The sequence below is a fragment of the Phormidesmis sp. 146-20 genome (assembly GCF_052939475.1).
Genome location: NZ_JBJPHT010000021.1, coordinates 55,976 through 98,804, shown reverse-complemented (window position 1 = coordinate 98,804; position 42,829 = coordinate 55,976). Strand labels below are relative to the sequence as shown.

Annotated in this window: 44 protein-coding genes (1 of these 44 only partly in view); 23 read left to right on the top strand and 21 right to left on the bottom strand. The window is 50.0% G+C overall.

Translation table 11 applies throughout. The annotated features are described in order from the left end of the window. Nucleotides 1–152: 152 nt before the first annotated feature. From ACKFKH_RS17830 to ACKFKH_RS17820, 3 genes are read right to left on the bottom strand one after another with little or no spacing between them, the layout of a single operon-like run. On the bottom strand, nucleotides 153–524 hold the full coding sequence (locus ACKFKH_RS17830) for a response regulator (RefSeq protein ID WP_446859670.1): 372 nt from the start codon (nucleotides 522–524) through the stop codon (nucleotides 153–155). Then, a complete protein-coding gene (locus ACKFKH_RS17825) occupies nucleotides 521–4,168 on the bottom strand; it encodes a PAS domain S-box protein (protein WP_446859669.1) in 3,648 nt (1,215 codons plus the stop codon). Before ACKFKH_RS17825 ends, ACKFKH_RS17830 begins: the two co-directional genes overlap by 4 nt. Next, nucleotides 4,122–6,221 carry a response regulator gene (locus ACKFKH_RS17820; protein ID WP_446859668.1) on the bottom strand — a complete coding sequence of 700 codons (2,100 nt, stop codon included), beginning with the start codon at nucleotides 6,219–6,221 and terminating at the stop codon, nucleotides 4,122–4,124. The genes ACKFKH_RS17825 and ACKFKH_RS17820 overlap by 47 nt, the downstream gene beginning before the upstream one ends. 205 nt (nucleotides 6,222–6,426) lie before the next feature. Here ACKFKH_RS17820 and ACKFKH_RS17815 point away from each other — a divergent pair, with 205 nt between their 5' ends. Both ACKFKH_RS17815 and ACKFKH_RS17810 read left to right on the top strand, forming a co-directional pair. After that, the gene (locus ACKFKH_RS17815; protein WP_446859667.1) at nucleotides 6,427–6,606 is read left to right on the top strand and encodes a hypothetical protein; all 180 of its coding nucleotides are present in this window, start codon (nucleotides 6,427–6,429) and stop codon (nucleotides 6,604–6,606) included. Beyond that, a complete protein-coding gene (locus tag ACKFKH_RS17810; RefSeq protein WP_446859666.1) occupies nucleotides 6,603–6,863 on the top strand; it encodes a Uma2 family endonuclease in 261 nt (86 codons plus the stop codon). The genes ACKFKH_RS17815 and ACKFKH_RS17810 overlap by 4 nt, the downstream gene beginning before the upstream one ends. A 5-nt stretch (nucleotides 6,864–6,868) precedes the next feature. Here ACKFKH_RS17810 and ACKFKH_RS17805 read toward each other — a convergent pair whose 3' ends face one another. After that, nucleotides 6,869–7,117: a hypothetical protein gene (locus tag ACKFKH_RS17805; protein WP_446859665.1), complete on the bottom strand. Its 249-nt coding sequence runs from the start codon at nucleotides 7,115–7,117 to the stop codon at nucleotides 6,869–6,871. A 119-nt stretch (nucleotides 7,118–7,236) separates the two neighbouring features. On the opposite strand from ACKFKH_RS17805, the gene ACKFKH_RS17800 reads away from it, so the two are divergent. The 10 genes from ACKFKH_RS17800 to ACKFKH_RS17755 all read left to right on the top strand — a co-directional run bounded on the left by ACKFKH_RS17800 (nucleotide 7,237) and on the right by ACKFKH_RS17755 (nucleotide 13,389). After that, nucleotides 7,237–7,449, top strand: a complete 213-nt coding sequence (locus ACKFKH_RS17800) for a helix-turn-helix domain-containing protein (RefSeq protein WP_446859664.1) — start codon at nucleotides 7,237–7,239, stop codon at nucleotides 7,447–7,449. A gap of 5 nt (nucleotides 7,450–7,454) precedes the next feature. Then, entirely contained in the window at nucleotides 7,455–8,807 is a 1,353-nt protein-coding gene (locus ACKFKH_RS17795; RefSeq protein ID WP_446859663.1) for an ATP-binding protein, read from the top strand. After that, nucleotides 8,794–10,866, top strand: a complete 2,073-nt coding sequence (locus ACKFKH_RS17790; protein WP_446859662.1) for a tetratricopeptide repeat protein — start codon at nucleotides 8,794–8,796, stop codon at nucleotides 10,864–10,866. The genes ACKFKH_RS17795 and ACKFKH_RS17790 overlap by 14 nt, the downstream gene beginning before the upstream one ends. Before the next feature lie 2 nt (nucleotides 10,867–10,868). Next, nucleotides 10,869–11,339, top strand: a complete 471-nt coding sequence (locus tag ACKFKH_RS17785; RefSeq protein ID WP_446859661.1) for a type II toxin-antitoxin system VapC family toxin — start codon at nucleotides 10,869–10,871, stop codon at nucleotides 11,337–11,339. Beyond that, entirely contained in the window at nucleotides 11,326–11,508 is a 183-nt protein-coding gene (locus tag ACKFKH_RS17780; protein WP_446859660.1) for a hypothetical protein, read from the top strand. Before ACKFKH_RS17785 ends, ACKFKH_RS17780 begins: the two co-directional genes overlap by 14 nt. A gap of 41 nt (nucleotides 11,509–11,549) precedes the next feature. Beyond that, complete coding sequence (locus tag ACKFKH_RS17775; RefSeq protein WP_446859659.1) at nucleotides 11,550–11,807, top strand: hypothetical protein; 258 nt, start codon at nucleotides 11,550–11,552, stop codon at nucleotides 11,805–11,807. Next, nucleotides 11,804–12,166 carry a hypothetical protein gene (locus ACKFKH_RS17770; protein ID WP_446859658.1) on the top strand — a complete coding sequence of 121 codons (363 nt, stop codon included), beginning with the start codon at nucleotides 11,804–11,806 and terminating at the stop codon, nucleotides 12,164–12,166. The genes ACKFKH_RS17775 and ACKFKH_RS17770 overlap by 4 nt, the downstream gene beginning before the upstream one ends. Nucleotides 12,167–12,185: 19 nt before the next feature. Then, on the top strand, nucleotides 12,186–12,302 hold the full coding sequence (locus ACKFKH_RS17765) for a TPR end-of-group domain-containing protein (RefSeq protein ID WP_446859672.1): 117 nt from the start codon (nucleotides 12,186–12,188) through the stop codon (nucleotides 12,300–12,302). 156 nt (nucleotides 12,303–12,458) lie between these two features. Continuing rightward, entirely contained in the window at nucleotides 12,459–12,701 is a 243-nt protein-coding gene (locus tag ACKFKH_RS17760) for a hypothetical protein (protein ID WP_446859657.1), read from the top strand. A gap of 346 nt (nucleotides 12,702–13,047) precedes the next feature. Further along, nucleotides 13,048–13,389 (top strand): hypothetical protein, encoded by a 342-nt coding sequence (locus ACKFKH_RS17755; protein ID WP_446859656.1) that lies wholly within the window; start codon nucleotides 13,048–13,050, stop codon nucleotides 13,387–13,389. Between the two features lie 3 nt (nucleotides 13,390–13,392). Here the strand turns inward: ACKFKH_RS17755 and ACKFKH_RS17750 are convergent, their stop codons facing one another. Continuing rightward, on the bottom strand, nucleotides 13,393–15,240 hold the full coding sequence (locus ACKFKH_RS17750) for an ABC transporter ATP-binding protein (protein ID WP_446859655.1): 1,848 nt from the start codon (nucleotides 15,238–15,240) through the stop codon (nucleotides 13,393–13,395). 53 nt (nucleotides 15,241–15,293) lie between these two features. Next, nucleotides 15,294–15,941 carry an ATP phosphoribosyltransferase gene (gene hisG, locus ACKFKH_RS17745; RefSeq protein ID WP_446859654.1) on the bottom strand — a complete coding sequence of 216 codons (648 nt, stop codon included), beginning with the start codon at nucleotides 15,939–15,941 and terminating at the stop codon, nucleotides 15,294–15,296. Nucleotides 15,942–16,375: 434 nt separating this feature from the next. Here hisG and rppA point away from each other — a divergent pair, with 434 nt between their 5' ends. Continuing rightward, a complete protein-coding gene (gene rppA / locus ACKFKH_RS17740; RefSeq protein ID WP_446859653.1) occupies nucleotides 16,376–17,059 on the top strand; it encodes a two-component system response regulator RppA in 684 nt (227 codons plus the stop codon). A gap of 237 nt (nucleotides 17,060–17,296) precedes the next feature. Here the strand turns inward: rppA and ACKFKH_RS17735 are convergent, their stop codons facing one another. From ACKFKH_RS17735 to ACKFKH_RS17725, 3 genes are all read right to left on the bottom strand, one after another. Beyond that, a complete protein-coding gene (locus ACKFKH_RS17735) occupies nucleotides 17,297–17,650 on the bottom strand; it encodes a hypothetical protein (protein WP_446859652.1) in 354 nt (117 codons plus the stop codon). Between the two features lie 459 nt (nucleotides 17,651–18,109). Next, a complete protein-coding gene (locus ACKFKH_RS17730) occupies nucleotides 18,110–18,637 on the bottom strand; it encodes a GIY-YIG nuclease family protein (RefSeq protein ID WP_446859651.1) in 528 nt (175 codons plus the stop codon). A gap of 21 nt (nucleotides 18,638–18,658) precedes the next feature. Further along, nucleotides 18,659–18,982 carry a hypothetical protein gene (locus tag ACKFKH_RS17725; protein ID WP_446859650.1) on the bottom strand — a complete coding sequence of 108 codons (324 nt, stop codon included), beginning with the start codon at nucleotides 18,980–18,982 and terminating at the stop codon, nucleotides 18,659–18,661. A 270-nt stretch (nucleotides 18,983–19,252) separates the two neighbouring features. Between ACKFKH_RS17725 and ACKFKH_RS17720 the strand changes: the two genes are divergently transcribed. After that, entirely contained in the window at nucleotides 19,253–21,676 is a 2,424-nt protein-coding gene (locus ACKFKH_RS17720) for a GH116 family glycosyl hydrolase (protein ID WP_446859649.1), read from the top strand. A 327-nt stretch (nucleotides 21,677–22,003) separates the two neighbouring features. Continuing rightward, nucleotides 22,004–24,778, top strand: a complete 2,775-nt coding sequence (locus ACKFKH_RS17715) for a zinc-dependent metalloprotease (RefSeq protein ID WP_446859648.1) — start codon at nucleotides 22,004–22,006, stop codon at nucleotides 24,776–24,778. Between the two features lie 378 nt (nucleotides 24,779–25,156). On the opposite strand, the gene ACKFKH_RS17710 is transcribed toward ACKFKH_RS17715, so the two are convergent. Beyond that, nucleotides 25,157–26,395 (bottom strand): ABC transporter ATP-binding protein, encoded by a 1,239-nt coding sequence (locus ACKFKH_RS17710; protein WP_446859647.1) that lies wholly within the window; start codon nucleotides 26,393–26,395, stop codon nucleotides 25,157–25,159. A 75-nt stretch (nucleotides 26,396–26,470) separates the two neighbouring features. Beyond that, nucleotides 26,471–27,337, bottom strand: a complete 867-nt coding sequence (locus tag ACKFKH_RS17705) for a M48 family metallopeptidase (RefSeq protein WP_446859646.1) — start codon at nucleotides 27,335–27,337, stop codon at nucleotides 26,471–26,473. A 337-nt stretch (nucleotides 27,338–27,674) separates the two neighbouring features. Between ACKFKH_RS17705 and ACKFKH_RS17700 the strand changes: the two genes are divergently transcribed. Then, nucleotides 27,675–28,214: a DUF4330 domain-containing protein gene (locus ACKFKH_RS17700; protein ID WP_446859645.1), complete on the top strand. Its 540-nt coding sequence runs from the start codon at nucleotides 27,675–27,677 to the stop codon at nucleotides 28,212–28,214. Between the two features lie 126 nt (nucleotides 28,215–28,340). On the opposite strand, the gene ACKFKH_RS17695 is transcribed toward ACKFKH_RS17700, so the two are convergent. The 4 genes from ACKFKH_RS17695 to ACKFKH_RS17680 all read right to left on the bottom strand — a co-directional run bounded on the left by ACKFKH_RS17695 (nucleotide 28,341) and on the right by ACKFKH_RS17680 (nucleotide 31,252). Then, the gene (locus ACKFKH_RS17695) at nucleotides 28,341–28,727 is read right to left on the bottom strand and encodes a hypothetical protein (protein ID WP_446859644.1); all 387 of its coding nucleotides are present in this window, start codon (nucleotides 28,725–28,727) and stop codon (nucleotides 28,341–28,343) included. 177 nt (nucleotides 28,728–28,904) lie between these two features. After that, nucleotides 28,905–29,207: a hypothetical protein gene (locus ACKFKH_RS17690; RefSeq protein ID WP_446859643.1), complete on the bottom strand. Its 303-nt coding sequence runs from the start codon at nucleotides 29,205–29,207 to the stop codon at nucleotides 28,905–28,907. Between the two features lie 374 nt (nucleotides 29,208–29,581). Next, a complete protein-coding gene (locus ACKFKH_RS17685; protein ID WP_446859642.1) occupies nucleotides 29,582–30,631 on the bottom strand; it encodes an ABC transporter permease in 1,050 nt (349 codons plus the stop codon). Between the two features lie 93 nt (nucleotides 30,632–30,724). Beyond that, on the bottom strand, nucleotides 30,725–31,252 hold the full coding sequence (locus tag ACKFKH_RS17680; protein ID WP_446859641.1) for an adenine phosphoribosyltransferase: 528 nt from the start codon (nucleotides 31,250–31,252) through the stop codon (nucleotides 30,725–30,727). A 368-nt stretch (nucleotides 31,253–31,620) separates the two neighbouring features. Here ACKFKH_RS17680 and ACKFKH_RS17675 point away from each other — a divergent pair, with 368 nt between their 5' ends. Beyond that, the gene (locus ACKFKH_RS17675; RefSeq protein WP_446859640.1) at nucleotides 31,621–31,980 is read left to right on the top strand and encodes a hypothetical protein; all 360 of its coding nucleotides are present in this window, start codon (nucleotides 31,621–31,623) and stop codon (nucleotides 31,978–31,980) included. A 268-nt stretch (nucleotides 31,981–32,248) separates the two neighbouring features. Here the strand turns inward: ACKFKH_RS17675 and ACKFKH_RS17670 are convergent, their stop codons facing one another. Next, nucleotides 32,249–32,947: a ComF family protein gene (locus ACKFKH_RS17670; protein WP_446859639.1), complete on the bottom strand. Its 699-nt coding sequence runs from the start codon at nucleotides 32,945–32,947 to the stop codon at nucleotides 32,249–32,251. A 134-nt stretch (nucleotides 32,948–33,081) separates the two neighbouring features. Between ACKFKH_RS17670 and ACKFKH_RS17665 the strand changes: the two genes are divergently transcribed. Next, nucleotides 33,082–35,451 (top strand): putative PEP-binding protein, encoded by a 2,370-nt coding sequence (locus ACKFKH_RS17665; protein ID WP_446859638.1) that lies wholly within the window; start codon nucleotides 33,082–33,084, stop codon nucleotides 35,449–35,451. A gap of 72 nt (nucleotides 35,452–35,523) precedes the next feature. Here ACKFKH_RS17665 and ACKFKH_RS17660 read toward each other — a convergent pair whose 3' ends face one another. Together ACKFKH_RS17660 and petG are read right to left on the bottom strand one after the other, a co-directional pair. After that, nucleotides 35,524–36,225 (bottom strand): DUF1361 domain-containing protein, encoded by a 702-nt coding sequence (locus ACKFKH_RS17660; RefSeq protein ID WP_446859637.1) that lies wholly within the window; start codon nucleotides 36,223–36,225, stop codon nucleotides 35,524–35,526. Between the two features lie 405 nt (nucleotides 36,226–36,630). Continuing rightward, nucleotides 36,631–36,744, bottom strand: coding sequence for a cytochrome b6-f complex subunit V (gene petG / locus ACKFKH_RS17655; RefSeq protein WP_446859636.1), 114 nt, complete (start codon nucleotides 36,742–36,744; stop codon nucleotides 36,631–36,633). A 306-nt stretch (nucleotides 36,745–37,050) separates the two neighbouring features. On the opposite strand from petG, the gene ACKFKH_RS17650 reads away from it, so the two are divergent. Then, nucleotides 37,051–37,374, top strand: a complete 324-nt coding sequence (locus tag ACKFKH_RS17650; RefSeq protein WP_446859635.1) for a c-type cytochrome — start codon at nucleotides 37,051–37,053, stop codon at nucleotides 37,372–37,374. A gap of 70 nt (nucleotides 37,375–37,444) precedes the next feature. Here the strand turns inward: ACKFKH_RS17650 and btpA are convergent, their stop codons facing one another. Next, nucleotides 37,445–38,293 carry a photosystem I biogenesis protein BtpA gene (gene btpA / locus ACKFKH_RS17645; protein ID WP_446859634.1) on the bottom strand — a complete coding sequence of 283 codons (849 nt, stop codon included), beginning with the start codon at nucleotides 38,291–38,293 and terminating at the stop codon, nucleotides 37,445–37,447. 203 nt (nucleotides 38,294–38,496) lie between these two features. On the opposite strand from btpA, the gene ACKFKH_RS17640 reads away from it, so the two are divergent. Genes ACKFKH_RS17640 through ACKFKH_RS17630 form a run of 3 tightly spaced genes read left to right on the top strand, consistent with a single transcriptional unit; the run spans nucleotide 38,497 to nucleotide 39,710 of the window. Next, on the top strand, nucleotides 38,497–39,267 hold the full coding sequence (locus ACKFKH_RS17640) for a creatininase family protein (RefSeq protein WP_446859632.1): 771 nt from the start codon (nucleotides 38,497–38,499) through the stop codon (nucleotides 39,265–39,267). A 60-nt stretch (nucleotides 39,268–39,327) separates the two neighbouring features. Next, nucleotides 39,328–39,516 (top strand): DUF6888 family protein, encoded by a 189-nt coding sequence (locus ACKFKH_RS17635; RefSeq protein WP_446859631.1) that lies wholly within the window; start codon nucleotides 39,328–39,330, stop codon nucleotides 39,514–39,516. Further along, a complete protein-coding gene (locus ACKFKH_RS17630; RefSeq protein WP_446859630.1) occupies nucleotides 39,513–39,710 on the top strand; it encodes a DUF6887 family protein in 198 nt (65 codons plus the stop codon). The genes ACKFKH_RS17635 and ACKFKH_RS17630 overlap by 4 nt, the downstream gene beginning before the upstream one ends. Nucleotides 39,711–39,752: 42 nt before the next feature. On the opposite strand, the gene ACKFKH_RS17625 is transcribed toward ACKFKH_RS17630, so the two are convergent. Together ACKFKH_RS17625 and ACKFKH_RS17620 are read right to left on the bottom strand one after the other, a co-directional pair. Next, nucleotides 39,753–40,667: an alpha/beta fold hydrolase gene (locus tag ACKFKH_RS17625; RefSeq protein ID WP_446859629.1), complete on the bottom strand. Its 915-nt coding sequence runs from the start codon at nucleotides 40,665–40,667 to the stop codon at nucleotides 39,753–39,755. Between the two features lie 206 nt (nucleotides 40,668–40,873). Further along, nucleotides 40,874–41,632, bottom strand: a complete 759-nt coding sequence (locus ACKFKH_RS17620; protein ID WP_446859628.1) for a ferritin-like domain-containing protein — start codon at nucleotides 41,630–41,632, stop codon at nucleotides 40,874–40,876. Between the two features lie 181 nt (nucleotides 41,633–41,813). Here ACKFKH_RS17620 and ACKFKH_RS17615 point away from each other — a divergent pair, with 181 nt between their 5' ends. Further along, nucleotides 41,814–42,829, top strand: partial view of a bifunctional pantoate--beta-alanine ligase/(d)CMP kinase gene (locus ACKFKH_RS17615; RefSeq protein WP_446859627.1) — the 5' portion only. It continues 556 nt past the right edge of the window; the window shows 1,016 of its 1,572 coding nt (coding positions 1–1,016); it begins with the start codon at nucleotides 41,814–41,816; its stop codon lies off the right edge, out of view.

Sequence of the window (42,829 nt, the reverse complement as noted above, 5' to 3'; positions counted from 1 at the left end):
TTAGGGAACTCTTCTCCCCTAGAATGACCGGGATTCTATTTCTTGGCAAGTCCCCTATTAACCCGCGAAGGCGGATTTTGTTCTCTTAGCTGCGGTTTTAACCGCCAAGCTGTCTATCCAACAAAGGCAAACCCCATCTAATTCGCCTCACTTTACCAACCCAAGGCAGCAGAAATTTGGGCAGGAAGCTGCATGGCTTTAAAGGGTTTTGTGATGATCCCGGCGATGTTGAGTTTGGCGAAGCGACGTAGTTCGGCAGCCTGAGCTTTGGCCGTCATAAAGAGTACAGGAATCGATCGCGTTGCAGGAGTCGCTTGCAGGGCTTGCAGGGTGTCGATTCCATCCATATCGGGCATCATTACGTCGAGCAAAATTAGATCGAGTGGTTCACAGGTCGCGATCGCCACTCCCTCACTGCCACTGGCCGCCGTCATCACCTGCCAACCACCCACCGCCTGAAGCGTCACCTGAGCCACCGCCCGAATGTCGTCGTCGTCATCAATAATTAGAATTCGCTTACTCATGATTGCTCCTTCTGGGTCGAGGGCTGAGTCATGCGGTTTAAAAGCGCGATCACTCGCTGTTCAAACTGCTGTGGCGTAATGCGTCCTTTGGTGAGAAATAGGGTGTGATCCAGCGTGAGGCGATCGCGCTCTTCTGGCTCTAGCTCTCGTGCCGTGTAAACGACTATCGGCAGACGGTTGAGGTGATTGTGCTGCCGCAGCCAGTCTACGATCGCAAACCCATCGCCTTGAGAAATGCTCAAATCTAACACCAGCAGATCCGGCATGATTTCTTGACTCAGGCGAATTGCGTCTTGCCCAGTTTGGGCGTGGAAGGTTTTGAGATGGTGGCGAGTAAAAATCGCAATCAGCAGCCTTGCCAGATCCAGATCATCCTCAATGATTAAAATGCGAATATTTTGATAGGGCTTGTTGAGTGCCCGCTGTAGGGTTTGCAACAGCACTTTTTGATTGGGGGGTTTGACGACCCACCCGTTAATTTCAGGACGATCGACCTGCGTTGCGTCGGGGAGCAGTCCGCTGAGGATCACGACCGGAATCGCTTGTGTTTCGGGCTGACCTTTTAGCCTGGCCAGCGTCTCCCAGCCGTCCATTTCTGGCATTATCAGATTTAATAGCACCACTTGGGGACGAGCTATTCTAGCTTGCTCCACCGCTTCTCGGCCCGATGCGACTGCCAGCACTCGATAGCCTTGTTGGTGAAGGACGGTTTGGATCACCGATCGCACCGAAGAATCATCATCACACATCAGCACCAAGGGCGCATTGTCAAGTTGAGGTTGGTGAAGGGTCGCCTCCTCGACTTCCCAGAGGGCCGGAAGCTGCACCAAAAACGTACTGCCTTCTGCTAAGTGGCTCTCTACCCAAATTTTGCCATTGTGCTGCTGGACAATACTGCGACAAATCGCCAGACCCAACCCAGTGCCCCCCTTTTGGCGCGAGTCAGAAGCATCTACCTGTTGGAAAGGCTCAAAAATGGCTTCTAACTTCTCTAGTGGGATGCCTCGCCCGTGGTCTTGAACAGAGAGAAGGAGATAGGGTGTCGGGGGATCTTGATTGCCCTCTGCTGGCTCATTGCCTACTTCCCCGGTTCTCACTTCTGCTTTGAGCCAGACGGTATCACCCGAAGACGAAAACTTGATGGCGTTACTGAGCAGGTTGACCAGGACTTGCACAATGCGATCGCTATCGACCCATAAGCGGGCAGATAAAGCGGAAACCACCAGCGCCACATTTGCTTTGTCGGCCATGTCTTGAACGGCTTCGACTGATTGAGTAAACAGTGCGGCGAGGGTGCAAGTTTCTTTATTCATTGCCACCCTGCCCGATCGCACTCGCTCAATATCCAGAATGTCATTAATCAGCCGCACGAGGCGATCGGTGTTGTTTGAGGCAATATTAAGCATTCGCTGCGCCTGTTCGGGCTGACTTTGTAGCACGCCGCCCGCCAACAAATCTAGTGCCACCGATATCGAGGTGAGGGGTGTTCGCAGTTCGTGACTGACGATCGACACAAACTGTTCTTTGAGCCGTTCAACTTCGCGGCGATCGCTGATATCTTTCATAAAGCCGTAGTGACCGATGAATTGTTGCATCTCGTCGTAGGCTTTCACCAGCACGATTTTTTGCTCCAACACCGACTGATTTTTGTGGACAGCCCGGACTTCTACCTCAGCTTTGTCATGGCTCAACATCTCCTGATAGGCTGCGATCGCCAGGTTGCGATCGTCCACATAAATCAGATCGTGCCAGTGCTGCCCTACTAAGTCTTCTGGCAAATAGCCTAACAGGTGAGCGTAGGCAGATTTGACCTTGGTATAGTAACCCTGACAATCAACTTGAGAAATGCCCACAACCGCAACTTCCAGAGCTTGACTGAGGTGAAGAATTTCTTCTTCGTCTTGCTTTTTAGCGGCTTGTGCCTGGGTTTGCTCAGTAATATCTGTCGTCGAACCTACCAGCCGAATCGGAGTCCCCGCCTTGTCCCAGACGGCCTGAGCGCGAGACTGCACCCATCGGTAACTGCCGTTTTTGTGGCGCAGGCGATAGATTTGGTCTAACTGAGGAATGCGGCGATCGAGATAGTCCTGTTCGGTTTGGAGTACCCGCGCTCGATCGTCTGGGTGGATGCGAGTTTGCCATTCAACATTGCTGTCAAGGAGTTCGCCTGGCGTATAGCCCAACATTTGACCCCAGCGAGTCGAACGATACGCCGTATTTGTCGTGAGATCAAGATCCCAAATTCCGTCGTTGTTGGCTTGAATGGCTAACTGCCAGCGTTCTTCACTGCGGCGCAACTGTTCTGTGATGTGTTCTCGGTCTCGGTCTGCCTGACGGCGATCGTTGATGTTGCGAAAAATGCAGCGCATCGACACCGGTTGCTGATCGACAAGGCGAAAATTTAAGCTGCCTTCGAGCCAGATCCGCTGCTGATTTTTGGCATTGAAAGCCACCTCCAGATTTGCGATCGCTTCGCCCACCGTCAGGCACTGGCGCAGATTGTCGCAGCGTCCCCCACAGTCAGGAAAAGCCAGATCAAACAGCGTCAGGGTTGCCAAATCTGATTCGTCGTAGCCCAGGGTCTGTTTCCAGGCGCGGTTGACGTAGAGAAATCGCCCTGCCATATCGACGCTGACAATCAAATCGTTGGAATTCTCAAACAGATCGCGGTATTGCACCTCGCTTTCTTGTAGCGCCAGCGCCAACCGTTGTTGAATGGCGGATTCCATTGTAATTTGATGGTTGATGGCTTCTAGCTGACGGGTACGATCGCGCATCGCTTGAGCAAAATAAGTAACCAGCGCCAGCAGCGCCGCCATCGATAACCCTGCCCCCAACACGACATTGGTCAGCAAGAAGGAATGCGGAGATAAGGAATCTGTCGAATACAGCCAGACACGCACCTGCCAACTTTTGTGACCTTTGAGGGTAGCTGTTTGAGTCCCCATCGCAGCGGAACGGTTAGGGTCAGAATAGCGTTGATAGAGCGTTTCTCCATTTTCTAATACAGCGATGTTGTAAGTCGGCGGCACATGGGCGATCACCGTCCCAAAGAACGTAGGCGCATCAAAGGTGCTGAAGAAGAATCCATCAAACTGAGAAGCCGAAGCGCTGGGTCGTAAAAAGAGCGGAACCAACCCATGAAAGTGGGACTGTCCGTAGGTACGCAACGTGATCAACCCCGATGGCAGGGAGCCTTGACTCAGACGGCTGGCTTGCAGAGCTGCCCGCTGCACTTTTAAGAGTGAGAGACGATCGGGATCTGGCATGGAGGGCGAGGTAGCAGAAATCCAACGCGGCTGAAGGGTGCGATCGATCCACTCAATACTTTGCAACCCTGCGGTGTCTTTGATGTATTGACCCGCGTCGGCCTGCCATTCGGCTTGAGGCGTGCCGCCCCGAATCTGCCAGCGTTGGGCGGCCCGATTTAGCCCCAGTGAGACAGCATTCAGGTCAGCTTCTAAAATCCTAGCGGTGCTGGCTGCCATTTCTGTCAGATTGCGCTGAGTTTCTGCGGCTTGTTGCACCTGGAGCGATCGCCAGATCCCCAACGTCAGAGCGACCACACCCAAACTCATCAGACCTGGCAACCATCGCCTATTCCAGGGGGCCATTTTCTTGATCCTTGCGACCCCGGTTTTCATCACGCTCTCCTGATAGCACCTGATTTCTTCCTGCTAATTTTGCCTGACGCAGCCGCCGATCGGCTACTTGATACAAGGCTTGCCAGTCGGCTCCATCTTGAGGATATTGCACAATGCCTGTACTAAAGGTGACGCAGACGGGACTTCCTTGAGTCGAGTCAAAAGGATGGGCCCGGAGTTGGTTTAGCAAATTTTGCAATCGCTCAACCGCAGACGATCGCGCCACATCATACATTGCCACCACAAACTCCTCGCCGCCCCAGCGCCCCAAAACATCCTCTAGGCGAAAGGACTGCTGCAAAATGGCCCCCAATTCGTGCAAGATGCGATCGCCCGTCGGATGGCCGTAAATCTCGTTAATCTGCTTAAAGTAATCGAGATCCAGCAGGGCGATGCTAACGGGCTTGTCTTGCCGTTTTGCTAGGGCCAGCAGGCGTACTAACTCGTGGGTTGCTTTGCGACGGTTGGCCAATCCGGTGAGCGAGTCGGTGTCTGCTAATGCCCGCAGGAGGCGCGATCGCTCCAGTCGATTCAGAATGCGGATGACAAATTCGGGGCCGACGATCGGTTTGCTAATGTAATCGTCAGCCCCTGCTGTAAACACGCGCTGAATCGTCTCGGCATCGCGTCGGGCGGTCAAAAACAGCACAGGTAGACTACTCCAGGCGGGATCGTTGCGTAATTGCAGACAGAGGTCAATCCCACTGATCCCAGGCATTTCGATATCCAGCACCAGGAGGTCGGGCACAATTTTCTTGAGGGTGTCGGCAAACTGTTCTGGCTGGCTGAGGGTGTGTATCTCAAAGCCCCAGGGCATCAGCCATTCTTTTAACGTTTGCAAAATCAGAGGGTCGTCATCGACTAGCATTAATCGCGCTTCGGTTGAGTGGTCGGCAGGGGGCAGATACCCATTGTCAACTGTTGGATTGTCTAAGGAAACAAGTCCGCGATCGCCTGCTTGATATTGGCGATCTAACTGCTCAATTTCTTGCCGCAACTTTTGAACCAGTGGCTTGAGCGACTTAAGTTTGTCAGATTTTGGAGGATGTTTTCCGTCTAACAACTGCTCAATTTCGCTTGCCAACTCTGATCCATCCATCGTCCCAAACATGCCCAGTGAACCCGCCAGCTTGTGGGCCTCCTGACAGGCTTCTTTTTGCTGCTTTACCGAACTTTGTTGCTTGGCTAAAAGCGTGACGGTTGCCTCAATAGTGGCAAATCGCTGCTGTAGCTTTTCTCGTGTCTGTTGCCAGATCTGTTGTATTTCTGCTGCGACGACCTCTGTTGGTTCTGGCGCTGACGGCTTTTTTGATTTTTTAGCGTTCTTCTTAGGGTTGTTAAAAGTGCTGTCATCTGTGGTTTGATCAGGCTTGGGAGACGGCTTGAGACGATAGCCGATCCCATACACGGTTTCTACAGGATCTTGCTCTAACCCGGCTGCCTTGAGCTTTTTGCGAAGTCCTTTGAGGTGCGATCGTACCGTATCTTCGGTGGGGGCTTCTTCATCAAATGACCAAAGCTGGTCGATCAGCGCACTGCTGCTAAAAATTCGCTGCGGATTCTGCAAAAAAATCTCCAGAAGCTTGTACTCCTTGGGGGTCAGCCTCAAAGCACGATCGGCACAAGTGACGGCACGGCTGTTGAGATCTAGCTGTAAGCTGCCCCACTTTAGGTCTGGTAGCCGCGTTTCACTGTCTCGTCGTCTCAGCAGGGCGCGAATTCGAGCCAGCAGTTCGGGTAGATCGACGGGCTTAACCAGGTAGTCGTCTGCACCAGCATCTAGGCCAATCACTTTGTGCCCACTGGCGCTTTGGGCCGTCATCAACAAAACGGGGGTAGACTTGTGGTGCGATCGCAGTCGCTTACAAAACTCGATGCCGTTGAGTCGGGGTAACTGCACATCCAGCACGATCACGTCATAGTCGCAGGTGTCCACCAGATCCCAACCCGCCAATCCGTCTACTGCAACATCGACTACATAGCGGTGATCGATCAGCACTTTGCTCAACTGCTGCACGACTACTTCATCATCGTCTACTAGCAAAATCCGCATTATTAGAAATTGCGCTGGTCGATCGTAGGGGAACGATCGCAGCAAGGCAAGAATTTAGGGATATTATTTCATCTTTCAGGAATTCTAGTTGTTTCTTTTTAAGGCAGCATTAAGACTCCGTTAAGTGGCTCGATCGCCGTCAGCTACACCACATAAAGTCAAAGCTTTCCAGACCATAATCTTGATCAATCAGGGCTGTTTTGCGATGCCACAATTACTTGCGGGTCGATACCGCGTTGTTGAAGTTAAAGCACCGGGAAAAACTTACCTCAGTCAGGAATGTCAAGTTTTCGATGGAACGGGTGCTCACTTCTCTAGCCAGGAGAATCAGCAAATGGTGGCAACTCCCAAACAGATACTTTCGGTTCCGCAGCGTGTCTATTGATTGATCTACACGACAAGAAACGGGCCTATCGTCGCAGTGGAGTGCAAGAGTACATCGTTTGGCGCACATTGGATGAGGCGATCGATTGGTTTGTGCTAGAAAATGATGAGTATGTTTTGCTGAATGCAGACGAGCAGGGCACTATTCGCAGTCGAGTGTTTCCGGGTCTGTGGTTAGCGGTGTCTGCGCTGCTAGAAGGCGATATGAAAACGGTGCTGTCGGTACTGCAAACTGGCTTACAGGCTTCTGAAGGTTAGAGCCGTCAAGAGCGATCGTTGTCCTGAGACGCTTCAGAGATTGGGTCGAAAATGATTTCGTGGATGGCACTTGGGAGTATACGTCTCAAGGCTTTCAAGTATTCTTCTGCCTGACTGCGAGAGCGAAACCTTTGGATGACAATTCGCTGCATTTTGGGCAAGAGTCGAATGATGCACCAGGGGTGTAGCCGTTGCCAATAATTTGACGCTGCAAAACTTTCACCCGCTCGATCGGGCTGAGGGGCTGGTATCATAGTCACGTCTCCGTTTGTGGGACTTTGGTAAGCGATCGTTCTTGAGTTGTCCAGACCGAGGAACGATCGCTTTTTGAGATAAAGATATTAAAGGCTACGATCATAGCCTTGTCAAGTGAATGGGAAAAGTTCGGCTGAAGGTTCGAGAATATGCAGATTTGAAGGGATGGACACTACGGGAGGTATCGGATCGGTCAGCGATTCCCTATGCGACGATCAAAAAATATGCAAAGGCTCCTCATTTAGCGACGGTTGATTACACTGCATTGATGAAGTTGGCGCGGGTTTTTGAGGTGGCGATCGAAGATTTAATTGAGGTAGTCGAGGAGTAGCGATCGTGAACCAGGAAGAAATCTTAAAGCGTCTATATGCTGCGTTTGATCCCTTTAAGCCGTTGCCAGCAGGAGATATTGCCTATACCGATCTGGAGGCAGTTCGGGGAGATGGCAATGTTCTGGAAGAGTTGGGAACTGAGATTTTGAGTCTAGAGCGCAACACCTATCAGCTTTATTCGGGGCATCGGGGAGCCGGAAAGTCAACGGAACTGCTGAGACTTCAGAAGCATCTCGATGAGAAAGGCTGTTTTGTCGTCTATTTTGATGCGGATGAGGATGACATCGATACGCAAAACGCCCAGTACACCGACATTTTGCTGGCTTGCACTCGTCATCTGCTCGAAGATCTCAAAGGCAGTGCAAATCCCAGCCCTGTATTAGAGTGGCTGAGAGAACGCTGGGACGATCTCAAAGATTTGGCGAATACTAAAGTAGAGTTTCAGTCGCTGAGTATCGAGTCTCAGATTAACCAGTTTGCCAAGATTACAGCAACGCTAAGAGGTGTACCAAGCGTCAGGCAGCAGATTAGAGAGAAAATCAATCCTCACACGATGACGTTGATCAAAGCGCTCAATCAGTTTATTGATGAAGCCAAAAGGCATCTACCCAATGGTCGTAAGCAACTGGTTGTGATTGCTGATAGCCTCGATCGCATTGTGCCGATACCGCAAGATGATGGGCGCAGTAACCATGAGCATATTTTTGTCGATTACAGTGAGCAATTGACAGCGTTGAATTGTCATGTGATCTACACAGTGCCGATTTCGATGGTCTATTCGAGCAGTTTTTTGAAGGCGCGAGACACCTACGGGACGGATGCTCAAGTATTGCCGATGATCATGGTGCGAACCGTAACGGGCGAACTTTATAGACCGGGACTAGACAAACTCAAAGAACTAATCAGCAAACGGATCTATCTATTGGCAAAGATTCCGCCCAATATCGGCTTAGACTCAGACATTTTTGCATCACCAGAAATCATTGAGCAGCTTTGTTTGATATCGGGTGGTCATGTGCGCGAGTTGTTGCTGTTGTTGAAGGCGGCGGTGATGCGTGGGGGAAGTTTGCCGATTTCTAGAAAGTCGATGCAACGGGCGATTAGTGATAACAGCAACACCTATGGGATGACGGTATACGACAGTGAGTGGGCAATGCTTGCCAAGGTGCATCGGTCTAAGCGAATTATCAAAGACGACATTCATCGAAATCTATTGTTTCGGCGGTGTTTGCTGGAATATCGCTACCAAACGGAGGAAGGTAAGTCAAAATGTTGGTATGACGTTAATCCATTAATTGCAGAGCTTGACGAGTTTCAGGATGCTTTAGGGCAGTTATCAGCCGATGGTTCTCATTAGACAGGATCAAGACTCCATTCCAAATCCAGAGGAAGAGTATACGGCGCTAGTGCGCTCTATTCGCTGGACGGAGGGATTTGGCTTGTTGTTTGTGCAATGTTCGCCAGCAGAGGGCGATTGCATCATTGATCGAGTTCGGCAAGATTTACCCCAAAAGCAAATAGAAGTCTTGTCGCTAAAGGAACCGATCGACAATCTCTACAACTTAGTAAACGCGCTACCCAACAAAGATCAGATCGATGTGTTGTTCATTCAAGGCATTGAGCATTCTCTCTACGACTATGAGAAAACTCAGCTTTGGGACAATCCTAGTGATCATTACACCTACAGCGAAAAGAATGTTCCGCGACTGTTGGGACATCTCAATCTCAGCCGAGAACGCTTTCGAGATAACTTCAAGATTTGTTTTGTTTTTTTAGTGCCTCTGTTTGCGCTCAAGTATCTAGTTCGTCGTGCGCCTGATTTTTTTGATTGGAGATCGGGTGTCTTGAGGTTTCCAACAGATCCAAAACTCATAGAACAAGAGTCATTAAAGCTATATGGCGACTATGGAGAATATGTCAAATGGACGCAAGCAAAGCGCAACCATCGAGTTTTAGAAATTCAGGCTTATTTAGAAGAACCTGAGCAAACACCGGGGCACACAGCCAGCTTGCTTTTTGAGCAGGGTAATGTTTTCTTTGCCTCCAGCGAGTATAGAGAAGCGATCGCCAGCTATAACCAAGCGCTGAAGTACAAACCAAACAAAGATGAAGCCTGGTACAATCGCGGCGTTGCACTGGATGAGTTACAACGCTACGAAGAGGCGATCGCCAGCTATGACCAAGCGCTGAAGTACAAGCCAGACCAAGATGAAGCCTGGTACAATCGCGGCATTGCACTGGGTAACTTACAACGCTACGAAGAGGCGATCACTAGCTTTGACCAAGCCCTGAAATATAAATCAGACGACTATGCTGCCTGGTGCTTTCGCGGACTTACACTGGATAATTTACAACACTATGAAGAGGCGATCACTAGCTTTGACCAAGCCCTGAAATATAAATCGGACGACCATTACGCCTGGTACTTTCGTGGCTCTGCACTGGTTAGTTTACAACGCTACGAAGAGGCGATCATCAGCTATGACCAAGCCCTGAAATACAAACCAGACGATGATGAAGCTTGGTACTTTCGCGGACTTGCACTGCATAATCTACAGCGCTACGAGGAGGCGATCATCAGCTATGACCAAGCCCTGAAATATGAGTTGGACAACTATGCAATCTGGTTCATGCGCGGAGATGCACTGCATAATCTACAGCGCTACGAAGAGGCAATCGTCAGCTATGAGCAAGCCCTGAAATATGAGCTAGACGACTGTGCAGCTTGGAACAATCGCGGACTGGCACTGGATAACTTACAGCGCTACGAAGAGGCAATTGCTAGCTATGACCAAGCCCTGAAATATACTCCGGACTATCATGAAGCTTGGAACAATCGCGGACTCGCACTAAGTAACTTGCAACGCTACGAAGAGGCGATCATTAGCTATGACCAAGTGCTGAAATACAAACCGGACAACTATTTAATCTGGCTTATGCACGGCTATGCACTCCATAGCTTACAACGTTACGAAGAGGCGATCACTAGCTACGATGCAGCGCTTAGATATAAGCCAGAGTACTATGAAGCTTGGTATTTTCGCGGCGATACACTGCGTAATCTACAACGCTACGAAGAAGCGATCGATAGCTATGACCAAGCCCTGAAATACAAACCAGACTTCTATGGAGCTTGGTACTTTCGCGGCATTGCACTAGGTAACTTACAACGCTACGAAGAAGCGATCGCCAGCTTTGACCAAGCTTTGAAGCTCAATCCAAATGATGCTGATACTTTCTACTACAAAGCCTGTTGTTATGGGTTGCAGGATCAGGTTGAGTTAGCGATCGACAACCTCAAACAAGCGATCGCTCTCGACCCCAAATATCGTGAGATGGCAAAAACCGATGCTGATTTTGATGGGATTCGGGAGGACGATCGATTTCAGGCGCTAATTCAAGAACAGGTGAAATAGATATGGTCATTCGTACATTGCGCGTCTATGCCGACACTTCTGTATTTGGCGGCGTGTTCGATGAAGAATTTGATACAGCCAGTCAAATATTCTTCCAACAAGTTCAAGCGGGAAGATTTCAGTTGATCACTTCACCGATCGTACAAGCAGAAATCGAATCTGCTCCAGAAGAAGTTCGGTTGTTCTTCAATCAGATGTTGGCGATCGCAGAACTCATAGACGTTTCCGAACAAGCCCTTCAACTTCGCAAAGCCTATCTTGACGCGGGCATCGTCACTCCCAAATCCGCCACAGATGCCCTGCACGTCGCCCTAGCAACCGTAGCAAGTTGTGCCCTAATCGTGAGTTGGAATTTCAAACACATTGTACGCTTCGACAAAGTTCCCCTGTATCGTGCCGTCAACACGTTAAACGGTTACGCTGAAATTGGAATCTATTCTCCACTAGAGGTCATCAGCGATGAAGAAGAATAAAGACTTTGACTGTGTTGAAATGAAGCGATCGGGAGCCGAAAAAATCTACGAATACACCAAAGACATGACGCTCTCAGAAGAACTTTCGTACTGGCAACAACAAGCAGAGAAACTACGACAGCGACAAGCAGATCAGCTAGGATCAATCCCTCAAGCTCAAATCAAATAAGGCAAACACTTCTTAGACTGAATAGAGATTGAGAGGTCGTTATGAGTCAGAGCCATTTGTCAGAGCAAGCGATCGCCCTTGCAGATATGCATCAACGAGGACGCGCCATTTTTGAAAACTTGCCTTCCGAACTCGTGCAAAATCATCACAACTGGTTCATCCTGATCGAGCCAGAAAGCGGAGATTACTTTATCGATCAAGACGAGATCGCTGCCCTCACTAAAGCCAGAGAAAAACATCCTCAAGTCCCGTTTGCCATCTTTCGCCTCAATGAAACCGGGCTGTGTGGACGAGTATGATCCAAGGTGAATTTGACGAACTTGGACAGTTATTTTTTGAGGTTGAACTGATTGCAACAAACGGTGAAAGGTTTGCAGTTAATGCACTCCTAGATACAGGCTCGACAGAGTGGTTAGCGATCAATGAACAAGACTTGGAAGCCTTTGGCTGGTCTTTTTACGGTACGCGCCAAATTGAAACTGCTCAAGGAGAAACCATTCTGCCAACTTATTTGGGTAAAATCTCAGTCGATCGGCAAGAATTTACAATTCCAGTGGTCGTCGGTTCAGCATTTCAGCAAGTTCTCATCGGCATCCCTTGGTTGAGAACAAGACGATTGGTTGTAGATTTTTCAGCCGAGATTCTGACTCTAGGTTGAAAAGCATCGCCTTTGACCGCTGAACTCGATCGACCTCGACTCCAAATATCGTGAGATGGCAAAAACCGATGCTGACTTTGATGGGATTCGGGAAGACGATCGTTTTCAGGCATTACTCAACAAATCGGTAGAGTAAAACAGAGAAGGCGCGATCGGTGTAGAAGCATCTGCTAAAAATAACAGAACTTGCTGTAGCAATGATCGATTTCAGGCGATTCAAAAAACTGTGAGAAACTTAGCCGATCGCCCTTGTAGTCATCCTTTATCCAATGATCGGATTGAGGTTTCTTAAATGTCAGACGAATCGTTTCATCACGTCGATCCAGAATGGCTCAAAAGCATCACATTAGAAAAGATTCAAAATCAGTCTTTGCAGGCTAACGAATTAGATTACTCGATTCAAGTGCCCACTCAGGATCAGAAAATTCCTCGTCGCAGTCGAGCACCTTGGCAGAGGATAGAGTTTGGCGGCATTGATCCAGAGACACTGCCGATCGCCGACTCTGGCAAGCGAGGACAAATTGGAGGCTGCTAACGTCTCGTCAGCCCAAAAATTCTACTTCAGCCAAACTTCACAACTCGATACGACATTTAGCGGTTGACGGGAACAAATGATGAGGCTTCTCCAGTCAGGGAAAAGATACACTACCTGAGTAGAGGCGATCGTCGTGATTTTCTCCTGATTCCTCGTCAAAGTCGTGAAGAATTTATGTGGCACACTCCGACTGCCCGTGTTTTCCCAGACAGGCTTAGATGGAAATTAAGAGAAACTGCTGATTAAGAGTCAAATCTTCATGAAGCATTCTTCTGACGCAACGCCCCTGATGCCCCCAGGAACCCCCCGCAAAAGTTGCTGCCATTCCAGTTCGTGGAGTCTAGGGATGAACAAAAGAATCGAAAAATGGTTAACGGTCTGCGCTCTGGGCAGTTGGGCAGCCTCGATCGGGGCGCTGGTTGCGATCGAGGCTTCTTCTTCCCAGCCGTTATGGAGGATTGGGCTTTCGTCTTCTCAGTTGAGTGAGCCGCCTTCGCAGACGGATTCTGTTTTGAATAGAACCTATCAAAGCTCAGAGCAGACGATTTTGAGGTTGTCGTCACATCCAAACCATTGGCTCGATCGTGATCTGTCGGAGCGTGAGAATTCAGACCTTCAGCCTTCTAGTTTGCCAATGAAGACAACGCAGGTTAAAACTTCGATTTCAGCAGAAAGAGTGCCTCGCTAAATCCTATTCACCTAACATTTGTAGCTGATAAAGACTGGCATAGAGTCCGCCCTGACTCAGCAATTCATCGTGACTGCCTGACTCGACCAGTTGCCCTCGCTTTAAGACCATGATGCGATCGACGTTGCGAATGGTCGAAAGTCGGTGGGCGATGATGATGGCGGTGCGGTGTTCTAGCAGGCGTTCTAAGGCTTCTTGGATGAGAGATTCGGTGCCGACATCGAGGCTGGCGGTGGCTTCGTCAAGTACCAAAATCGGAGGATTGCGGATGGCGGCGCGGGCAAAGGCGAGGAGTTGTTTTTGGCCTCCGGATAGGTTGGTGCCTCGTTCGCGCAGCATGGTGTTGTAGCCCTGGGGCAAGCGTTCGATTAGGGTAGCGACGTTGGTACTTTCGGCGGCGGTTCGGATTTCGTCAAAGCTGTAGGTTTCGCCGAGGGTAATGTTGCTTTTGACATCGCCTGCAAACAAAAAGCCGTCCTGTAGAATTACGGCCATTTTTCGTCTCAGTTCGGCTTGGCGCAAGTTGCGAATGTCAATTCCGTCCAATAGAATGCGCCCTTTGGTGGGTTCATATAGGCGACTGAGCAAGCGGATAATCGAACTTTTCCCGGCTCCGGTTGGCCCAACTAAGGCGACCTTCTCACCAGGACGAATCACAAAGTCCAAATCTTGAAGCACATATTCGTCAGACTTGTAGGCAAACCAGACGTGATCAAAGCGAATTTCTCCGGGGGAGGAAGAGGGGAGGGAGGAGGGAAGAGGGAGGAGGGAGGAGGGAGGAGGGAGGAGGGAGGAGGGGTGAGTTTCTGGATCGCGGATCTCGATCGGTTCGTTCAAAATTTCGCTGACTCGCTCGACGGCAGTAAATCCGGCTTGGATGGCGGTGAATTTCTCGGCAAACTGACGCAGGGGATCAAAGAGGCGTTGGGCAAACAGAATGAAGGTGGAAAGAATGCCGAAACTGATGGTCTTGTCCATGACCAGCCAGCCACCGATGCAGAGAACGCCGCCGATCGCGACCAGAGACACCCATTCCAAAGTCGCTGAGACGGCAGAATCGTGAAAAATCGTGCGATCGACTTCTTTGATATATTTCAAGTTGGTCTTGCGAAAGATTTCACTATTAAACTGTTCTCGACGAAATAGCTGCACAACGCCGATGCCTGTGATGTTTTCTTGCAGCATGGAGTTGAGAACGGATAACTCTTCTCGCGCTTTGTAGTTAGCTTTGCGAAACTGCTGCTGAAAGTAAACAATCAATGCAGTCACAGGCAACAACATCAACAGTAACAATGTCGCTAACTGCCACTGAATCGTAAACATCGTTACCGTGATCACCAACATCGAAAACAAATCGCTGACAACCCCGATCGCGCCCGTCGAAAACACTTCGCCCAACGCTTCGACATCACTGGTGAGCCGAGTAATTAATCGACCAACGGGCGTACGATCGAAAAAGCGAACCGCGAGAGACGTAACGTGATCAAACAAATCATTGCGAATGCTGGCGGTGATCCGCTGCCCCACTTTTTGGACTAGATAACCTTGAGTGGCATCTAACACCAATCGAGACACCATCGTTAACAACAACAGCCCTGTGAGAATATTGAGTCCTTCTGAAAGCGATCGCCCCTGCAAAAATCCAAACGTGGTCGGTTCTCGTCGTAGCAAAGAAACGGCTTGACCGATGAGAATGGGCTGAAGGGTCGTGGCGATCGCCGACGGCACCAAAAACACCAGCGACCACAACAACAACCGCATATTTCGACGAGCGTAGGGCACCAGTCGCAAAAATAATCGCCAGTCAGTTTCTTTGGGTCGGCGGGTGTCGATCGAGGTCGGTTGGGTCATGGTAGAGCGCAAGTCGGACAAGCTTAAGGATAGCGAATAATCGATGGTGAGTATCAGGTCGCTACCTGGCTGACGGTCTGACGCATCTGATTTACATAGTCATGCAGTCCATACGTATCAAGCCGATAGCTAAGAGGGTGGGCAATCAGCCGCGCTGTACTTTGAAACAGCACATCGATTTCGATCAGTCCATTTTCTCGCAGCGTGTTGCCTGTGGCGACGAGATCCACGATCGCTTCTGACATTCCGGTAATCGGGCCCAACTCGACCGAGCCAGCTAATGGAATGATTTCGACAGGCAGATCCAACGATTGAAAATATTCGCGGGCACAGTGGACAAACTTAGACGCGACTCGACCGTGGAGTGGGAGTTCGAGGGGCGATCGATAGGGGCTACTGGCTTTCACGGCGACTGACAATCGACAGGGCCCAAACCCCAAATCGACCAATTGAGCAACGTTGGCAGCTTTTTCTCGCAGCACGTCATAGCCGACAATACCGAGTTGTGCTTGCCCATATTCGACATACACCGGGACATCTGAGTTTCTGACTAGTAAGGCTTTGGCGGTGTTGCTGGGGTCAGTAATTTGCAATTGACGGTTGCCAGGTTCGAGAAAGGCACTAAAGTCAAGTCCAACAGATTGTAGAAGGCGAATGCTGTCTTTGAGCAAACCACCTTTGGGAATGGCGACGGTGAGCATAGGAAGGGAGGAGGGAGGAGGGATGAGGGAGGAGGGGTTGCCGCTGGCGGCACGCTTCGCGAGAGGGATGAAAAAAGACCCAATTAAATTGGGCGTTGCTGAATCAGGGGATAAATTGCCCCAAAGCGGCGGGAAACCCAAGGTTCAAAGTCCCCCAATTTTGGGGGATTTAGGGGGCGAAAAGATGGACACTTTCCACAGATTCATCCCTCCAATCAGCAACGCCTTAAATTTAAGATATTTGTAAGGTTAAGTTGAGGTGTGAAACCCAACATCAGTTTGAGTGGCACGATCGCGACTCGTCCTACAAATAATTAAGCCTTTCTATCTATCCGAAGATCAGGATAAGCCTTAAATATTAAAGATAGGGGGTTATGTGAACGATCGCCTAATTCCTCCCTCCTCCCTCCTCCCTCCTCCCTCCTCCCTTCCCCATGCGAATTCTGCTTGTTGACGATGAAATCGAAATGGCTGACCCTTTGAGTCGAGTGCTGGTTCGTGAAGGCTATCAAGTGGATGTGGCTTACGATGGCGATCGCGGTACCCAATTGGCGACTGAAACTCAATACGATCTGCTGATTTTGGATTGGATGATGCCTAAGCGATCGGGGCTAGAAATCTGTCAGCAGTTGCGCTCAAACGGAGACACGACACCTGTTTTGTTTTTGACGGCCAAAGATACGATCGACGATCGCGTGTTGGGATTGGATGCCGGGGCCGATGACTATTTGATCAAACCGTTTGAACTGCGAGAATTGCTGGCACGAGTCAGGGCATTGTTGCGGCGGCCCGTGGTTCAGGAATCAACTCCGACGCAACGCTTACGAGTGGACGACCTGGAATTAGATTTGCAAAACCAGATCGCTTATCGAAACGGACGAGCGATCGAGCTTTCCGAAAAAGAAAGTCAACTCCTTGAATACCTGATGGGTCAACCCAATCAGCTTCTCACTCATGACCAAATTTATCAGCATCTCTGGAGCGACGGCGGAAAACCCACCAGTAACGCCCTCGCTGCTCAAATCCGCCTCCTGCGTCGCAAGATCGAAGTCGCCGGAGAAATGCCTCTCATCTCAACCGTCTACGGCAAAGGCTACCGATTTGGAAGCGGCGAATAGCCAAGTTTGAAGCGTGAAAAGTCCCTCATAATTGGCAGTTTGGGGGGCAGAAGATTTCAGCACCGAAGCTAGAGGTCGATCGCTCCAACTCACGACGGTTGCCAATCCGGTCAGCCCCCAAATCCCCCACGAGTAGGAGACTTTAAACCAGAATTCCTCTCTGACAGTCCCCCAGAATTGGGGGGTTGGGGGGCAGAAGACGCAATCAACGAAGCTAGAGGTCTGATCGCCAAAAACTCACGATTCAGCCAATTTGCGGCGCTGTCGGGTGAGAATGCTCATCACTTCGCCAAACGAGGGCGCAGGCAGCAAAGGACTCCAGTCTGTCGCATTCGCAAATCGTCGAACGTGGAGGTTTTGAATCGTCTCGGTCACACCGTCTGAGGAACCGATAATTAACACGCGCAATACTTCAAACTCATCAGAATGAGGAATCGCAACGTCAGGTAAAAGATCCTGAAGCGGAATGCGAAGCGAAGTAATTGTGAAACGAGGAATGGTATCGGGAAGGAAACGACGTTGAATCAATTCTAGAAATGCGTAGGCGAAATCGCACAGCCAAAAGCCAGCGTTCAAAAGGCGCTCTGCCATGATGAGTACTCCAATTTTAAGTTTCCGAAGAAACCCAAAAAACTAGCCGCCCCGACGAACATCGCAAGCCGGAGCGGCCAAAGGAGTGATAAAATCCTCCATTAGCCCTCTGGACTGGTTGTGCAGTCTCGTGGGTTAGCTGCCCTTGGTTGCTGTAACAGCCTTGGGTGGCGACAGACTAGATTTTTTGGGCGACCAGACCGCTTTCCTGTGACGAAAAGATGTCCTTGATTTGAGAGAATATCTGGAAATTTGATCCGCGTCAAGTAATTTTGCGGCAATCTTTAAAGGAATGAGGATTTTGGGTTCGATCGCTCCTTTCATCCGCACTAAGCATTTCAAAACAATCAAATCCCCTGATCACCGAGTTACAAACTTCAGAAACTAATCGAAAATCATGCAGGGCTGATCTCTACAATATCGTCTGATTACGCTTTAGTTTGGACGGGTCAAACGACATTATTTCAAATCTAATAACCCTTCTTCTTTGAGTTTAGGATTAAAGCGCAAATCGGCTTTGACTCCGCGCGATCGCAGTCCTTCCAAGATCCCAGCTTCAATGCGTCGCGCCACATTTTTGAGAATTTTGACCTGGGCAACTTCATCGTGATAGGGGTCAGCGTAATTTGCTTTTTCGGCATCTGTCATCAAGGCTTTAACATCGATCGGCTGGTTCCAGGTTGCGTCGTCACCGATCGGAGCCGATCCGTTTTCAGCAATCCACACCTCTCGAATTTCTTGAAGAATCGTGCGGCTGGGGCGATCGACCGTCTTCACTTTTACCCAATAACAGTGTTCGGGTTGTCTGACTAAATGTTGTCTCAAACTCAAAAAAACGTCGCGAGAAAACCCAATAAATTGCAGAACTTTTTCATCATCAAAAATGGCATAAACGCCGACCTTTCCCTGAAATTCTTCGGGCAGTTGACCCGCATCATTGACGTAAGAAATGAATTCTAAACTAGCTAAAGAAGGAGTTTCAGACATTGGAATCTAACTGCTGATTTTCTAACTGATTTTTTGATAAATTGCACAAAGACGGCTGGGTTTAAACACCTTTGCCTTGAACATAAAATTGGGCGGAACGTTAACGATCGCATACTCCAAAGAATTTTGAAACTTCTCAAACTCAGCAGGCATTCCTTTAGGCGTTGCCGTACTGTAAGGCACAGGCTGAAACAGTAACTCAGTGAATTCGACACGACTACACTGCAACGTATTGGCAATCTGTTCGAGAAAAGCGGCGCTATTCAAACACTCAAACAAATTGGCTTTAACGTCAGGCTCTAGCGAGAAACTGCTGTCGAAGTTTTCAATAATTTTGAGTCCCATAATTTGAGTCAGATGATGAACCGTAAGCTAACGCCAATTCAAGGAGCTTTCTCGCTGCGGTTACAGACTTTGGACTACCTAAATCCCCTACAAGTGAGAGACTTTGAACCAGAACTCTTCTCTTAAAGTCCCCTAAAATTGGGGGTTGGGAGGCAGAAGATCTCAACACCGAAGCAAAAGAACTTCAGCAAATTAGCATTAGCTCTCGATCGTATCCCGTTTTGTGACGCACAGACGCTATAGTTCCTATTGCCGAATGCGATCCAATTTATGACGAAGCTGCCTGTTATTCCTGCTTGTGCCTGGAGTCGTGCGATCGGGCTGGGCTGGGAAAAGCCTTACACCGTTCGCTATGCCAGCAATTTAGACGACGGGCCTTGGCACGGAATGCCCCTGGGCGGATTTGGCGCGGGCTGTATTGGGCGATCGCACGGCGGCGATTTCAATCTCTGGCACATTGATGGCGGCGAACATGTGTTTCGATCGATGCCCGCCTGTCAGTTCAGCGTCTTTGAGCAAGTTGAAGACCAAACGCAGACCTACGCCCTTTCGACTCAATCTCCTGAAGACGGCACCTTAAGCACCTGGCAACCGTATCCAACGACCGAAACGGGGACTTATCACGCGCTGTATCCTCGGAGCTGGTTTGCTTATGAAAATGTCTTTCAAGCCACGCTGACTTGTGAACAATTTTCGCCCATCATTGCCCACAACTATCAAGAGACGAGCTACCCGATCGCCGTTTTTGAATGGACGGCTCACAACCCCACCGACAAGCCGATCACGTTGAGCATTTTGCTGACCTGGGAGAACATGGTTGGCTGGTTTACCAATACGCTCAAGTCGCCGGAAGTGGTGGTGCGCGATGACGGCAGCCCCGTTTATGAGTATCAGCCTCGCCTCGGAGAAAGTGCCGGGAACTTCAACACGCTGACCGGAGACGAGCAACGAATCGGCATCGTCATGAGCAACCAGACCGCAGATCCCACCATTCTCCCGAGTGAAGGGGATGGACAGTGGGCGATCGCGACTCCGCTCAATCCTTATCTAACAGAAGTTTTTTACGACACACGCTGGAATCCCGTTGGAGATGGCTCTGATCTGTGGCAAACCTTCTCAAAAGATGGATCGCTCCAAGACCGTGACGACGAAACCCCCGCAAAAGAGAGAGAACGCATCGGAGGCGCGATCGCCGTTCGTTTCACACTAAAACCAGGACAGACGCGACAGATTCCCTTTTTGCTGAGTTGGGATTTTCCGGTGACGGAGTTTGCTCAGGGCGTGAATTATTTTCGTCGCTACACCGACTTTTTTGGCCGCACCGGACTCAACGCCTGGACGATCGCCCGCACCGCCCTCAAGCATTATCGAACCTGGCAAGAAAAAATCCAGACCTGGCAACAACCGATTCTCGATCGCGCCGATCTGCCCGACTGGATGAAGATGGCGTTATTCAACGAGCTTTACGATCTGACCGATGGAGGAACGCTCTGGAGTGCCGCAGACGAACGCGATCCCGTCGGTCAATTTGCTGTTTTGGAATGTCTCGACTATCGCTGGTATGAGAGCTTAGACGTGAGACTATACGGTTCGTTTGGGCTATTGATGCTCTGGTCTGAGTTAGAGAAATCAGTGATTCGAGCCTTCGCCAGAGCGATTCCCAACCGTGATGAAAAGACCCGCGTGATTGGCTACTATTACACCCTCAAATCAGAAAGTCCTTTAGCGATTCGCAAAGCTGCCGGAGCGACTCCCCACGATTTAGGAGCGCCCAACGAGCACGTCTGGGAAAAAACCAACTACACCAGCTACCAGGACTGCAACTTGTGGAAAGATTTGGGTTCCGATTTTGTGTTGCAAGTCTATCGAGACTACTCTCTGACAGGTGCCACCGACGTTGAGTTTTTGGCGGACTGTTGGGAAGCGATCGTACAAACCCTGCACTACCTAAAAGCCTTCGATTTAGATGACGACGGCCTTCCCGAAAACGCTGGTGCCCCCGATCAAACCTTTGACGATTGGCGACTACAGGGAGTCAGCGCCTACTGTGGCGGATTGTGGATAGCAGCATTAGAAGCGGCGATCGCCATCGGCAAGATTCTCACCCGCCCCGTTGCCCCGTTTGAAGATTGGCTGAAGCGATCGCGCCCCCTCTACCAAGAAAAACTCTGGAACGGCGAATACTACCGACTCGACAGTGACAGCGGTTCTGACATCGTAATGGCCGACCAGCTTTGCGGTCAATTCTACGCTCGCCTCCTCAACCTCCCCGATGTCGTCCCCCCAAACTGCGCCCAATCCGCCCTCAAAACCATCTACAACGCCTGCTTCCTCAAATTCAACGACTACATCACCCAAACCTCCGCCCCTCATCCCTCATCCCTCATCCCTCATCCCTTGATCGGTGCCGCCAACGGCGTTCGTCCCAACGGTTCCCCCGAAAACCCCAACGCCACCCACCCGCTCGAAGTTTGGACAGGCATCAACTTTGGACTCGCCGCCTTCCTAGTGCAAATGAACCTGAAAACCGAGGCACTAACCCTCACCAAATCCGTCGTTCAACAAATCTATGACAATGGTCTTCAGTTCCGCACGCCCGAAGCGATCACAGCCGCCAAAACGTTTCGCGCCAGTCACTACCTCAGAGCAATGGCGATATGGGCCGTCCTACACAGCCTAGACACAGAAAAATAGGCGTTGCTGAATCAGGGGATAAATTGCCCCAAAGCGAAACCCAAGGTTCAAAGTCCCCCAATTTTGGGGGATTTAGGGGGCGAAAAGATGGACACTTCCCACAGAGTCATCCCTCCAATCAGCAACGCTGAAAACTGAAATCAGTTTTAACCTCAACAAATTCACATCAGTTAAACCCCTAGAGCATTCCCAGTTCCCATTTATTTCAAGAATTGCTCACAATAGATTAAGTTCTTCCGATAATTTCTACCGATCGACGGTAGCGTTGAGTAGCCTGGTGTGACGGGGTGCAAGTCGAAACTTCTTGCTATGGTGCATTGCGACAGAATGAAACGACGATCCATTTTTCTAGCTTTTTTGCTTGGGCTGTGTTTGGTATTGCTGCCCATTTATCTCGATCGACCATTGTCCCCGATCGCAACCGCGCAACAATCTAAGCCCCCCGCCGAAACCTCCCCAAAATCCTCCAGCGATGACGAGTCAGACAAATCCTTTAAGCCATTTGCTCAAGTGACTCAGGATGCAACTCGCATTGACGGGCTGTTTCCGCTCTACCACAACAAGCGATCGGGCAAACTCTTCGCCGAAATCGCCCCCGATCAGCTAAACCGCAACTATCTCTCGACCATGACGTTGGAATCGGGAATTGGAGAGCGAGGAATTTATAGTGGGTTGCCCCTGGGTGATTTTCTGTTTACGTTTCGTCGCGTCAATAACTCGCTACAGTTTGTCATTCCCAACACTTATTTTCGCGCTCAGGCAGGCAGTCCGATGCGGCGATCGGTCGATCGCTCCTTTAGCGACTCTATTCTCGAAGTTTTGCCGATTCGCAGCATTCACCCTCAACGCAAAACGCTGCTCGTCGAACTCAATCCCCTTTTGTTGGGCGACCTACCTGGATTAATGCCCGTCTTGTCGTACTCGCTGCAAGGCAGTTACTCGATCGATGCCAGCAAATCCTACTTTGGTCAGGTCAAAGCCTTTCCGCAAAATGTGGAAATTGAGTCGTTTTATGGTTTTTCAGGGGGCGGCGACGGTTCACAAATGCCTCCTTACATTCAATCGCTGCCCGACAGCCGAGACTTTAGTTTGAGAGTTCGCTATAGCCTGTCAAAACTGCCCGAAAATAATGGCTACCTGCCTCGCTTTGCCGACGATCGGGTGGGATATTTCATCACGGCTTTTAAAGATCTAACCGATGACACGCCGCGCCAATCCTTTGTACGCTACATCAACCGCTGGAAGCTAGAGAAAAAAGACCCCAAAGCTGCCCTGTCGCCCCCCAAAGAGCCGATCGTTTTTTGGATCGAAAACACCGTTCCGGTTGAGCATCGAGAAGCCGTCAAAGAAGGCGTTTTGATGTGGAATCGCGCCTTTGAGAAGAGTGGCTTTCAAAATGCGATCGTCGTCAAACAAATGCCCGACAAAGCAGATTGGGACCCGGCCGACGTGCGTTACAACACAATTCGCTGGTTTAACTCGACCGATGCGATTTTTGCGATGGGGCCGTCTCGCGTCAATCCCCTGACGGGCGAAATTTTGGATGCTGATGTGATTGTCTCAGCCGACTTTGTACGCGCCTTGAAGGAAGACTACCGCACGATCGTCGAACAAAACCAGATGACCTCGGCTCCCTTTGCCGCCCAACTGACTGGAAATCCTAATCTCTGTAATTTTGGCATGGCGGCCCGATCGCTCCAGCGCAATGCTCCCAAGCTTTCGCAAAAAACGGCTCCCAAACTACGCTTTGGCTCTCACCTGGGCAACTATCAGGATCTCTGTTATGGCGTAGATACCGCAAAACAGTTCGCGGTGGGCAACATGGCGCTCTCAATGTTTCAAAACGTTTTGCCTAGCAGTCCCGAAATGAAGGAATACGTTCACCAATTTGTCCGAGAGTTGATCGCCCACGAAATCGGTCACACCCTCGGTCTGCGGCACAACTTCCACGGCAGCGCCATGCTCAAACCCAATGAGTTAAACGACAAAGCGATCACGCAGCAAAAAGGACTCGTCGCCTCCGTCATGGACTATAACGCGGTCAATCTTGCGCCTCAAGGAGTTAAACAGGGACACTACTTTACGCCCGTGATTGGCCCCTACGACGAATGGGCGATCGCTTACGGTTACACGCCTACGGATGCCAAAATTCCTCAAGCCGAAACTCGCGATCTGCAAAAAATTGCCCAGCGGGCCCCAGACCCAGATCTTTCTTATGCCACTGACGAAGACGCTTATACTTTCCTCGATCCCAAGGTCAACCTATTTGACATGAGTGGCGATCTGCTCACCTACACCCAGTGGCAACTCGACAACGCCCGCGAAATGTGGAAGAAGGTCGATCGCCGCTATCCCAGTGCAGGAGAAAGCTTTAATGAGGTTCGCGTCGCGTTTAACGCAGTCTTTGAGTACTACTTTCAATACTCTTTGTTTCTCACCGAATATGTGGGCGGACAATACTTTAACCGCTATCGATCGGGCGACGCAAAAGGACGACTGCCTCTAGAGCCTGTGCCCGTAGAACAGCAGCGTCAAGCCCTTCTCAGCCTGCGAAAGAACGTATTCAGTGAAGCAAACTTTCAATTCTCCCCTGAGTTTTTGAATAAGCTGGCACCCTCTCGTTGGAGTCACTGGGGAACCGAACCGTCTGCCAATTTGGACTATCCGATTCACGACAATATTCTGTTTTTGCAAACGATCGTGCTCTACGATCTCTTGGGATATCAGCGTCTGGCTCGTCTGCGCGATGGTGAACTCAAAACCGCTCCGGGTCAATCTCTGACCATTCCCGAACTGTTTGACTCTCTGCAAACCAGCATTTGGGGCGAAGTCATGAAACCAGAGGGAACGCTCAAACTGTCTGGTCTGCGTCGCGCCATTCAGCGAGAGTACATGAACACGCTGATCGCCCTAATTTTACGAAAAGCGGACGCGCCCGAAGACGCTCGAACCGTTGCCCGCTATGAGTTAAAACAGCTTCAAGGATCGATCGGCCACGCCCTGCGAAAAGTTAACGATCAAGACATCTACACCAAAGCGCATTTAGAAGAAGCCCGCGATCGTATCAACAAAGCTTTAGATGCTCAGTTGCAGTCAGGCTAATTTTCAATGTGAGTTTGGTGAAGTCTCCGATGCTCTAGACTTCTGTCCTTCAAGCTGCCAATTTTGGGGAACTTTGAGAGAAGAATCGTGTTTTAACGTGAATTCGATGAGAGTTTTTTCGCTTCGTTGTTCACGGCTTCTGCCCCCCAACCCCCCAATTTTGGGGGACTTTCAGAGAGGAATTCTGGTTCAAAGTCCCTCACTCGTGGGGGATTTAGGGGGCATTCCTGGATCTAAAAGCGAAGCGAAGCGTTCATCGAACTGACGTTGTTTTAACCCGCGAAGGCGGGTTTTGTTCTCATAGCCGCGAATTAATTCGCCGGGTTTACTAATTTACGACCCAAAAGTTTTTGGATGGATTTTATCTGACCAAATCGCTCAAGGTCGAATCGCCAAACCCGTCTCAAAGTCAAAAAGGTGAATCTTATCGAGAGCGATCGCCAGCCACAGATCTTCACCCAACTCAACCGAACGATCAGGTTCAACTCTAGCTTGCAGCAAGTCCCCTGCCAAATTGACTGATAAAAAGGTTTCGTTGCCCAACGCTTCTACCAACTCCACTTTGACGGGCAGATTTTTGGGAGCGGGCGGGCTGACACTCAAATGTTCGGGACGAATGCCTAACAGAACGGTTTGACCATCATAAGACTGCAAAGCCGTTGTCCAAACTTGGGGCAGCGTTAATCGAAATTGAGGATGACTTAGCAGCAATGGTAATTTGACCTGCACAGGCAAAAAGTTCATCGGCGGCGATCCAATAAACTCTGCAACAAACCGATTGGCAGGCTGATTGTACAATTCGAGCGGCGTAGCCAGTTGTTGAATTTGTCCGGCATTCATGACGGCAATGCGATCGCCCATTGTCATCGCTTCGGTTTGATCATGGGTGACATAGATCGTCGTCGTGCCTAGTTGACGCTGAAGTTTGACGATTTGAGCGCGAGTTTCGGCCCGCAGTTTGGCATCGAGATTAGACAGCGGCTCATCCATCAAAAATACCTGGGGATTGCGCGCCATCGCTCGACCCAGGGCGACTCGTTGCTTTTGTCCGCCAGAAAGCTGTTTGGGCAAACGTTCTAACAACGGCTGAATTTGTAGCATCTGCGCCACCATGTTGACTCGCTGCTCAACGGCCCGTTCGCGATCGGACACAAACCGCAAGCCCTTGGGCAACGAACGAGTCGCCCCAACCAAAAAATTTTCGCCCCAGTTTGAGTGCGTTTCATGAGAAGTCTGACCAAGCGCTGTCCGTCTCAGCCCAAACGCCAAATTGTCATACACCGTCATATGGGGATAGAGCGCATAGTTTTGAAACACCATTGCAATGTCGCGCTCTTTGGGCGGTAGCTCATTGACCAGACGATCGCCCACTCGAATAGTGCCCCCGGTCAGTTCCTCCAATCCTGCAATCAGCCGCAGTAGGGTACTTTTGCCGCATCCAGACGGGCCCACCAGCACCATAAATTCGCCATCTTGCACCGACAAATTGATCGATCGCAAGACGGCGGTTGGTGAGGCGGGAGGCGGGAGGCGGGAGGAGTCAGGTTCCCCCTTGGGTGCTTTTGGGGCCCCTTTCTGGAAACTTTTGTAGATATTTTCAAGAACAACCTGAGCCACGATCGCAAACCCTCTTTGTAGATGCAAATCAGCTTATCGGTTGAGTGACCCCTCAGCAACCACAGCAAGGATTGTTTACCGAAGCGCCTGGATTCTGGATTTGTATTCGGCACTGTTGAGTCCGTCTTTGCCCCCAGCGGAACCGGATTGCACCATTTGTTTTAAGCGAACCACGCGATCGGCGGCGGCAGGGTGCGTACTCAAGAACGTGGGAGTCGATCGAGCGCTCACCAGCTTTTGCATAAAGGCCACCATCTCAGAGGGAGCATACCCAGCGCGAGTCAGCATGTTTAACCCAACCTGATCGGCTTCAAACTCGGCTCGACGGCTGTGAGGGAGACGCATCGCTAGTTGCACCCCAATATTAATTGCCTGACTGCGATCGGCTCCTGTTGCGGTTAACAAGCCCCGCGTTCTCATCGTTTCTCCCATCTGTTTGATGGCGTGACGGGCGGTAATATGACCAATCTCGTGACCCATGACGCTGGCAAGTTGCGCTTCGTTGTCGGCGGCTGTCAGCAGACCTTTGTGAACATAAACAAAGCCGCCCATCGTGGCAAAGGCATTAATGGCGTTATCGTCCACCACTTGAAAGGTATAGCGCAGATTAGGACGCTCACTCTTAGCCGCCAATCGTTGCCCAATCTGGTTGACATAATCATTGATGCGGGCATCTCGGATCAGTCTGACCTGTTTGGTCGTAATCTCTCGATTGATTTGCTGGCCCAGTTCTGTTTCTTGAGCGTCAGACATTCTCGTAATTTGAATGCCCTGAATCACCTGAACGCCGCCCCGCAGCAGATCGAGCCAAGAGGCTTGAGCCATCATCGGCTGACCGATCGCAATCCCCAGCGCGATCGTCACAGACAAAACTGGGTAAAACCAACGGCGTGTTTTTCGCCACAAAGCGCTAAAGGAAGGTTGAGAGGATGGGTTTAACATAGTGCCAAGTCGGGTAAGAAAGAGTTGGAGTCGCTCCACAGGGACGCAAAACAAGACTGCTTAAAAACGAGACGATTTTCCCAGGATTTTGGTTGCAGGAAAGGCGATCGTGATGAAGAAAAATTTCAATTAAGAATTGAGTTGAGAAGCTAGCCTCTAATCGTGATCACCCCTACCAGTCATGGTAATCTGGACTGTCACGAATGGGCGCAGCACTGCTCTGCCCACCAAGCATTGAGATTGCTCGTCTAAACTAAAACAGCAACGAGAAATCTGCTCAGAGGATTGCTCAAACTCAATCGCGTTTCAAAGCTCATCACCGCAACTGGAACTGTTTATGGCTATTCTAGATTCTCAAGGTCGCTTATTGGGCAAACTCAGCATTCTAGATGTAGGGGCGGCCCTGGTCATTTTGCTGGTTATTTTTGGTATCTTTTTTTACCCTGGCACGTCTGGCTCAGTCGCTCAAGTAGGAGCCATTCGTAAAGCAGTGGAGGTCGATGTGATGGTCAGAGGGTTGAGCGCTGTCAGCCCCAAAGATTTGATCAAAGAAGGGCAAAAAGCCAACATTGTGGTGCGAAAGCAGCCTTCAGGGGAAGCCATTTTGAAGTCGGTGAAGTTTTTGCCCCGCAATACGATCGTGCCTCAGCCTGATGGCTCGGTCAAATCGCTGCCTGACCCCCGACCCGAAGCCGCTTTGTCAAACGACATGATTTTGACGCTAGGCAGCAATGCTCAAATTGCCGAAGATCGGGCGACCAAAGAGCGAACTCCCGTCCTCGGTGGCGAAAAAGTAAAGGTCGGAATGCCGCTTGAGTTAGATGGGCCAAATTACAATTTCACCACCAGCGTCATCTCAGTCAGAATTCAGGATTAGTCAGACTTCTCAATCAGACCAACAAAAAAACAGGGACAGAATGATTGCCCCTGAGTCCTGAGAGTTTGCGATTTAAAGAGTTTGTGGCTTAAGTGGCTCGATCGAGTTGAGAATTATTTCCTCACGTTAGCGAACGGCATTTTTAGCAGATTCAACGGTGTCACCTGCTTTGTCCTGCGCTTTCTCTAAGGAATTCTTGATTCTCCCTTCGATCGTGCTTGCACCCGTGTTAGAAGGGCGCTTCATGCCTTCGATGCCTGCGGTTCCTTGGATTTCGTTGGGGGCACCGTTTTGCGCTCTCTCGGTCACTTCCTCAATGGAACGTAAACCGCCGCGATCGATGGCATCTTTAGCCGTCCGCTCATAGGTTTTGGCGGGTTCGGTCGCTTCGCCTTTAATCGGTTGATTGGGGTTAGGAGCCGCATTCGCCGTGTTCACTACGGACGAAAATAGTAATACTGCACACAGACAGGTCATTAACACAAACCGTAGCGTAGATAGAATAGACTTCATACAATTTCCTCCGATTAGATTGTTTGAATGACTGACAGATTAAATCTGAACAGATTGGACTTTAACTGTCCCTATCTACCCAGAATTCGTCACGTCATCACATCTACATCTAGGGTGAGTTTGCTTTGTTGGAGTCTAATTATTTGCCTGTCGTAAGAAGGATGGATCGAGAGGAGTTCACCCTTTAGACATAAATTCTACGCGGGGCAATAAAGGATCTTGAACCACTCCAAGGCCTTTGAAGCCCCAGCGTTTTAGCACCTTATCGACCTGTGTTCCGGGAAGCGACTCGACACTGAAGCGATCGCTCACTCCTGACGCATGTTTATTCAAATAACTCAGCGCATCGTAGTGTTCTGAGAAAACCAGCATGTAGCCATTTTGAGGCGATCGAGCCTCTGATTCTCCTAGATTTGGATGGGCTGCCAGATAGCTACCATCGGATTTTAAGCGAATGAGATAATAAGATTCAGAAAACATAGAGAAGAAGGGAGGAGGAATGAGGGATGAAGAAAAATAGGTGAGGGTTTGGTGTTTTAAGAATTGGAAGTTTTGTTAACGTCAGTTTGATGAGAGTGACTCGCTTCGTTTCGATCGGCTTCAGCCCCCTAAATCCCCCACAAGTGAGGGACTTTGAACGAGAAATATTGTCTTCAAAGTCCCCCAAAATTGGGGGGTTGGGGGGCAGAAGTTCTGAATAACGAAGCGAAATCTCCTAAGAGTGCTAAAAAGGTCAGTCGTGGGAATCGGCAAGAGACGGCGATCGCTTCACGCAATTCATCAAACAAAATTCATCAAACGAAACTAGCCTTCAACAATCACCCTTTCATCCCTCCTCCCTTCTTCCTTATCCCTCAGTTAATGTCTGCCAGATTAATCCGAGGATCGACTGCTTTGAGTAATAGGTCAGCCAGTAGGTTTCCTAAAATCAGCATAACTGCGCCCATCATCAGACTGGCCATCACCAGATATAGATCTTGAACCAGTAGCGCCTGGAGAATCAGCCGTCCCAGACCCGGCCAGTTAAAGAAAAATTCTGCAATAAAGGCACCGCTCAACAATCCGGCAAACTCGAATCCTAAGAGAGTAATGATCGGGTTGATGGCATTTCTCAGCGCGTGAACGTAGACGACTTTGTTTTCAGGAAGTCCTTTAGCACGGGCGGTTTGAATGTAGTCCTGTCGCAACACATCGAGCAGTTGTCCTCGCATAATCCGCTGTAACCCGGCAAAACTGGCAACACTAAGGGCGATCGTTGGCAAGATCATGTGCCAGCCAATATCCAAAACTTTGCCCAAGGGGTTCAGGTCAGCGTGATCAATGCTCGTCATATCTCCGACGGGAAACAACGGCGACGTGTTTTGAGCAAAAATCAGGAGCAACAAGGCGGTGATAAAACTGGGAAACCCCTGACCCGAATAGCTGAGAACTTGCAAAACGCGATCGATCCAGCGCTGTTGATAAATCGCGCCAACAATCCCCATCGGAATCGCCACCAACCAGGTAAAAATCAGCGAAGAAATCGCAATCAGCAACGTCGCTGGAACTCGCTCCCATAGGAGAGAAGCCACCGATCGATTGTAGGCAAAACTCGTCCCAAAGTCGCCCTGAGTCACCACCCGCCACAGCCAGCGACCATATTGTTCTGGCCAGGACTTGTCTAGCCCAAATTGCTGTTTGAGTTGCTCAATGCGTTCCGGTGAAATTTTAGGGTTTTCTCTGAGTGTATCCAGATAGTCACCCGGAGCCATTTCAATAATGAAAAAACTAAGCGCAGATGCCAAAAGTAGAGTCAGCAACGCTTGAAGCAATCGCTTAACCACATACACAGTCGTCTCGCTGGTGAGCGCTTCGATAAAGCCATCCCAACTCGATCGCAGCTTTCCACGGGTTGATACAGTCATATTGCTTGGCTCGTCGCGTTTAGAAGGTAGACGGCCATTCGTCGGTTTTGATCTTGCGTCTGACCTGCCAACAAATGACCTGTGAACTATATCCTAATATTGAACCAGGGTGACGATCGGAACATCTGGTAGCTGACTCCGACCGTTGAGATCTTTTAGCTCAATGACAAAGGCACATCCGACCAGTTCACAGCCTGTTTTTTGAATCAGACGAGCCGTTGCGCCTGCGGTTCCGCCTGTGGCGATCAGGTCATCAACCATGAGAATGCGGCAGCCCCCTTGAAGCGCGTCTTTGTGAATCTCTAGGCAATCGGTGCCATATTCCAACTCGTATTTGATCGAATGAACAGCAGAGGGCAGCTTGCCAGGTTTGCGAACGGGGACAAAGCCGATTCCCATTTTGTAAGCCAGCGGTGCGCCAAAAATAAAGCCGCGTGACTCCATGCCCACAATGCAGTTAGGTGCAAACTCAGCGCATTTCTCAGCCAGCAAATCGATCGTATAGTTCAACCCTTCCGCATTCTGTAACAGCGTGGTGATGTCCTTAAAGAGAATGCCAGGTTTGGGAAAGTCTGGAATTTCGCGAATCAGCGCTTTGAGATCCATAGGGCTTGTCGGCAATAAGGGTATGAGTTGGGTTATCTCACAAGTTGGGGCACTTGTCATCAGATCAAAGCGATACACCGTCAGAGAATTGAGATCAAATCAGCGATCGTGGCTCTTGTAATGCCGTCTCTACCGTGCGCTCAATGACAAAACACCTATGACTGAGAATAGCTAAGAATGCCATTTTACAAGCTTTTCAGCCGTTTTATCTAAGATTTTTTGTTCAATGTTGGGCAACCGATTGGTTAGAAACGAGTCCGCGATCGCCCTTCTGAGTGAACCGTTCTAATCAAGTTAAGATAAGCTAGAAATTGTCGTGTGTTGGTGACGATAGCCACAGATCAATTCACAAAAATCAATTCACAAAAAAGATTGGAGTTTGGATGACACTTGAGCAACAACTCAGTCAACAGCGAGTCAAGCATATTGTCAGCAGCTATCAGCTAGAAGGCAGCGAAGCAGAATCGTTTGCAACCTACTTAAACGAACTGCTGCAAACCTATGCGTCACCGTTGATTGAGCTTGCTTTGACCGAGACGATCGTCACCCATTGGCTCACCGTCACGTTGCCCAGAGGCATTCCTTTTCTCGACCAGGTTCACACCCTTCTCAAACACTGGGAAGTTGCAGAAATCACCAGCACACTGACTCCTGATCAGTTTCAGCAAATCACAGGCTTAGATCCGAGTCCCGTTTTTGGCTCCTCAGAAGTGCCGCCTCAGTCGATCGTGCGTCCGCGTTAAAGGGATGAGGGGTAAGGGATGAGGGAGGAGGGATGAGGCGATACGAGCAAACGTTCTCTGATTAGCATTCAGCCAGCAAAGGTGGCCTAAAACGAGGAATACCGATCTCTGGGCGTTGCTGATTGAAGGGATGACTCTGTGGGAAGTGTCCATCTTCTCGCCCCCTAAATCCCCCAAGATTGGGGGACTTTGAACCTTGGGTTTCCCGCCGCTTTGGGGCGATTCATCCCCTGATTCAGCAACGCCGATCTCTGAAGATTAGGTAGAGTCATACTTTCCTCCCTCCTCCCTCCTCCCTTCTCCCTCCTCCCTTCTCCTTCCAGAGCTGTGGTTTTGCGACGACTGCGACTCCTCGAACTCGGATGCCGTATCGGTGAAGCGTTTGTGTGGCGGCTTTGATGGTGGCTCCTGTGGTGTAGATGTCGTCGATTAGCAAAACGGGATGAGCCGGACGATCGCGCCTAAACTGTTTCCCTAAATCAAAAGCCTGGGCTAAGTTGGCAGCCCGCCGATCGGCAGATAGACCAAACATCGCCTCGGTTGATCGCACTCGCTCTAGCCCGTGACGTAGGGGATAGCCCGTAAACTCACAAAAGCTTTGGGCGATTAGTTCTGCTTGATTAAAGCCGCGCTGCTGCTGTTTGTCAGGATGCAGAGGAATTGGCACCACTGTTAATTTAGAGCGACTCAAATCGGTTTCTAGCCAAGACTGAGCCAACCACTGTCCGAGTGGATAAGCCAATTGGGGCTGATTGTCATATTTGAGGTGAGCGATCGTGCGCTTGAGTCCATCGCGATATGCGCCCCAGGCAAAAAATGGAGATGACCCCTGCCAAAACTGAGTTGGATGCTCAAACTGACAGGCTTTTAGCTGCTTTTCACAGGTCGGACAAAACAGGCCCGCCGTTGATCGTTCACACAGCGCACAAGCGGATTGTAAAAAGAAGTTGAGAAGATTTTGCAGCATAGGAGGCGATCGCAGGTCTTCTCTCAAGATGCCCAGTCGCTCAAAACTCGCTCAATCGTTCAATCATTCTAAGGAATCGTCCGAAGGGGGATCGCTCATCATAGAATCAGACACAGCGCAATTGGCTTGGATGAGTGGACAACCTCTATTGGCTCGACCAGATTCAAACCAAAGATCATCAGCAGGTCGGAGATCAAGCCCTTCATCTCAGCTATCTGTGGCAGAGAGGGTATGCGATCGTTCCGAGTTTTGTGGCTTCGACGGTGCTGTTTCGAGAATTTTTAGACAGTATCGAATGGTCAGATCCGCTCTTTTTTGATCTGGCGCAATCGTCACTGCATGTCAATGTAGAAGATGCACTTCAGCTTCAGGCGATCGCTCGACAAATTCAGCAGACGATCGCGGCGACTCCTTTACCTGCGGAGTGGATTTCTCAGCTAAGGTTGGCAGTTTCTCAATTAGAACCAGCGTCAGCGGTGATGTTGCGGCCGTCTCTGACGGTGGCGGGTGCCAAGGTGAATGGATTCACGCCGACAATTCATCCAGAAGCGACCAACTTATTAGATAGCCAGATCTGTAGAACAGATGGCAAATCGCTAGAAGCTGCCCTCAAAAAGCTGTGGACCCAGATCTTTCGTGCGAGAAGTCTACTCTACTGGCAGCGATCGAACTTGCAGCTTCATCAAATTCAACTCGCGGTGATTGTTCAGCCTGTGTTGAATGCGACGGCATCGGGCTATCTACAGCGCCAGCAGACTCACTGGGAAGTGTTGGCTACCTGGGGATTGGGACAAGCGATCGCCTACGGAGAAGTGCTACCCGATTTCTATCAGATCACGCTCGAAGATGGGTCTGTGCAGTCTCAAAAGTTGGGCAGCAAGACGATCGCCTATCGCGTTTCTCAGCCCGTGGTTGATTTGTCTGAATCCTTTGCGTCACCGCTTGAATCCTATGCGCTCAGTGACCTTCAAGACAAGCAGTTTGTTTTAGGCTCCGTTGATTTGCAGCAGTTTGGACAGCTTGCCCAGCGGTTGACTGCCGACTTTAGTGCACTGTTGGTTTTGGAATGGACGCGCTGCGACTCGACTTATATCACGCAGGTCAGCAGTCAGATTTCTGGTTCTTTAGGCGCAGAGTCTTCAAAATTAGAGCATGAGCCAGCCCCACAAATCCAATCAGGTTCCCCTCCGATCGTGTCTGGACTGGCAGCCGCACCGGGACAAAGAACGGCTCAAGCCACTGTGATCACCGATCTGCATTCGAGCTTCTCAGAGATTTTGCCGGGCACAATTTTGGTGACTCCGATGATTTTGCCGGACTGGTTGCCGCTGCTCAAACAAGCCGTTGGCATTGTTGCAGAACAAGGTGGAATGACGAGCCACGGGGCGATCGTTGCCAGAGAGTTTGGCATTCCCGCAGTCGTCGGAGCCGCTCAAGCCACCCAGCGCATCCAGACTGGCGATTGGCTATTTGTGGATGGCGATCGGGGAGAAATCTATTTCGCTCAACCCCAAAAAGAAGTCACTCCGCCCGTGATGGACTTGACGCTGCAAAATTCTGAGGCTGAAATCAACACCACGACCCCGGCAGAACGCTCCAGCCCGATCGCGACTCAACTCATGGTCAATTTAAGTCAGGTGGATCGACTCGACCAAGCAGCCAGTCTGGCGATCGACGGCGTGGGCTTGCTGCGATCGGAACTGATGATTTTGTCGATTCTCGATGGGCAACATCCTCATTTATGGTTGCAACAGGGCAGACAAGCGGAATTGATCGATCGCCTCGCCGATCAGATTCGTCAATTTGTAGAAGCCTTTGCGCCTCGTCCGGTGTTTTATCGCTCACTCGATTTGCGATCACATGAGTTTCGATCTCTGGAGGGCGGCGCGTCCGTTTCTTTAGAAACCAATCCCATGCTGGGCATTCGAGGGACTTTTAGCTATGTGTTGAATCCGGCCTTGTTTGAAGTCGAGCTAACGGCGCTGCATCAAGTCCAACAAGCAGGCTACTCTAATTTCAGGCTGATATTGCCTTTTGTGCGTACCGTCGAGGAGTTTGTTTTTTGTCGTCAACGAGTTGAGCAATCAGGGCTGATCCAGCAATCCCAGTTTCAACTCTGGATCATGGCAGAGGTGCCTTCTATCTTATTTTTGCTTCCTGAATATGTGCAGGCAGGTGTTGAAGGCATCTCGATCGGCACCAATGATCTCACTCAATTATTGTTGGGGGTCGATCGCGACCATAGCCTGATGGCATCTGCCTTTGACGAACGGCATCCGGCTGTCTTAAGTGCGATCGATCATCTGGTCAAAACCGCTCGACGCTTAAAGATTCCTTGCTCGATTTGTGGCGCTGTCTCGACTCAACATCTTGAACTGGTAGATCGGTTGATTCAATCTGGCATTACAACCATTTCGGTTGATCCCAATTCGGTTGAGGCCACTTATCGAGCGATCGCCCGCGCCGAACAACGCCTGCTAAACAAAGGGAGCCGAATGCACTGATCAGCATGAGAGCGTGAATTCAATAAACTCGCTATCTGGAGACGCTTGAAATTTACTATCAAATTTGCAGCGCTAAGGACGATCGACGGCTGAGTGAGTGCCCTTTTTAGAATAAGCAGCCACCGCCAAAGTCACTTGCTTAAATGGTAAATAGAGCGCCGTAGTGAGTAGAAAAATGACGACGATCGCCAACAGCGGCCGCTTCCCAGTCAGATCATCGATCATGGTCAGCATGACATCATCCAATCGAGTCACTAAATCCCAACTGTTGTAACGCAAAAAACGACCCAAATAAACCCCGATCGCACTCAGCAAATGTACTGCTAACTCCATCACCAAAACATAGCGTCGTAAACCACGTTGGTTTAAATAATATCCCACATTAATCAACGACAAAACGTACGACTCAAAACCAGCAAAAATAAACAATACATACAGCGGAATGATGACTAGCGTTGTCAGCCAGACCTCAGAGCCAGTGACTTGAACGTCATCAATAAAGTGGATTACATCTGTCAAAATATAAGGCGCGTTGGGCAAAAATGCGACAAACACAACAACCCCAACCCACCACAGCCCAGAACGGTGACGAGACTGCAAAGCGATCGGGGGCAGGGTTAGCGTCGAAGCGCCTAGTTGAGTGTGACGAAACAGCAGCACACTTAAAGCCAGCGGCACCAATGCCAAAAACAAATTCCACCCCATCCATCTGGCATTCCCGTGCAAAATTTCGAGGGCACTGAGAAGAATAGATTTGAGTAAAGAAGGTTCCATATGTGAGCATCCCTAACACAGCAATGCTGGCAGTCTAATGGCAGGGGGTGTCAGCCGTGTGACAAATCGACAACGCTTCGGCAGGAAATACTCTAAAAAAACGTGAATTCGACAGAGTTTTTCGCTTCGTGATTCAGCACTTTCGCCCCCCAACCCCTCAATCTGGGGAACTTCTGGACGGGATTTTTTGCTCAAAGTCCCTCAAACTTGGGGGATTTAGGGGGCTGCCCGGAGCGATCGCCGCAGCGAAGGATTTCATCGAATTCACGTTAAAAAAGAGGACAAGAAAATGAGGGCAAAAAAAGAGGACAAGCCAATCGACTCATCCTCACCGTCAAAGTATTTCTAATACGTTGGAGAAATTAGATGGAGAAATTAGACAACTGCCCAATTTCTACACCTCTTCTACATGTTGAGTTGGTTGCCGCGACGGTATTGTGTGTAGGCCGCCACAAACAGCCCTGCCAGCGTCACCGGAATAAGCCCCAACACAATGCCTAACAGAATCGGTTCAATCACGATCGCGCTCCTGGTTTTTTAAGGTTCTGATACATTTACTCAATATATCGCTACTAGAGATCCTAATGGATGCGATCGCCCAAAAAATCAAAAAACTCTGGACTCAACAAGATTTAAGCTTTGCTCCACCTCGCTTTGCATTGTCCACTCCTCGGCATCCATTCCTGACTTGCTATGAATGTTTTGCCAAAATTTGTTAAAGTCTGTTTAGTAAATGAATGATTTCCGTTACATATCTTCCTGAAGTAAAGACTTTTGAACGAGCAGATTGCGAAACCTGAAAATCTTGTCCAGAGAATCCTTGTGATGACTCTGGTGATTTCCCTTGCGATCGTGCTGGCGATCTTGGGCATGTACCAGTTTCATAAGCCTGACCCCTACATTCGAGAAGTGTTGTCTCGATCGGGGGATGAGGTGATGGGTCACGCCATTTTTCAAATGAATTGTGCGGGCTGTCACGGGCTGATGGCCGATGGCAAAGTCGGCCCCAGTCTCAAAGGGGTCTCAAACCGCAAATCTCACATTCGGCTTATCGAGCAGGTGATTAGCGGCAAAACCCCCCCGATGCCCCAGTTCCAACCCAGTCCCCAAGAAATGGCCGATCTCTTGAGCTACTTAGAAAGCCTTTGAGAATAGCGCCTCATCCAGTCCAAGTCAAATCCTAAACTGAGGGAATCGCATTCCGCTCGAAGCCGATTCTTCAAGGATGCAAACTCATCGAAGACACTGATTTCTCTGACTCTTGGGCTGGAATGCTGCGCCGAGTTGCTTCGACAAAACGGCTGACCCGAATCGGATCGATCGCTTGCTCTCGTTTGCCCTGTCGCTTGAGAGAACTGGAGACAATCACGCCATCCGCTGCCTGCATTAGAGTCGGAATATTTTCCCAGTCGGCACCACTGCCAATCAAAACGGGCGTTCCACTCGCGGCCGCACTGGCCAACTCTAAATCTTCGAGACTCGGAGGGCTGCCCGTCGCCCAACCCGACAAAATCACTGCATCGGCAAGTCCCCGCTCGATCGTGTCCTGCACCGCCGTCGTCAAATTAGGCGAACCCAGGGGACGAGCATGTTTCACCAACACATCCGCCAAAATTTTGACATCACTCCCCAACTCTCGCCGATAGCGCAGTAATTCATGGGCCCGTCCTTCGATCAAGCCCTGATCGGTGGCCATGATGCCCGTCCAGACGTTGACTCGAATAAAATGAGCTTCGACACAGGAGGCAATGGCGATCGCACTTCGAGCATCGTTTCTCAAGACATTAATCCCGATCGGCAGCGTTACCATCCCTTGAAGCCGATGAATCACCAGCGTCATAGCACTGACCACCGCGGGATCGACCTGATCTTTGGGAAACGGCGCATCAAAGAAATTTTCGACAATAATGCCGTCTACGCCTCCTGCGGCCAATGCGGTTGCTTCTTGTTCGGCGCGATCGAAGACTGCTTTGAGATTGCCACCCCAGCGCGGAGAAGTGGGCAGGGGCAAGAGGTGAACCACACCAATGATTGGGTTTGGGGTTTTAAAGACTTGTTTTAGATCCACGTGCCTAACAATGTCGGCTTCAGCAGCAAAGGTTCAACTATCCATTCAACTATCTGAATGATAACTTTTTACTGTGCCTGAATTTGCCGCCTATAAACGTTTTCGAGCGTGAGAATCAGCGAGGTGTCCCTGCTAACGCTCAGTCATCCTACCAAAGCGTGTCCCCCTATTTATAGTGAAGCAAGACCTTATAGAGACAGATCATGCAGCTACATCTGAGTACTTGGCTAGAAGTTGAGCGCTATTTAGAGCAGTCCAACGGAATTATTTTGCCGATCGGTTCGACTGAGCAGCACGGCCCGATTGGATTAATTGGCACAGATGCGATTTGTGCAGAAGCGATCGCGCGTGGAGTCGGGGAGGTAACCCAGGCGATCGTCGCTCCTACCATCAATGTCGGTATGGCACTGCATCACACTGCGTTTCCAGGAAGTATGAGTTTGCGTCCCAGCACGATGATTTTGATGATTCGCGATTATGTGACGTGTCTGGCGCGGTCGGGCTTTCGCAAGTTTTTCTTTATCAACGGTCACGGCGGTAATGTGGCAACGATGAAAGCGGCTTTTTCTGAAACCTACGCGCATCTGGCAGATTTGGGACTTGAGGGCGGCGACCCCTTGCGGGTAACTCAAAGAGATCGCGTGCAGTGTCAGGTCAGCAATTGGTATATGTGCGGGTCGGTCTACCGATTGGCTAAGGAACTGTATGGCGACCAGGAAGGTTCTCACGCCACACCCAGCGAAGTCGCCTTAACTCAGTACATTTATCCTGAATTGATTAAGCAGGCACCCTTGAGCGAAGAGGTTGCGAAGGGTCATCCGATTTATAGGGCGATCGATTTTCGGCGGCGCTATCCTGATGGGCGCATGGGGTCAAATCCTGCTCTCGCAACTCCAGAACACGGCAAACAATTTTACGAGTTGGCGGTCAAAGAAATCAGCAGTTCCTATCTGGAGTTTTTGAATGCGGAGTAATTGGGAACTCTCAGAACGTTGTCCGGGTGACATTCCCGAATTTTTGGATACACAATAGGAATGAGAAGTTCGCTTTTACCGACTCCAGCCCAGACGCTTGAATGCTTTCGAGTTTGCTACCAACTAACGGCGATGTACCGCCCGATCTATATTGTCAGAATCGATGATCGCACCAACGATATCTTCATTCTGGCAAGCGACAATCTTCTCGTTTCAATCAATCGCGACGGAGAAACAGAATTCCCATGAGTCAGCCCAACTTTGAATCGATGCCTGAGTCCGACCTCTGGAACTATGTTTTAGAAAATCGGAGTGATGATCAAGCGTTTTATGCGCTTATAGACCGAGCCAAAGCAAAACCTCGTGTGAAGGTGCGATCGATGGAACACCTCGCTGAACTAATCAAAGCCAAACAAAAAGCTTCTGAAGAGCGATCGGATTAGACCCAATTCTCAACAGAAGCTCGTACAGACTGTGACGCTTGACTAGAGACTGAGAACCCACGATCGCAATAACTCATTCACCTGATCGGGAATCTCATCATGGGGACAATGCCCCGCATTCAGATAATATTCCGTCAGTTGGGGATGGTAGCTGCGAAACTTTGCGCCCCGTTCTCTCGCATTAATCCACGGGTCGCCTTCACCCCACAGCATCAAAAGTGGCTTAGTCAATTCATGGAGCAACACATCAACCTTTTCGCCTTGAGGCGTGCGAAACACAGACGCAAAGACCTTTTCGGCTCCAGGGTCAGAAGACGGACGATAGATATCTTCGATCAACTCATCCGTAATGGCACTCTGGTCGAGATAGACCTTCTCCAGCGTTTTGCGAATCACCGATCGCTGCTGAATGTACTTAAACAGCAAATAACTCGCCCAATCCTGCTGAAACAGCGTCGTCACTACGCTGCCCATCACCTGCCGAATGGGATCTGGCTTGGTCGTCCCCTGAATGTCTGTAAACGGGCCAGCGCTGTTGATGAGAACTAGTCCTGCTGCCGACTGGGGACGCTGGGATGCTAAACAAAGCGCCACATAGCCGCCTAAAGAATTTCCAGCCAGGACAGCAGGTTGACCAATGACTTCGGTAATGAATTCGTGAAGCTGATCGCGCCAGAGGTCACCGCTGTACTTCCAATCTGGCTTGCCCGATCGCCCAAACCCCATCAAGTCGATCGCCCAAACTTCAAAGTCCTGGCTGAGTCCGGCAATATTTTTTTTCCAATGATCAGTCGATGCCCCAAATCCGTGAACCAACAATAAAGGGGGACGATTGCTGTGCAGTTCCCCTGGAGGGTAATCTGAGTGTCGTTCTCCGGCTTTGACGTAATAGACGGGTTGTTGTTGCCAAGTCCAATACTGTCCCGGAATTGACGCAACGGAAGGAGCTACCTGCATGAGTTACGAATAATTAACGCGCCTCTCATATTGTAGGACGTAGCGAGAAGGGGATCGGCCATGAAATGCTTTCTGATTCACGACCGATCGTATAGAAGACGTTGGACGTTGGACATTAGACGTTGGACATTAGACGTTGGACTTTAGACTCTGGAACAAAATAGGTCTTCTGTCTTCTGTCTTCTGTCTTCTGTCTTCTGTCCCCTCTACACTGCCACTTTTTCTGGCTCTTGACGCTCCATCTCTACGGGTGCGCCTTCTTGCACCATCGAGGGCATCTTGCCAGCCTTTTGAATGAAGTTGCTCACCATAGCTATCATGGCGTTGACTTTGCGGGTGCGCCATTCGTCGATCGTCGTTTGAGTCACGCTTTCACCGAGGTAGCGTTCCATTGCTTCGCGTAGATAAGCCGCATGGCCAGTTTCGTCTTGGGCGATGCTGATCATGCCCTTTTTGAGATTGGCGCTGCGAGGTTCGTCTTCGGGCAAAGTGTTAGCCATCCGCAAAAAGTCTTGACTCGCATCCAATTCCAGAATGTAGGTACTGCCAAAGAATACAGTCCAGGGAATGTTGGCGGGCTTGAGATCGTCTTGCGAGTAGCCTTCAAAGTAAGCGCCAAAGAAAGGACTTTGTTTGCGCTCATCGGGTCTGCCATCGACCACTTTTTGCGGCATCTTTTTGAAATCGATCACCTGTTTATTCAATTGTTTGAGGGCGTGAGCAAAGATCTGTCCGTGACGACGCTCATCCGCCGCGTGTCGATCGAGCCGTTCGGCGAGCCAGTCATTGCCTTCTGATTGAGCACGATCGCGCAAGGCTTCCAAAAAGGGAACTGAGCCAGACTCCGCTAATTGAAACGCTGCCAAAACGTCAGGTCGCGTCTGCAAATCGCGCATACTCCGAGCCGAAATGTAAGCCGTTGCCCCAGATCCAACAATGTGCAGAATTTGAGTGAAAAAGTTCATAAAGTTTTATAACCCCTACTTCCTGGAATTCTAACGCTTCAACGCAAACAGAGGCTTCTTTCCTCCTCCCTCCTCCCTCCTCCCTCCTCCCTCCTCCTTCATTCTTTTTCAATGCCACCTCTAAAGCGAATTCTATACACTTAAGTAAAGTTACAAAGCGAGATCATTCTGGGGGTTTCTGGTGCGCTTGTTTACGACTGTTGCGGCACTTCGTTGTTTTTTGGATCTCAGCCGTGGCAAACAGCCCCGATCGGATGAGTTTACAGAGATTTTGTCGGTCAATCCGGCGCTGACGATCGGGTTAGTTCCGACAATGGGCGCTTTGCATGTCGGGCATTTGAGCCTGATTCAACGAGCGAGACGAGAAAACAAAATTGTCGTCGTGACGATTTTTGTCAATCCGCTTCAGTTTGGCCCTCATGAAGATTTTGATCGCTACCCGCGCACGCTAGAAGCCGATCGCCAACTCTGTGAACAGGCGGGCGTGGATGTTATTTTTGCGCCGACTCTGCAAGAGATTGGAGTCAGTCGTTTGCACCCTACTCAAGTGATGCCACCGCCGTCGATGCTGTCAGTCATGTGTGGTGTGTTTCGGCCGGGGCACTTTGAAGGAGTGGCGACAATTGTGACAAAATTCTTAAACTTAGTGCAGCCCGATCGCGCTTATTTTGGTCAAAAAGATGCCCAGCAGTTGGCAATTATTCAGCGATTGGTGGCCGATTTGAATTTGCCTGTTCAAATAGTGCCCTGCGAAATTGTTCGAGAATTGAGTGGTTTGGCGCTGAGTTCCCGGAATCAGTATTTGAGTTTAGAAGAAAGGAACCAAGCAACCGCCTTATATCGAGGACTCTCTCAAGCCGAGAAAGCTTTTCGATCTGGGGAGCGGTTGAGTGCTAATTTAATTCAGGCAGTTAAGACAGAACTGGAGAAAGTACCCGATATGAAGCCCGAATACGTTGAATTGGTCAACCCAACGACTCTTGAACCTTTGAATGAAGTCGAAGACAGAGGGCTGTTGGCGATCGCGGCTCGTCTGGGTACGACACGCTTGATTGACAATATTCGTCTGCAAACTCGTCAACCGATCGTGGCGATCGATGGCCCGGCCGGTGCCGGAAAGTCCACCGTTGTCAAACTGGTCGCTCAGGCGTTGGGCCTGCTCTATCTAGACACGGGAGCAATGTATCGGGCGTTGAC

Coding starts and splice junctions, on each gene's coding strand:
- ACKFKH_RS17785 (WP_446859661.1), top strand. CDS start 10,869: ATGGTCATTCGTACATTGCGCGTCTATGCCGACACTTCTGTATTTGGC.
- ACKFKH_RS17735 (WP_446859652.1), bottom strand. CDS start 17,650: ATGGCAGAGCGCCTTTTGAACGCTGGCTTTTGGCTGTGCGATTTCGCC.
- ACKFKH_RS17635 (WP_446859631.1), top strand. CDS start 39,328: ATGAGAAGTTCGCTTTTACCGACTCCAGCCCAGACGCTTGAATGCTTT.
- ACKFKH_RS17780 (WP_446859660.1), top strand. CDS start 11,326: ATGAAGAAGAATAAAGACTTTGACTGTGTTGAAATGAAGCGATCGGGA.
- ACKFKH_RS17650 (WP_446859635.1), top strand. CDS start 37,051: ATGACTCTGGTGATTTCCCTTGCGATCGTGCTGGCGATCTTGGGCATG.
- ACKFKH_RS17640 (WP_446859632.1), top strand. CDS start 38,497: ATGCAGCTACATCTGAGTACTTGGCTAGAAGTTGAGCGCTATTTAGAG.
- ACKFKH_RS17830 (WP_446859670.1), bottom strand. CDS start 524: ATGAGTAAGCGAATTCTAATTATTGATGACGACGACGACATTCGGGCG.
- ACKFKH_RS17760 (WP_446859657.1), top strand. CDS start 12,459: ATGTCAGACGAATCGTTTCATCACGTCGATCCAGAATGGCTCAAAAGC.
- ACKFKH_RS17660 (WP_446859637.1), bottom strand. CDS start 36,225: ATGGAACCTTCTTTACTCAAATCTATTCTTCTCAGTGCCCTCGAAATT.
- ACKFKH_RS17755 (WP_446859656.1), top strand. CDS start 13,048: ATGAACAAAAGAATCGAAAAATGGTTAACGGTCTGCGCTCTGGGCAGT.
- ACKFKH_RS17685 (WP_446859642.1), bottom strand. CDS start 30,631: ATGACTGTATCAACCCGTGGAAAGCTGCGATCGAGTTGGGATGGCTTT.
- ACKFKH_RS17620 (WP_446859628.1), bottom strand. CDS start 41,632: ATGAACTTTTTCACTCAAATTCTGCACATTGTTGGATCTGGGGCAACG.
- ACKFKH_RS17825 (WP_446859669.1), bottom strand. CDS start 4,168: ATGAAAACCGGGGTCGCAAGGATCAAGAAAATGGCCCCCTGGAATAGG.
- ACKFKH_RS17705 (WP_446859646.1), bottom strand. CDS start 27,337: ATGTTAAACCCATCCTCTCAACCTTCCTTTAGCGCTTTGTGGCGAAAA.
- ACKFKH_RS17790 (WP_446859662.1), top strand. CDS start 8,794: ATGGTTCTCATTAGACAGGATCAAGACTCCATTCCAAATCCAGAGGAA.
- ACKFKH_RS17820 (WP_446859668.1), bottom strand. CDS start 6,221: ATGCGGATTTTGCTAGTAGACGATGATGAAGTAGTCGTGCAGCAGTTG.
- ACKFKH_RS17805 (WP_446859665.1), bottom strand. CDS start 7,117: ATGATACCAGCCCCTCAGCCCGATCGAGCGGGTGAAAGTTTTGCAGCG.
- ACKFKH_RS17625 (WP_446859629.1), bottom strand. CDS start 40,667: ATGCAGGTAGCTCCTTCCGTTGCGTCAATTCCGGGACAGTATTGGACT.
- ACKFKH_RS17720 (WP_446859649.1), top strand. CDS start 19,253: ATGACGAAGCTGCCTGTTATTCCTGCTTGTGCCTGGAGTCGTGCGATC.
- ACKFKH_RS17725 (WP_446859650.1), bottom strand. CDS start 18,982: ATGGGACTCAAAATTATTGAAAACTTCGACAGCAGTTTCTCGCTAGAG.
- ACKFKH_RS17815 (WP_446859667.1), top strand. CDS start 6,427: ATGCCACAATTACTTGCGGGTCGATACCGCGTTGTTGAAGTTAAAGCA.
- ACKFKH_RS17670 (WP_446859639.1), bottom strand. CDS start 32,947: ATGCTGCAAAATCTTCTCAACTTCTTTTTACAATCCGCTTGTGCGCTG.
- ACKFKH_RS17800 (WP_446859664.1), top strand. CDS start 7,237: ATGGGAAAAGTTCGGCTGAAGGTTCGAGAATATGCAGATTTGAAGGGA.
- hisG (WP_446859654.1), bottom strand. CDS start 15,941: ATGCTCACCGTCGCCATTCCCAAAGGTGGTTTGCTCAAAGACAGCATT.
- ACKFKH_RS17700 (WP_446859645.1), top strand. CDS start 27,675: ATGGCTATTCTAGATTCTCAAGGTCGCTTATTGGGCAAACTCAGCATT.
- rppA (WP_446859653.1), top strand. CDS start 16,376: ATGCGAATTCTGCTTGTTGACGATGAAATCGAAATGGCTGACCCTTTG.
- ACKFKH_RS17630 (WP_446859630.1), top strand. CDS start 39,513: ATGAGTCAGCCCAACTTTGAATCGATGCCTGAGTCCGACCTCTGGAAC.
- ACKFKH_RS17750 (WP_446859655.1), bottom strand. CDS start 15,240: ATGACCCAACCGACCTCGATCGACACCCGCCGACCCAAAGAAACTGAC.
- ACKFKH_RS17775 (WP_446859659.1), top strand. CDS start 11,550: ATGAGTCAGAGCCATTTGTCAGAGCAAGCGATCGCCCTTGCAGATATG.
- ACKFKH_RS17715 (WP_446859648.1), top strand. CDS start 22,004: ATGAAACGACGATCCATTTTTCTAGCTTTTTTGCTTGGGCTGTGTTTG.
- ACKFKH_RS17770 (WP_446859658.1), top strand. CDS start 11,804: ATGATCCAAGGTGAATTTGACGAACTTGGACAGTTATTTTTTGAGGTT.
- ACKFKH_RS17695 (WP_446859644.1), bottom strand. CDS start 28,727: ATGAAGTCTATTCTATCTACGCTACGGTTTGTGTTAATGACCTGTCTG.
- ACKFKH_RS17730 (WP_446859651.1), bottom strand. CDS start 18,637: ATGTCTGAAACTCCTTCTTTAGCTAGTTTAGAATTCATTTCTTACGTC.
- ACKFKH_RS17690 (WP_446859643.1), bottom strand. CDS start 29,207: ATGTTTTCTGAATCTTATTATCTCATTCGCTTAAAATCCGATGGTAGC.
- ACKFKH_RS17675 (WP_446859640.1), top strand. CDS start 31,621: ATGACACTTGAGCAACAACTCAGTCAACAGCGAGTCAAGCATATTGTC.